This window comes from Arthrobacter sp. MDB1-55 (assembly GCF_059092925.1).
This window is the reverse complement of the sequence record NZ_JBNHID010000003.1, coordinates 115,344-173,014: the sequence shown is the minus strand read 5'-3', so window position 1 is coordinate 173,014 and position 57,671 is coordinate 115,344. Positions and strand designations below refer to the sequence as shown.

Annotated in this window: 48 protein-coding genes (2 of these 48 cut by a window edge); 28 read left to right on the top strand and 20 right to left on the bottom strand. The window is 65.6% G+C overall.

What is annotated here, in order from left to right; all coding sequences use genetic code 11:
- Nucleotides 1-849 carry the 3' portion of an RNA 5'-3' helicase PhoH2 gene (gene phoH2 / locus AC5RU3_RS12345; protein WP_375164455.1) on the top strand. It extends 552 nt beyond the left edge of the window, so only the last 849 of its 1,401 coding nucleotides appear in the window; its start codon lies beyond the left edge, outside the window; it ends in the stop codon at nt 847-849.
- A 31-nt stretch (nt 850-880) separates the two neighbouring features.
- Here the strand turns inward: phoH2 and AC5RU3_RS12340 are convergent, their stop codons facing one another.
- Nucleotides 881-1,624 (bottom strand): hypothetical protein, encoded by a 744-nt coding sequence (locus tag AC5RU3_RS12340; protein WP_493965731.1) that lies wholly within the window; start codon nt 1,622-1,624, stop codon nt 881-883.
- A 58-nt stretch (nt 1,625-1,682) separates the two neighbouring features.
- Here AC5RU3_RS12340 and AC5RU3_RS12335 point away from each other — a divergent pair, with 58 nt between their 5' ends.
- From AC5RU3_RS12335 to AC5RU3_RS12325, 3 genes are all read left to right on the top strand, one after another.
- Nucleotides 1,683-2,186, top strand: a complete 504-nt coding sequence (locus AC5RU3_RS12335) for a prepilin peptidase (protein ID WP_309070478.1) — start codon at nt 1,683-1,685, stop codon at nt 2,184-2,186.
- 5 nt (nt 2,187-2,191) lie between these two features.
- A complete protein-coding gene (locus AC5RU3_RS12330) occupies nt 2,192-2,662 on the top strand; it encodes an NUDIX hydrolase (RefSeq protein ID WP_309070479.1) in 471 nt (156 codons plus the stop codon).
- A gap of 278 nt (nt 2,663-2,940) precedes the next feature.
- Nucleotides 2,941-8,421, top strand: coding sequence for a rhamnogalacturonan lyase family protein (locus AC5RU3_RS12325; RefSeq protein ID WP_493965730.1), 5,481 nt, complete (start codon nt 2,941-2,943; stop codon nt 8,419-8,421).
- A gap of 152 nt (nt 8,422-8,573) precedes the next feature.
- Here AC5RU3_RS12325 and AC5RU3_RS12320 read toward each other — a convergent pair whose 3' ends face one another.
- From AC5RU3_RS12320 to AC5RU3_RS12310, 3 genes are all read right to left on the bottom strand, one after another.
- Nucleotides 8,574-10,001 carry a class II fumarate hydratase gene (locus AC5RU3_RS12320; RefSeq protein ID WP_309124428.1) on the bottom strand — a complete coding sequence of 476 codons (1,428 nt, stop codon included), beginning with the start codon at nt 9,999-10,001 and terminating at the stop codon, nt 8,574-8,576.
- 112 nt (nt 10,002-10,113) lie between these two features.
- On the bottom strand, nt 10,114-10,728 hold the full coding sequence (locus AC5RU3_RS12315; protein WP_309070482.1) for a carbonic anhydrase: 615 nt from the start codon (nt 10,726-10,728) through the stop codon (nt 10,114-10,116).
- A 96-nt stretch (nt 10,729-10,824) separates the two neighbouring features.
- Nucleotides 10,825-11,412 (bottom strand): DUF4245 domain-containing protein, encoded by a 588-nt coding sequence (locus AC5RU3_RS12310; RefSeq protein WP_309070483.1) that lies wholly within the window; start codon nt 11,410-11,412, stop codon nt 10,825-10,827.
- A 104-nt stretch (nt 11,413-11,516) separates the two neighbouring features.
- Here AC5RU3_RS12310 and glpX point away from each other — a divergent pair, with 104 nt between their 5' ends.
- The 3 genes from glpX (at nt 11,517) to AC5RU3_RS12295 (ending at nt 14,505) form a co-directional block, all read left to right on the top strand.
- Nucleotides 11,517-12,554 carry a class II fructose-bisphosphatase gene (glpX, locus tag AC5RU3_RS12305; RefSeq protein ID WP_309070484.1) on the top strand — a complete coding sequence of 346 codons (1,038 nt, stop codon included), beginning with the start codon at nt 11,517-11,519 and terminating at the stop codon, nt 12,552-12,554.
- 20 nt (nt 12,555-12,574) lie between these two features.
- On the top strand, nt 12,575-13,273 hold the full coding sequence (locus AC5RU3_RS12300) for an LmeA family phospholipid-binding protein (protein ID WP_493965729.1): 699 nt from the start codon (nt 12,575-12,577) through the stop codon (nt 13,271-13,273).
- A 143-nt stretch (nt 13,274-13,416) separates the two neighbouring features.
- Entirely contained in the window at nt 13,417-14,505 is a 1,089-nt protein-coding gene (locus AC5RU3_RS12295; protein ID WP_309070486.1) for a lipid II:glycine glycyltransferase FemX, read from the top strand.
- Here AC5RU3_RS12295 and manA read toward each other — a convergent pair.
- From manA to AC5RU3_RS12275, 4 genes are read right to left on the bottom strand one after another with little or no spacing between them, the layout of a single operon-like run.
- Nucleotides 14,450-15,811: a mannose-6-phosphate isomerase, class I gene (gene manA, locus AC5RU3_RS12290; RefSeq protein WP_493965728.1), complete on the bottom strand. Its 1,362-nt coding sequence runs from the start codon at nt 15,809-15,811 to the stop codon at nt 14,450-14,452. The genes AC5RU3_RS12295 and manA overlap by 56 nt on opposite strands.
- A 17-nt stretch (nt 15,812-15,828) precedes the next feature.
- Entirely contained in the window at nt 15,829-17,415 is a 1,587-nt protein-coding gene (locus tag AC5RU3_RS12285) for an LCP family protein (RefSeq protein ID WP_493965727.1), read from the bottom strand.
- Nucleotides 17,412-17,924: a 5-(carboxyamino)imidazole ribonucleotide mutase gene (purE, locus tag AC5RU3_RS12280; protein ID WP_493966028.1), complete on the bottom strand. Its 513-nt coding sequence runs from the start codon at nt 17,922-17,924 to the stop codon at nt 17,412-17,414. The genes AC5RU3_RS12285 and purE overlap by 4 nt, the downstream gene beginning before the upstream one ends.
- 35 nt (nt 17,925-17,959) lie before the next feature.
- Nucleotides 17,960-19,132: a 5-(carboxyamino)imidazole ribonucleotide synthase gene (locus tag AC5RU3_RS12275; RefSeq protein WP_309070489.1), complete on the bottom strand. Its 1,173-nt coding sequence runs from the start codon at nt 19,130-19,132 to the stop codon at nt 17,960-17,962.
- 167 nt (nt 19,133-19,299) lie between these two features.
- On the opposite strand from AC5RU3_RS12275, the gene AC5RU3_RS12270 reads away from it, so the two are divergent.
- On the top strand, nt 19,300-19,890 hold the full coding sequence (locus tag AC5RU3_RS12270; protein ID WP_493965726.1) for a GtrA family protein: 591 nt from the start codon (nt 19,300-19,302) through the stop codon (nt 19,888-19,890).
- Here the strand turns inward: AC5RU3_RS12270 and AC5RU3_RS12265 are convergent.
- The gene (locus AC5RU3_RS12265) at nt 19,868-20,581 is read right to left on the bottom strand and encodes a TIGR03089 family protein (protein WP_493965725.1); all 714 of its coding nucleotides are present in this window, start codon (nt 20,579-20,581) and stop codon (nt 19,868-19,870) included. The genes AC5RU3_RS12270 and AC5RU3_RS12265 overlap by 23 nt on opposite strands.
- A gap of 265 nt (nt 20,582-20,846) precedes the next feature.
- Between AC5RU3_RS12265 and AC5RU3_RS12260 the strand changes: the two genes are divergently transcribed.
- Genes AC5RU3_RS12260 through AC5RU3_RS12250 form a run of 3 tightly spaced genes read left to right on the top strand, consistent with a single transcriptional unit; the run spans nt 20,847 to nt 26,555 of the window.
- The gene (locus tag AC5RU3_RS12260) at nt 20,847-21,395 is read left to right on the top strand and encodes a WhiB family transcriptional regulator (RefSeq protein ID WP_493965724.1); all 549 of its coding nucleotides are present in this window, start codon (nt 20,847-20,849) and stop codon (nt 21,393-21,395) included.
- Nucleotides 21,392-24,913: a glycosyltransferase family 2 protein gene (locus AC5RU3_RS12255; protein WP_493966027.1), complete on the top strand. Its 3,522-nt coding sequence runs from the start codon at nt 21,392-21,394 to the stop codon at nt 24,911-24,913. The genes AC5RU3_RS12260 and AC5RU3_RS12255 overlap by 4 nt, the downstream gene beginning before the upstream one ends.
- A 1-nt stretch (nt 24,914) precedes the next feature.
- Complete coding sequence (locus AC5RU3_RS12250) at nt 24,915-26,555, top strand: DUF5719 family protein (protein ID WP_493965723.1); 1,641 nt, start codon at nt 24,915-24,917, stop codon at nt 26,553-26,555.
- A 34-nt stretch (nt 26,556-26,589) separates the two neighbouring features.
- Here AC5RU3_RS12250 and AC5RU3_RS12245 read toward each other — a convergent pair whose 3' ends face one another.
- Entirely contained in the window at nt 26,590-27,078 is a 489-nt protein-coding gene (locus AC5RU3_RS12245; RefSeq protein WP_309070494.1) for a metallopeptidase family protein, read from the bottom strand.
- 67 nt (nt 27,079-27,145) lie between these two features.
- Here AC5RU3_RS12245 and AC5RU3_RS12240 point away from each other — a divergent pair, with 67 nt between their 5' ends.
- The 4 genes from AC5RU3_RS12240 to AC5RU3_RS12225 all read left to right on the top strand — a co-directional run bounded on the left by AC5RU3_RS12240 (nt 27,146) and on the right by AC5RU3_RS12225 (nt 30,858).
- Nucleotides 27,146-27,529, top strand: a complete 384-nt coding sequence (locus AC5RU3_RS12240; protein ID WP_309070495.1) for a DUF3499 domain-containing protein — start codon at nt 27,146-27,148, stop codon at nt 27,527-27,529.
- A 151-nt stretch (nt 27,530-27,680) separates the two neighbouring features.
- Nucleotides 27,681-27,923, top strand: a complete 243-nt coding sequence (locus AC5RU3_RS12235; RefSeq protein ID WP_309124378.1) for a hypothetical protein — start codon at nt 27,681-27,683, stop codon at nt 27,921-27,923.
- Nucleotides 27,920-29,398, top strand: coding sequence for an adenosylhomocysteinase (gene ahcY / locus AC5RU3_RS12230; RefSeq protein WP_493965722.1), 1,479 nt, complete (start codon nt 27,920-27,922; stop codon nt 29,396-29,398). The genes AC5RU3_RS12235 and ahcY overlap by 4 nt, the downstream gene beginning before the upstream one ends.
- Nucleotides 29,399-29,568: 170 nt before the next feature.
- On the top strand, nt 29,569-30,858 hold the full coding sequence (locus AC5RU3_RS12225) for a L,D-transpeptidase (RefSeq protein ID WP_493965721.1): 1,290 nt from the start codon (nt 29,569-29,571) through the stop codon (nt 30,856-30,858).
- A gap of 58 nt (nt 30,859-30,916) precedes the next feature.
- On the opposite strand, the gene AC5RU3_RS12220 is transcribed toward AC5RU3_RS12225, so the two are convergent.
- Nucleotides 30,917-31,720 carry an RDD family protein gene (locus tag AC5RU3_RS12220; protein ID WP_309070499.1) on the bottom strand — a complete coding sequence of 268 codons (804 nt, stop codon included), beginning with the start codon at nt 31,718-31,720 and terminating at the stop codon, nt 30,917-30,919.
- Between the two features lie 73 nt (nt 31,721-31,793).
- Here AC5RU3_RS12220 and AC5RU3_RS12215 point away from each other — a divergent pair, with 73 nt between their 5' ends.
- Nucleotides 31,794-32,786 (top strand): stage II sporulation protein M, encoded by a 993-nt coding sequence (locus AC5RU3_RS12215; protein ID WP_493965720.1) that lies wholly within the window; start codon nt 31,794-31,796, stop codon nt 32,784-32,786.
- Nucleotides 32,787-32,870: 84 nt separating this feature from the next.
- A complete protein-coding gene (locus AC5RU3_RS12210) occupies nt 32,871-34,043 on the top strand; it encodes a TIGR01906 family membrane protein (RefSeq protein WP_493965719.1) in 1,173 nt (390 codons plus the stop codon).
- A 4-nt stretch (nt 34,044-34,047) separates the two neighbouring features.
- Here the strand turns inward: AC5RU3_RS12210 and AC5RU3_RS12205 are convergent, their stop codons facing one another.
- Entirely contained in the window at nt 34,048-35,838 is a 1,791-nt protein-coding gene (locus tag AC5RU3_RS12205) for an AMP-dependent synthetase/ligase (protein WP_493965718.1), read from the bottom strand.
- Nucleotides 35,839-35,879: 41 nt separating this feature from the next.
- Entirely contained in the window at nt 35,880-37,562 is a 1,683-nt protein-coding gene (locus AC5RU3_RS12200) for a dolichyl-phosphate-mannose--protein mannosyltransferase (RefSeq protein ID WP_493965717.1), read from the bottom strand.
- Nucleotides 37,563-37,747: 185 nt separating this feature from the next.
- Between AC5RU3_RS12200 and rsmI the strand changes: the two genes are divergently transcribed.
- Both rsmI and AC5RU3_RS12190 read left to right on the top strand, forming a co-directional pair.
- The gene (rsmI, locus tag AC5RU3_RS12195) at nt 37,748-38,605 is read left to right on the top strand and encodes a 16S rRNA (cytidine(1402)-2'-O)-methyltransferase (protein ID WP_309070509.1); all 858 of its coding nucleotides are present in this window, start codon (nt 37,748-37,750) and stop codon (nt 38,603-38,605) included.
- Nucleotides 38,606-38,793: 188 nt separating this feature from the next.
- Entirely contained in the window at nt 38,794-40,275 is a 1,482-nt protein-coding gene (locus AC5RU3_RS12190) for an NAD-dependent succinate-semialdehyde dehydrogenase (RefSeq protein WP_493965716.1), read from the top strand.
- A 124-nt stretch (nt 40,276-40,399) separates the two neighbouring features.
- Here the strand turns inward: AC5RU3_RS12190 and AC5RU3_RS12185 are convergent, their stop codons facing one another.
- The 3 genes from AC5RU3_RS12185 to AC5RU3_RS12175 are packed head-to-tail and all read right to left on the bottom strand — an operon-like array spanning nt 40,400 to nt 45,298.
- On the bottom strand, nt 40,400-42,772 hold the full coding sequence (locus AC5RU3_RS12185; protein ID WP_493965715.1) for a transglutaminase TgpA family protein: 2,373 nt from the start codon (nt 42,770-42,772) through the stop codon (nt 40,400-40,402).
- The gene (locus tag AC5RU3_RS12180) at nt 42,769-44,250 is read right to left on the bottom strand and encodes a DUF58 domain-containing protein (protein ID WP_493965714.1); all 1,482 of its coding nucleotides are present in this window, start codon (nt 44,248-44,250) and stop codon (nt 42,769-42,771) included. The genes AC5RU3_RS12185 and AC5RU3_RS12180 overlap by 4 nt, the downstream gene beginning before the upstream one ends.
- Nucleotides 44,251-44,254: 4 nt before the next feature.
- Nucleotides 44,255-45,298, bottom strand: coding sequence for an AAA family ATPase (locus AC5RU3_RS12175; protein ID WP_493965713.1), 1,044 nt, complete (start codon nt 45,296-45,298; stop codon nt 44,255-44,257).
- Nucleotides 45,299-45,484: 186 nt separating this feature from the next.
- Here AC5RU3_RS12175 and AC5RU3_RS12170 point away from each other — a divergent pair, with 186 nt between their 5' ends.
- The 3 genes from AC5RU3_RS12170 (at nt 45,485) to rsmA (ending at nt 49,045) form a co-directional block, all read left to right on the top strand.
- Nucleotides 45,485-46,420, top strand: coding sequence for a TatD family hydrolase (locus tag AC5RU3_RS12170; protein ID WP_493965712.1), 936 nt, complete (start codon nt 45,485-45,487; stop codon nt 46,418-46,420).
- 324 nt (nt 46,421-46,744) lie between these two features.
- Nucleotides 46,745-47,941, top strand: coding sequence for a resuscitation-promoting factor (locus AC5RU3_RS12165; protein WP_493965711.1), 1,197 nt, complete (start codon nt 46,745-46,747; stop codon nt 47,939-47,941).
- Nucleotides 47,942-48,166: 225 nt separating this feature from the next.
- Nucleotides 48,167-49,045 (top strand): 16S rRNA (adenine(1518)-N(6)/adenine(1519)-N(6))-dimethyltransferase RsmA, encoded by an 879-nt coding sequence (gene rsmA, locus AC5RU3_RS12160; RefSeq protein WP_493965710.1) that lies wholly within the window; start codon nt 48,167-48,169, stop codon nt 49,043-49,045.
- 221 nt (nt 49,046-49,266) lie between these two features.
- On the opposite strand, the gene AC5RU3_RS12155 is transcribed toward rsmA, so the two are convergent.
- Entirely contained in the window at nt 49,267-50,163 is an 897-nt protein-coding gene (locus tag AC5RU3_RS12155; protein ID WP_493965709.1) for an SRPBCC family protein, read from the bottom strand.
- Nucleotides 50,164-50,410: 247 nt separating this feature from the next.
- On the opposite strand from AC5RU3_RS12155, the gene AC5RU3_RS12150 reads away from it, so the two are divergent.
- The 6 genes from AC5RU3_RS12150 to AC5RU3_RS12125 all read left to right on the top strand — a co-directional run bounded on the left by AC5RU3_RS12150 (nt 50,411) and on the right by AC5RU3_RS12125 (nt 56,188).
- Nucleotides 50,411-50,863: a hypothetical protein gene (locus tag AC5RU3_RS12150; RefSeq protein WP_493965708.1), complete on the top strand. Its 453-nt coding sequence runs from the start codon at nt 50,411-50,413 to the stop codon at nt 50,861-50,863.
- A gap of 78 nt (nt 50,864-50,941) precedes the next feature.
- Complete coding sequence (locus AC5RU3_RS12145) at nt 50,942-53,305, top strand: PxKF domain-containing protein (RefSeq protein ID WP_493965707.1); 2,364 nt, start codon at nt 50,942-50,944, stop codon at nt 53,303-53,305.
- A 167-nt stretch (nt 53,306-53,472) separates the two neighbouring features.
- On the top strand, nt 53,473-53,925 hold the full coding sequence (locus AC5RU3_RS12140) for a hypothetical protein (RefSeq protein ID WP_493965706.1): 453 nt from the start codon (nt 53,473-53,475) through the stop codon (nt 53,923-53,925).
- 204 nt (nt 53,926-54,129) lie between these two features.
- Nucleotides 54,130-54,852, top strand: a complete 723-nt coding sequence (locus AC5RU3_RS12135; RefSeq protein WP_493965705.1) for a hypothetical protein — start codon at nt 54,130-54,132, stop codon at nt 54,850-54,852.
- Nucleotides 54,853-55,011: 159 nt separating this feature from the next.
- The gene (locus AC5RU3_RS12130; protein WP_309072851.1) at nt 55,012-55,143 is read left to right on the top strand and encodes a hypothetical protein; all 132 of its coding nucleotides are present in this window, start codon (nt 55,012-55,014) and stop codon (nt 55,141-55,143) included.
- Nucleotides 55,144-55,237: 94 nt separating this feature from the next.
- Nucleotides 55,238-56,188 (top strand): 4-(cytidine 5'-diphospho)-2-C-methyl-D-erythritol kinase, encoded by a 951-nt coding sequence (locus AC5RU3_RS12125; RefSeq protein ID WP_493965704.1) that lies wholly within the window; start codon nt 55,238-55,240, stop codon nt 56,186-56,188.
- Here AC5RU3_RS12125 and AC5RU3_RS12120 read toward each other — a convergent pair.
- The 3 genes from AC5RU3_RS12120 to AC5RU3_RS12110 form a co-directional block, all read right to left on the bottom strand.
- Nucleotides 56,176-56,640, bottom strand: coding sequence for a MarR family winged helix-turn-helix transcriptional regulator (locus AC5RU3_RS12120; protein WP_493965703.1), 465 nt, complete (start codon nt 56,638-56,640; stop codon nt 56,176-56,178). The genes AC5RU3_RS12125 and AC5RU3_RS12120 overlap by 13 nt on opposite strands.
- 125 nt (nt 56,641-56,765) lie before the next feature.
- Complete coding sequence (locus AC5RU3_RS12115; protein ID WP_493965702.1) at nt 56,766-57,230, bottom strand: DUF4383 domain-containing protein; 465 nt, start codon at nt 57,228-57,230, stop codon at nt 56,766-56,768.
- Between the two features lie 39 nt (nt 57,231-57,269).
- Nucleotides 57,270-57,671, bottom strand: the 3' portion of a protein-coding gene (locus AC5RU3_RS12110) for a DUF3618 domain-containing protein (protein WP_493965701.1). 87 nt of this gene lie beyond the right edge of the window; the window shows 402 of its 489 coding nt (coding positions 88-489); the start codon falls outside the window, past its right edge; it ends in the stop codon at nt 57,270-57,272.

Sequence of the window (57,671 nt, the reverse complement as noted above, 5' to 3'; positions counted from 1 at the left end):
AAGGACTCCGGCTGGACCGGGGTGGCGGAACTGGACACGCTGGACGACGACGTCGACACCCTCTACGCGCATGAGCCCGTCTTCCTCCCGGGAGCCGCGGAACTGCCCGCCAACACCGGCGTCATCCTCCACTCCGGGAAGGGCTCGGCCCTGGGCCGGGTCGGCGCCGACAAGCAGGTGCGGCTGGTACGCGGTGACCGCGACGTTTTCGGACTGCATGGTCGGTCCGCGGAACAAAGACTGGCCATCGACCTGCTGATGGACCCCGAGGTGGGAATCGTGTCGCTGGGCGGCCGCGCGGGAACGGGAAAGTCCGCGCTGGCGCTGTGCGCGGGACTGGAGGCGGTGCTGGAGCGTCGGGAGCACCGCAAGGTTGTTGTGTTCCGTCCCCTGTACGCGGTCGGTGGTCAGGAGCTTGGTTACCTGCCGGGGAGCGAGAGCGAGAAGATGAATCCGTGGGCGCAGGCCGTCTTCGACACGCTGGGCGCGCTGGTGTCGCAGGAGGTCGTCGAGGAGGTCATGGACCGGGGCATGCTCGAGGTCCTGCCGCTGACCCACATTCGTGGCCGGTCCCTGCATGACTCCTTCGTGATCGTTGATGAGGCGCAGTCACTAGAGAAGAACGTGCTCCTCACCGTGATGAGCCGGATCGGCCAGAACTCGAAGATTGTCCTGACTCACGATGTGGCGCAGCGGGACAACCTTCGGGTGGGCCGGCATGACGGCATTGCCGCCGTCGTCGAAACCCTGAAGGGGCACCCTTTGTTCGGGCACATCACGCTGACGCGGTCCGAGCGCTCGCCGATCGCGGCCCTGGTGACGGACCTGCTGGAAGGCGCCGAGGTCTAGCTCCACAGGATCCTGCTCATCCCGTGGCGGGTCAGCCGACCTGCCACGGGATATGCTCCCGGACATCGGTGAGTGTCGGTGGGGCGTCGTTGAACAGGTCATCGATCATGTACTCGTTCACCCCTTTGATGGCAAGGCGGTGGCCGCACCCCTGAAGGGGGCCATCGAGCGCAGTAGTTGAGACGCAAATGGCGGTCGCGACATCGACCACCACCCGCGTCCGCCCCTGTCCGATCAATGGGCGGCCGGGCGTGAACGGCTGGTAGGAGATGTTCGGGGTAGCGGTGGCGGCGAGCACGCGGCGGCCCTCGTAAATCTCCTCGCCAAGGTCGTCAAGTTCGACCCGGTTCGCGAAAGGTGTCTCGTACGGGACCGGGGCATCACCGGCCAGCTCGACCGGGTCGAGCATCGCCGCCCACCGCGGGTCGCCGAAGACCGGTTCGCCATAGGCGGCCTTCGGCCTGCGGTGCACGTAACCCACCTCGTTGTAGACGGGCGTAATCAGGCTCGGCGCCACAAGCCACGAACTCTTGCTCGAACTGACGTAGAACGAGTCACGGGAATGCTCGGTCCCCGTGCTGCTGTGGAGAAGCGCTCCATCCGCCGTTTCGACGCGCAGCGCCGCAGGTCGACGCACCCAGGCGCGCAGGGGATCCGACTCCCCGTCCGTGCTGATCCACGACACTGAGAAGCGCACCGTTTCCCAGCGCCACGGCGAGGAACGGCAGAGGGATCGGAAGACGCTCGCCGGGGTCGAACCGCTGGAAGCGGACATATCCACAGTGTAAGCCCGGCATGTGAGTCAGGGCAGGAGATTCAGCTACGGTAGGCACATGCTGGCGCTGATGGGGGAGTACTGGGACACGGCTCCCGTGGCATTCTGGCTATGCGCCCTCGCATTGATCCTGCTCGCGGTGGTCGGAATCTGGCTCAGTGTCATCGACATCCGAACCCACCGACTGCCCAACCGCATCATTTTCCCGTCTTACCCTGCCGCGGGCGTGCTGCTCATCGCCGCGGCGTTCGCCGCCCAGGACTGGGGGAGGCTGGTGTCCCTTGCCGGCGGGGCAGCGGTCCTGTGGGTCTTCTACTTCATCCTTCGCCTCATCTACCCGGCGGGCATGGGCTTCGGCGACGTGAAGCTGGCCGGCGTGCTGGGACTGTACCTCGGCTTCGTCGGGTGGTCGTTCCTGTTGTGGGGAACCTTCGCGGCGTTCCTGCTCGGGGGCTTGTGGGGCGTCATCCTCATCGTCAGCAGGCGGGCGAATGCGAAGACGGCCATTCCGTTCGGGCCGTTCATGATCGTCGGAGCGGGCGTTGTCCTCGCATTAGGCTGAGAATCATGCCTACCCCTGACTTCGTCCAGGACCTGCGTTCCAAAATCGGCCACGACCCGCTGTGGCTCCCCGGAGCGGCGGCGGTGGTGTACGACGACGACGGTCGCGTCCTGCTCGGACGCCGCGCCGACACCGGCCAGTGGACGCTCATCACCGGGATCATCGATCCCGGTGAGCATCCCGCGCAGGCAATCGTCCGGGAGGTTCAGGAGGAGACCGGGGTAGCGGTCGAGGTGGAGCATCTGGTGAGCATCGACGTCGTCGGGCCCATGACGTTTCCCAATCAGGACGTATGCACCTTCCTGAGTCTGGTGTTCAGATGCCGTTACGTCTCAGGGGCCGCCCGCGTGAATGACGACGAGTCCATGGACGTGCGCTGGTTCAGTCTCGATGACCTGCCGGACCTGAACCCGCTGCACCGCAAGCACGCAGAGAACGCGCGCTACTCGACGGGCGTCCCTGACTTCGAACGCTGATCGCTAGGGGTTCCTGGATCGCCCGTGCCCCTGCTCGGCGCTGCGGCGAGTTCGCGTTCCAACCGTCCCACCTCTGCCCAACCCGTCTAGGAAACGTTTTCTGAAATATGTGCTCACCCCTTGAATGTGACAGTCCTCACCATTAGGCTGGTCCTCGTTGGTCTCCGTGAATCGTTTCATTGCACCCAGGAATCCTGTCCTTTTCTCGTGCCCTGTTGCTCTCGGTCGGCCCATGAACCACCCCAAATTTCACTGTCGAAACCACAAGGTGTGATGCCATGACCCCCGGAAATCCCCGCCCGCACTCTGTGCGCGCTCTTATCGCAGGAACCGCTATTGTCGGTCTCTGCTCGGCTACAACGCCGGCCATAGCGGCGGAGGAACCGCTCAACAAATCCTTCGACTTCGGAACAGCCACCAGTCCTGTCGCGGACGGGTGGACCGGCGTCACGGAAACCACCAAGTACTCCGCTGAAGCCGGATACGGGATCGTACCGGTCGATGGAGCAGCGCCGGTATCCCGTAACCGCGCTTCGGACCCGGTGGACCCGCTCAACAACGACTTCGTCCTTGGCTCGGCGTGGGGCTTCGCGGTGGACGTTCCCAACGGCGCTTACAGTGTCCGTGTCCTGTCGGGTGACCAACTCGCCGGAACGAGCACGACGACGACGAACGTGAGCCTGGAAGGCGTACCCGCGGGCACCATCAAGTCCCGTCAGGCTGTCTCCGAACAAACGTGGCAGACAACTGTCGAGGACGGTCAGCTGACCATCGACCTCACCGGCGTCGGTGCCGGTGCATACGTCAACGGAATTCAGATCACTGAAGCCGAAGTGGCACCGGAACCCGAGCCGGAACCGGAGCCGGAAGAACCGGTTTCGACTCTTGCCGCGCCCCAGTCGGTACGCATGTCGCATGTAACCGCTGCCGGTGTCACCCTGCGCTGGAATGAAGTCAGCGGAGCCACCGGCTACGTCGTGAGCCGGTCCGACACCGTTGACGGCACCTACACCAAGGTTGCGGGAACCGGCGACCGGACGGTTTACCTGACGGATGCCGTGGATACGACGAAGGTCCACTACTACAAGGTCCAGGCACGCGGGGCGGACGGTCTCTCGAAGCCGTCGGCTGCCGCCGCATCCAGCTTGAGCACAGACGCTCCAGCCCTTCCTGACAACGGCGTGCTGTCGCTCGACCTCGGAAACGGGGCGACAGCGGCCGGTGCCGTGCGGGTGGACGCAACCAGCGCCTACACCGCTGAGAACCGCGTGGGCTTCGTCGATGTGAGCCAGGTCAGTGCAACCGACCGTGGCGGCGAGAACGCTGCGCGCTCGGACTTCGTCACGGTAGGTGACACGGAACTCGTCGTGGACCTGCCCAACGGCAACTACACGGTGGATCTCATCGCCGGTGATGCGCAGGGCGCGACGGATATCGCCATCACGGCCGAGCAGATGGCAAAGGTGCAACGCACCGAGAAGCTCGCGGGCCAGTACCTTGAGATGGGATTCAACATTGCCATCGTGGACGGCCAGCTGAACCTCGAGTTTGCAGGCGCGGCCGCGAATCTGAATTCACTCGTGATCACCCAGAAAACGCCGAATGAAGCCGGTACCGAGCCGACCGCGTGGATCACCGGTGACTCCACGGTTCAGAGCTACACCGCTGACTACGTGCCGCAGGCCGGCTGGGGCCAGATGATCGAGCGGTTCCTGTCCGATGACGTCACCGTGGAAAACAAGGCCATCGGCGGACGCAGCGCCAAGAACTTCATCAGCCAGGGTCGCCTGGATGAGGTGCTGTTGAACGTCAAGCCCGGCGACTACCTGTTTGCCCAGTTCGGCCACAACGACAACAGCTATGGTGTCGACGACCGCTGGGCCGCCCCGGGCGATTACTACGAGTATCTGCGTACCTTCGTGGACGGCGCCAAGCAGCGCGGCGCTACTCCGGTGATTGTCACGCCGGTATCCCGCCGGTCCTACAACGCAGAAACCGGTGAAGCGAACGTATCCTTCCCGGACTACGTTGCCGCCGCGTCCAAGCTCGCCGCCGAAACGGGAACCCCTCTGGTCGACCTTTCGGCTTCCAGCCGCGCCTACCTCACGGAGATTGGGCCGGAAGCAGCAAAGTCAGTCTTCCTGCACGTACCTGCCGGCGTCTACGCGAACCGGCCGAACGGCACCGTGGACGACACCCACTTCCAGGAGTACGGTGCCATCCAGATGGCGCGCCTCGTGGCGACCGATGTGGCAAAGCTCGACATCCCGCTCGCCTCGGAGGTCGAGTCGGTTGAACCGCCGGCAGAGGTGCCCGCAGCGCCGACCGGTCTTGTCGCAGGCAGTGTTTCCAACGCGGGAGCACAACTGACCTGGGACGCAGTCGACGGCGCTGACATCTACAAGGTCTTCAGCAAGAAGGCCGACGCCGGTGAGGACGCCTACGTCCTCATCACCACCTCCACGTTGCCGCTGGCTTCAGTCGGTGGCCTTGAGGAAGGCCAGTCCTACGACCTTCGTGTGGTGGCCGTGAACGGGCGGGGCGACTCCGCGCCGTCGGACGCTGTCCGGGTCACTACCAAGGCGCCGCTGTACAAGTTCGACGTTCAGCTGAAGGGTAATCCCCTCATGCCCGGTTACACCGAGGTGAGCCAGGCTTCGGTCTACACCGCAGAAGCCGGCTGGGGATGGCTTGATCCCGCAGGGATGGCCGGCCGTGACCGCGGGATCAACTTCGATCCTGCACCCACCGACCTGGAGCGCGACTTCCTCCTGCCGACCCCGGACCACGAGTTCGTGGTTGACGTTCCCAACGGCAGCTACGCCGTGAAGACGTACAACGGCGACTGGATCGGCACCAGCCGCTCCAACGTCCAGATCGAAGGCAAGGACTTCGGTTCCTCCAACGCCGGTCGCGCCGCGGTGTCGCAGAAGATCAGCCAGCCGGTTCTCGTGACCGATGGTCAGATCAACCTCGTCATGACGGGTGCTTCCTCGCGCCTCAACGGCATCGAGATCACTCCGCTGTTGCTGGCTCCGACCAAACTGGCCGCCGACGACGTCGTTATCGACGGCAATGAGGTGGCGGTGTCGCTGAGCTGGACCGGCAATGACGACGCCGTTGCGTACCGGGTCTACCGGCAGTCGGCCGGTGCCAAGGCAGAGCCGCTCGGTGACGTCGAGGGCACGTCCTTCGTGGACACGACAGCCGACATCGGCCTTGAGTACACCTACACCGTCGTCGCGCTCGATGCGGCGGGCGCGGAGTCCGTGCCCTCCAACGCGGTCGAGCTGACCACCGTCGATCCCGATGTTGAAAAGGCACCGGTTCCGACCGGCCTGACCCTTGGTGACGTCAACAAGAACGACGTGACCGTCAGCTGGAAGCCTTCCGAAGGTGCGCTGTTCTATCACGTGTTCCGTGCCGATCCCCAGGCGGACGGTTCCTTCAGCGAGATGCAGCTGGTAGGGCGTGCAGAGGACACCACGTTCACTGACACGGACGTTCTCACCACTGTGGAGTACAAGTACGCGGTGGCAGCGGTGAACGCAGGCGGCGTCTCGGCGCAGTCAGAGACTGTTACCTCGCCGGCAGTCACCACGCTGGTGCGTCAGGCCGAGCGTCTCGACCGCTCACCGGTGGCCGTAGCCTCCGGTGAGGGTGTGTACCTGGGCTGGCGCATGCTTGGACTGGATCCCGAGGAGATCGGGTTCCACGTCTACCGCAACGGTGACCGGATCACCACCGAGCCGGTCACGTCCAGCACCAACCTGCTGGACGCCGAAGGCACAGCCGATTCGACGTACCGCATCAGCACCGTCATGAACGGCACCGAGCGCTGGGCCACCGAGGACTTCGCGGTGTGGGATTCCCAGACCCTGGACGTTCCGCTGGATAAGCCGGCCGATGGCGTCACCAAGGACGGCCAGCCGTACAGCTACCGGGCCAACGACGCCTCCATTGGTGACGTCGACGGCGACGGACAGTACGAGATCGTGCTCAAGTGGGATCCGACCAACTCGAAGGACAATTCCTCGGCAGGCTACACCGGCAACGTCTACGTTGACGCCTACGAGCTTGACGGAACCCGCCTGTGGCGCATCGACCTCGGCAAGAACATCCGGGCAGGCGCACACTACACGCAGTTCCAGGTGTTCGACCTTGACGGGAACGGCACCGCCGAAGTGACCATGAAGACCGCCGACGGAACCGTGGACGGGACGGGCGCCGTCATCGGCGACGCCCGCGCCGACCACCGGAACTCCGGCGGCTACGTCCTGACAGGTCCGGAATTCGTCACGGTATTCAACGGCGCCACCGGTGCAGCGGTCGACACGACCGACTACATCCCGGCACGCGGCGATGTTGGTTCATGGGGGGACACCTACGGCAACCGCGTAGACCGTTTCCTCGCCGGAGTCGCCTACCTGGACGGCGAGAAGCCGAGCGTTGTCTTCAGCCGCGGCTACTACACCCGCGCAGTGATCGCAGCGTACGACTTCGACGGCACCACGCTGACACCACGGTGGACCTTTGACTCAGACGAGTCAGGGGACCAGTACCGCGGACAGGGCAACCACCAGTTCTCGGTTGCCGATGTCGACGGCGACCAGAAGGACGAGATCGTCTTCGGTTCCATGACCATCGACGATGACGGCACCGCCCTCCACAACACGGGCCTCGGGCACGGTGACTCACTGCACGTGTCGGACTTCGACCCGACGCGGAAGGGGCTCGAGGTATTCGCAGCGCACGAAGACATGGGGTCCTCGGGTAACAAGGGCGCCACGTACCGTGATGCTGCAACGGGAGAGATCATCTGGTCCATCCCCGCGACGAAGGACACCGGCCGCGCGGCCATGGCCGACATTGATCCCAGGCACCCCGGTGCCGAGGGCTGGGCCGTCGGCGGAGACGCCGCATGGAACTCTCCGGTGGGGCAGCTGCGCGCAAGCAACGGCGACCTGATCGCGGAGCAGATCCCGGCGGCGAACTTCCTCACCTGGTGGGACGGAGACCTGCTTCGGGAGATCACCGACCACGAATGGACCGAGGCCACCCGCACGGGTGTTCCGACCATCTCCAAGTGGAACTACGAAACCAACACGGAGGACGTTCTTTACCGGGCCGAAGGAACCGTCACGAACAACGACACCAAGGGCACACCGGCCCTGCAGGCGGACCTGTTCGGCGACTGGCGCGAAGAGATCGTCACCCGCACCGACGATTCCACCGCCCTGCGTATCGCCACCACGGTGAACGTAACGGACCACCGGCTGCGCACCCTGCAGTCGGACCCGGTCTACCGCCTGGGTGTTGCATGGCAGAACACCTCCTACAACCAGCCTCCGCACACTTCGTACTTCCTCGGGGAAGGCATGGAGAAGCCGAAGGCGCCGAGCATCGCCTACACCGGCGAGGAGCCGGCACCGGGTGAGCTCGTCAAGCCGTCCTCCACGCCGGATGCTCCGGTGAAGGATGACCTGACGGACGAGAACCAGCTGGATCTCGGCCTGGCCAAGCAGAAGTTCCCCCGTGGAGCGTCGGAGGTCGTTCTCTCGAATCTGCCTGTGGAGGGGTACGTGCACGTTTACCTCGGCCAGGCAGCGCTCGGCTGGCACCTCGTGAACGACGACGGCACCGTCACCATCACCACGCCGGAGGGCACCCGGCCGGGAGGCAACCGCGTGGCTGTTCAGTCCGCCGCCGGAGAGTTGCTCGGCTGGGACCGCCTGGTGGTGGTGGGGCCGGCCCGCTAACGCCACGTTGACCTGGCAGGACACGCGCCGAATGGCCCGCCATACGGGGTGTGTCCTGCCAACTCACGGAGGTTCGATTCGTTAATCAGCGAGGGCCCGCCATGGATAGTGCTTCCATGGCGGGCCCTCGCTCGTTTGTGTGAAGTGAGGCGCTACTGCGGCGGGCGCGTCATGGAGAGTACGTCGAGAGCCTCGTCCAGCTGCGCTTCGGTCAGCTCACCGCGCTCCACATACCCGAGTGCGACGACGGCTTCCCGGACCGTGAGCCCTTCAGCCACGGCCTTCTTGGCAATCTTCGCCGCGTTCTCGTAGCCGATGTACTTGTTCAGCGGCGTCACGATCGACGGCGATGCCTCAGCGAGGAAGCGCGCGCGCTCCTCGTTGGCGGTGAGCCCGTCGATCATCTTGTCCGCCATCACGCGGCTGGTGTTGGCGAGCAGGCGGATGGACTCAAGCAGGTTGGCGGCCATCACGGGGATGCCGACGTTGAGCTCGAACGCACCGTTGGTCGAGGACAGGGCGATCGTGGTGTCATTGCCGATGACCTGGGCGGCGACCATGATGGCCGCCTCGCAGATGACGGGGTTGACCTTGCCCGGCATGATCGAGGACCCTGGCTGCAGGTCCGGGATGGCGATCTCACCGAGGCCGGTGTTCGGGCCGGAACCCATCCAGCGCAGGTCGTTGTTGATCTTCATGAACGAGTACGCGATGTTGCGCAGCTGCCCCGACGCCTCGATGAGGCCGTCTCGGTTGGCCTGGGCTTCGAAGTGATTGCGGGCTTCTGTCAGCGGCAGGCCGGTATCTTCGGCGAGCAGCTCGATCACGCGGGCGGAGAAGCCGGCGGGGGTGTTGATGCCGGTACCGACAGCGGTGCCGCCGAGCGGAACCTCAGCAACGCGGGGGAGCGAGGCGTTGATGCGCTCGATGCCGTAACGGACCTGAGCAGCATAACCGCCGAACTCCTGGCCAAGGGTGACCGGGGTGGCGTCCATGAGGTGGGTGCGGCCGGACTTCACGACGCCGGCGAACTCCTCGGCCTTGCGCTCGAGGGACTCAGCCAGGTATTCAAGGGCCGGGATCAGGTCATTGATCAGCGCGGACGTGGCAGCGACGTGCACCGACGTCGGGAAGACGTCGTTCGAGGACTGCGAAGCGTTGACGTGATCGTTGGGGTGGACCACCTTGTCGCTGCCGCCGTCCTTGAGTGCACGGGAGGCGAGTTCGGCGAGAACCTCGTTGGTGTTCATGTTGGACGAGGTTCCGGAACCGGTCTGGAACACGTCAATGGGGAAATCGCCGTCGTACTGTCCGGTGGCAACCTGGTCAGCGGCGGCCTCGATGGCGCGGGCGAGCTCTTCATCGAGCACACCGAGTTCGGCGTTGGCCGTAGCGGCCGCCTTCTTGATCCGTGCCAGGGCCTCGATGTGCGTCCGTTCCAGCGTCTTGCCGGAGATCGGGAAGTTCTCCACTGCACGCTGGGTCTGTGCGCGGTAGAGGGCGTTCGCGGGAACCCGAACCTCGCCCATGGTGTCGTGTTCTATGCGGTAGTCGACGTTCTCCTGGGAATCAATTGTCATGCGCCAATTCTGGCCGGTCGCGCTGGACGCGACAAATCACCGAGCCACAAATCACAGTCTCGAACGCCATACGCCATTCGCCACACGCCACGTCACACGTCACGACGCCACGTCAGAGACTGCCCTGTTCCGAAATGACGTCGGCCTTGCCCTCGTCGAGCCGGTAGGTGACGCCGACGACGGCGGTGGTCCCCTTCTCGACCGCGTCGGCAATCACGCGGGAGGAGTCGACAAGCCGCTGGCCTGTCTGCCGGATGTGCTCCTCAACCATGCCGTTGATGTCATCGACACCGTTGCGCCGTGACGTCAGCACCGACGGCGTGATGCGCTCGACGAGGTCGCGGATGAAACCGGTCGGCATGGTGCCCGATTCCACCGACTGGGCAGTCGCGGTGACGGCACCGCAGGAGTCATGTCCGAGGATCACGATTAGGGGGACCTTGAGCACGCTCACGCTGTATTCGAGCGACCCGAGGACGGCGTCGTCGATCACCTGGCCGGCTGTTCGGACCACGAAGATGTCGCCGAGCCCGACGTCGAAGATGATTTCTGCCGCAAGACGGGAGTCGGAGCAACCGAAGATGACGGCGAAGGGATCCTGGGTGTTCACCAGTGACGCTCGTCGGGAAGCGTCCTGATTGGGATGGGATGACGAGGCGGAGATGAACCGCGCGTTTCCATCACGGAGTTTCTGCCAGGCTTCAGCGGGGGTCAGTTGTGAGCTCACGATTTTCACTGTACTGCGCCCCGGCCCTGGCCCGCCCGGTTGGTGACTTTACGTTGAGCGGGTCTCGTTCAGTTGACGTGCCGGTTCAGGTGAGTGCTACTTCAGTTCGTCGAGCACTGCGCTGCCGAGGAGGTCGAACTGCGCCAGATCGGCCGTTCCGTTCAGGATGAGCGTGAAGCCGTCCTGCTCGGTGGTGAGGAAAGCGTCGCCGGAGGTGCTGTCGAGCAGCTCCCAGGTCACTCCGTCGATCACGCGTTGCCCGGACGGCTCGGCGCGGTCCACGCGCTGCGACAGCCACGTGGGGTTCGAGGCGTTTGTCTGCGTCACCTGGATGAACTCCCGCTCGGGTGTGAGATACCCCACCTCCCAGAAGGCGACCCCGTCGGAAGCCGAGCCCGTCCAGCGCGCGTAGTTGGAGGTCCAGCCCTCCGGCAGATCGGCGGCGACCGGGGTGTACCCGGCGGCGTCTTCGGCTTCTGTTGCGATGGTCGCGACGTCGACGTCGCGTGTGTACGTGTCCGCTGTGTGCGTGGGATTGAGGAGCACGACGAACAGAACCAGCGCCAGCGTGACGGCTGTGGCGATGAACATGCCGATCGATGAGGCATTGGCGCGCTTGGCCTGCTTGGCGGTCAGTACCGGGGTTGCCGGTGCGTCCTGCTGGTTTTCCTGGGTGCTGCTCACCTATCCATTGTCGCTCACCGCGGTCACGTCACGGAAATGGCCGGATAGCGGCGCACCATTATGATTGGCGCAAGAGGGTCCGCTAATTCGATGATGAGGTAAACGTGTCCGACACCGTAAAAAAAGCCCAGTATTCAACCCTTTCCCCCGCCCTCGCGGTGGGCGACGACGAACCGGACCGCAACCTCGCGCTGGAGTTGGTGCGCGTCACTGAAGCCGCAGCCATCGCCGGCGGTCACTGGGTGGGTTTCGGTGACAAGAACAAGGCCGACGGCGCCGCAGTCGACGCCATGCGCTCATTGCTTTCCACCGTGCACTTCAACGGCGTCGTGGTGATCGGCGAGGGTGAGAAAGACGAAGCGCCCATGCTGTACAACGGCGAGCGTGTCGGTGACGGCAGCGGACCCGAGTGCGATGTCGCGGTTGACCCGATCGACGGCACCCGCCTGACCGCCCTTGGCATCAACAATGCGCTTGCGGTTCTTGCCGTTGCCGAGCGCGGCACCATGTTCGATCCCTCCGCCGTCTTCTACATGGAGAAGCTGGTCACCGGTCCCGAGGCCGCGGACATGGTGGATCTCCGCCTGCCCGTCAAGCAGAACCTCCACCTGATCGCCAAGGCCAAGGGCAAGAAGGTCAACCAGGTGAACGTGATGATCCTCGACCGGGACCGGCACCGCCCGCTGGTGCAGGAGATCCGTGACGCCGGTGCCCGCACCCGCTTCCTGATGGACGGCGACGTCGCCGGTGCCATCGCGGCGGCACGCGAAGGCACGGACATCGATGCCCTCATGGGTATCGGCGGCACTCCGGAAGGCATTGTTGCTGCCTGCGCCATCAAGTCCCTCGGCGGCGTAATCCAGGGCCGGCTGTGGCCCACCAGCGATGACGAGAAGCAGAAGGCGCTCGACGCCGGACACGACCTCGATCGGGTACTTTCCACCAATGACCTGGTCACCAGCGACAACTGCTACTTCGCTGCCACCGGCATCACTGATGGTGACCTGGTGCGCGGCGTCCGCTACCACGGCGGCAAGGTACTGACCCAGTCCATCGTGATGCGGTCGAAGTCCGGCACCATCCGCGTGGTCGACGGTGAGCACCAGGCCCATAAGTGGGAGAGCTACGCCCGCCTGAGCTAGGCAAGCCGTCAGGTTGTCCCATGGACCGGACGCGTGCGAAGGACTGGCTGATCGGTGCTGCCGGGATGATCGTTGTCCTGGTGGCCGCCGTCGGGATCTTGTGGTTGGTTGTGAGCGACCCTGCCGGTGGGGGAGAACCGTCGCCGTCGCCGTCCCAAGGAGCGCAAGCTTCCGACGGCGGGACGCCGGACGCGCAGCCTCCCGCCGACCTTGGTGCGGACGACGTGTGGCTCGCTGACCTTGCGCTGGACGCCGGGACGGTGGTGACCCCCGACTCGGTGCTTCGGGACGTCCGGGCTGTTGGGCAGGACGTGCTGACAGGCCCGGACGGTCTGGTCGCTGCACGGCTCACAGTCGACGCGACCGTGCCCTTCGAGGTCGTCGCGGACGAGCTTGGCGGAGGGGCGGAGGTTCGCGCTGCCGACGCTGGGCAGGTACTGGTGGTTCGGGTCGTTGAGGTTTTGGGGCGCGAATTGCGCGTCAAAGCAACCGGGACCGTCGACGTTGAAGCGGGCAGGCTCGTGATGGAGCCGCGTTCGATCGACGTGGGCGGACCGGACTTCCTCTCCAACGCCACCGCGGCCGTCGTGCGCAGGTTTGTGACGATCGAGCACAGCATCGAGGGTCTGCCCGAAGGTCTGGTCCTTCAGGACGTCACGGTCCAGGACGACGGTTTCCGTGCCAACCTCCGCGGCGAGGACGTCAAGCTCGTTCCGTAAGTTGCACCCGGGCCCCTGCCGATAGCGCCTCCTGGCCTCCCACCCCTCGCTGCGTTCGGCGCGGGTCCCTCGGCCAGTAGCGCCTATCGGCCCCCCAACGCTCGCTGCGCTCGCATCGGGCCCCTGCCGATAGGCTTAGCATCATGAATCTTGCCATTACTCCTTGTTGGAACGCGCCCGAATGGGATGCCGCCGTGAACCGCCTGAGCGGGCACCCGCAGCAGCTCTGGGGCTGGGGACAGACCAAGGCCGACCACGGCTGGCGGACTGAACGGCTCTTCCTCAAGCAGAACGGCGAGACCGTCGGATGTGCCCAAATCCTGATCCGGCGACTGCCGATGCCCTTCCGTGCGCTGGTGTACGTGCCGCGGGGACCTGCCTGCCGTGCCGAAGACGCACGTCAGGTCCTCGAGGCTGTTGCGCAGTACGCCCGCGAGTCCTACGCAGCCACCGTGCTGAGCATCGAGCCTGATTGGGATGCGGATTCGGATGTCGTCGAACAGGTCCGTGCCGCGGGATTTCGGCCCACCGACAACACCATTCTGATACCACGTACGCTCATCCTCGACCTCTCCCGTACGGAGGAGGAACTGCTCGGGGAGATGTCGAAGAAACACCGCCAGTACATCCGGAAGTCGGGCCGGGAAGAACTCGACTTCCGCGAGGTCACCCGGGAGGAGCTGACAGCCTGCCTTTCGGTGTACAAGGAAACCGCCGAGCGTGCCGGGTTCGGCATCCACGAGGACGCCTACTACCTCGACATCTTCGACAACCTGGGTGGCGCGTCGCCGGTCTACGCAGCGTTCCAGGGCCAGACCATGGTCGCGTTCCTCTGGCTGTCCGCGAGCGCTTCCACCGCCTTTGAGCTCTACGGCGGAATGACCGAGGAAGGCGAACGCCTGCGTGCCAACTACGCGCTGAAATGGCTCGCCATCCGGTCAATGAAGGAGCGCGGCGTGCAGCGTTATGACTTCAACGGTCTGCTGAACGACGGCGTCTCCAAGTTCAAGATGGGCTGGGCGAAACACGAGAACCTGCTGATGGGCACCTGGGACAAGCCGCTCTCACCGCTCTATCCGGCCTACGCCACCGCCATGCCGCTGGCCCGCCGCGGGCTGTCCACAGCCCGCAGTGCCGTCAAAACGCTGCGGAGCACAGCGTTGCCGGCACTCCGCGCTAAGGCCGAGTCTCTTCGCGCGGGCCGCGCACAGGCCCCAACCCGCCAGGGTTAGCGTCGCCGGCGGCACCCACGGTGACGGCGAAGGCGACGGCGGTGCCGTCGTCGTCGTCGCCTGTCTCGTCGCTGGTGTCAAAAGCACAGCGGGCCATGACCGGCGACTCATTCGCGGGGATGAAGGCGCTCTGCCCGCGGTGCAGGATGAGGTCGCCCTTCGGCGAGTCCAGCACCAGGGTGCCCGAGACAACCAGCACCACGGCAGGCCCGTTCTGGGCGATCGGCATGTCGGCGGAGACGGCGTCGTCACCGAAGGACACCGGGAGCTCGATCCGCTGAAGCTGGAACTCGTCGAACGGGGGGCAGTACAGTTCCTGGCCCAGGGGCGTGGACTCCGGCTCCAGCAGGGGGAGGGCGAGAGGAGCGAACTCGACGGTCTTCAGCAGCTCGCCGGTGTCGACGTGCTTGGTGGTCAGGCCGCCGCGCAGCACGTTGTCCGATGACGCCATAACCTCGATGCCCAGACCCTCAAGGTAGGCATGTACGTTCCCGGCAGGCAGGTACAGCGCCTGGCCGGGTTGCAGGGTGATCCGGTTGAGGAGCAGCGCGACGAGCACGCCCGGGTCGCCCTCATGATGGCCGTTGAGCTGCAGGACTGTTGCGGCGGCCGAACTCAACCGGCCGTCCCCGGAGCCGTCGGGAGTTCCTTCCTCGAGGGCCTCGACAACGGCTCCCACGGCTGCGCGTGTCTCGGCCCCGCCGGTCAGCAGTCGGGTGAAGGCCTCACGCAGGGCGGTGGCTTCGTCGGGAATGCCGAGATCGCCGACGACGGAGCTCAGGATGGCCGGCGCCCACCCCTTCTGCTTCTCCACCAGCCCGGTGAGCGCAGAGAAAATCTCCGCGGCTTCGCTGGGCGCGCGGAAGCCGCACAGCGCGTCGAACTCGGTCAGGGCGAACATCAGCTCGGGTTTGGAGAACGCATCGCGGTAGTTGCGGTGCGGCGCATCCTGGGGAACCGACGCACTGTTCTCCCGATCAAACCCTGCGCGCGCCTGGTCCCGGCTGGGGTGAACCTGCAGCGAGAGGGGGGCCGCTGCCGCGAGGACCTTCAGCAGGAACGGCAACCGGTCGCCGAAAGCCTCACGGGTGAGGGCGCCGAGGGATCGGTCGGGATCGGAATCGATCAGGTCGTCCAGTGGCGTGCCGGTATCCCCGTGGCCGACAACCGTAGACGGCGAATCGGGGTGCGCACCAATCCACAGCTCCGCCTCCGGACCGCCCGACGGAGTGCGTCCCAGCAACTCTGCGATGGCGGTCGGTGAACCCCATGCGTAAGGGCGCAGCGGGTTGTCGAGCTGGTACATGCGGCGGTGTCCGTTCGTTAGGCGGGGGAGCATTCCCCGTTATCGGCCAACAGTGATTCGAGCGTAGACCAGTCCTGATTCACAGCGAGCTGGTGCAGGTACTCCTCGGTGATCTCACCCGTCACAGTCTGTGCCGGGAGCACAGTGGGTAACGCTTCGACAACCCCGGCACGGTCCACTTCCAGAACACCGGCGGCCGCGGCCTCGGCATCGCCTGTTGCAGCCGCAAGGGTCTCCTGCACGCGCTCATGAACCAGCGGAATGTCCGGGTACGTGGAGAACAGCTCACCCGGCTCACCGAAGTCCGGAGCGCCGATGGTGAGGCGGCCGACGTCGTGGTTCTTCGCCTTGATGGCCAGGTCTACGAAGCTGCCCAGCTGGTCGCGCGGAAGGTCGGTCTCGACGATCTGCGTACCCGCGGCGGCGATCTCCTGGAAGCGGGTGAGGACGGTGGCGGGATCGAGTTGGGCGATCATTGCCGCTTGCACGCACTGCTGGCGCCGGATGCGGGAGTAGTCGGTGGCGTACTCGCGCGAACGGGCGTACCAGAGTGCGTGGTACCCATCGAGGGTCTGGACTCCGGGAGCAATCCATTCCGACGGCGGGAAGTACCGTTTTGGGTCGCTGCCCGGGATCTCTTCGGAGGTGATGGGAACCCAGCCTCCGGCGTCGATGGTGATGCCGCCCATGGCGTCGATCAGCTGCTCGAATCCGGCCATGTCCACGAGGATGTACGCCTGCACCTCGATGCCGAGAATGCCGCTCGCTGCGTCCATCATCGCTTCGGCCCCCGGGTCCTGCGACTCCGGGTAAAGGTCAGCGTGATCCTGGCTGACCACCGGGTAGAGGCTGTTGATGATGCAGTCGTTGCCGCAGTTATAGCCGTCCGGCCACACCTGCCAGAGCGGAGAATCTTCCGAGAACGGCGCGTTCTGGAAGTCGCGGGGAATGCTGAACGTGACGGTGGCCCCGGACGCGGCGTCGACACTGATCACCGAGATGCTGTCGGGGCGCCGTCCCAACCTGTCCTCACCGGCGTCGCCGCCCATCAGGAGGAAGTTGTAGCGCCCGTCGACCGGATCGAAGGCGGGACCGGCCTGGAAGATGGAGCCGAAGGTGTTGCGGCCGACGTTGAGCAGGTACGCGGCGTACCCCAGGCCGCCGCTCGTCACGAGCATCAGCAGGGCGAGCGATGCGGCGACGGCAGGACGCATTCCGCGGTCCAGCAGGGGCGGGCGAATGATCCGGAGGGTGTTGAGGAAGAGCAGCGCCCAACCGACCGCCAGCGCCACCAGCACCGCTATCAGCAGGAGGGAGAACCACTGATTCGTGAGAAGGGAGACCAGTAGTTGCCGGTTCAGCAGCGCCAGAACGACGCCGGCAATCACCAGGAGCCACGCCGCGAAGGTGATCCGCAGCGCCCGGCGGCCAAGCTTGCGGTTGCCGGCGACGATCTGCGCTGATCCGGGGATCAGGAGGGTCAGGAAAAGAAGCAGGAACGCCCGCTTCGTGCGGACACCGGACTGGGCTGATTCCGGATAGCGCACCGGATCGGTCAGCATGGTCCGTTCGGAGGGCTGGCCGGGATGAACCGCCCGGCTCATGCGCCGCCTTCGGTCGCGAACGCTCGCCCGCCGGTGCGCTCGCGCAGCTTCGCGCCCTTGTCGAGGGCGGTCTGCCGCAGCCCCGCGGCAAAGTCCGTGAGCTTGCCTGACAGATCCTGAGCGAACTGCCCCTCACCGGCGGCGAGGATGCGCACAGCGAGGAGCCCCGCGTTCCGTGCTCCGCCGACCGAGACCGTGGCGACCGGAATCCCCGCCGGCATCTGCACGATCGAGAGGAGCGAATCCATGCCGTCGAGGTGCTTGAGCGGAACCGGAACACCGACAACCGGCAGCGGCGTCAGCGACGCCAGCATTCCGGGGAGGTGCGCTGCGCCTCCCGCGCCGGCGATGATCACCCGCAGGCCGCGATCGGCAGCCCCGCGCCCGTACGCCACCATGTCCTCGGGCATACGGTGGGCGGAGACGACGTCGGCCTCATAGGGGACGCCGAACTCTTCGAGAGCAAGCGCGGCGGCCTCCATGACGGGCCAATCCGAGTCCGAGCCCATGACCAGGCCAACGAGGGCGCCGGTGGGGGAGTTGTTCACGATGTTTCCTTCCGGGGGTCGCGGCCGTCCCTGAGGATTGCCGCAGCGCGCTCGGCGCGCTCCCTGACCTGTGCCGTCGTGTCACCGGGCAGGGCTATAGCGTTTACGTGGCCGATCTTCCGACCCGGGCGAACGCTTTTGCCGTACGTGTGGATCTTGGCGGCGGGCTCTGCCTGCAACGCCGTCGGAAAGGCACTATACAGCTCTGCGTTGTTCCCGCCGAGGATGTTCTTCATGACCGCCACACCGGTGGCAAGCGAGGCGTCACCCAGCGGTAGGTCCAGGACAGCGCGCAGGTGCTGTTCGAACTGGCTGGTCACGGCCCCGTCCATGGTCCAGTGGCCGGAGTTGTGCGGGCGCATTGCCAGTTCATTGATGAGGAAGCCCGCCTCGCTGTCCGGGACCTCGAACATTTCTACCGCCATGACTCCGGTGACGCCGAGCTCTTCGGCAATGCGCAGCGCGGCTTCTGCGGCGGTGCGGGCCAGGCCCGGGGCCAGGTCCTGGGCGGGCGCGATCACCTCGTCGCAGACGCCGTTGACCTGGATGGAGTGAACCACCGGCCAGGCGCGCGCCTCGCCCTGGGGTGAGCGCGCCACAAGAGCGGACAGTTCGCGTGTGAACGGTACCTTCTCCTCGGCGAGCAGCGCGGAACCGGTGAACCAGTCCGCACTCTGCGCGGCGTCGTCGTGCGAATCGATGATCCGCACGCCCTTGCCGTCATAGCCGCCGCGCGGAGTCTTCAGGACTACCGGCCAGCCAGTACGGTCACCGAATGCCCTCAGCTCTTCGATGGAGGAGACCGCACTCCACCGGGGATTGGGGAGCCCGAGCCGGTCCACGGCCGCCCGCATCACCAGCTTGTCCTGTGCATGGCGGAGCGCGTCGGGGTGCGGCTGAACGTTCACACCGGCGTCCACGAGGGCGCGGAGGTGCGCTTCAGGCACGTGCTCATGATCGAAGGTGAGAACGTCCACATCCTTGGCGAAGGCCCTCAGGTCCTCGAGATCGGTGTAGTCGCCCACCGAGGCGTTCGCGACGGCGGCCACCGCAGAGACGTCGGGGCCCTCCGCCAACACGCGCAGTTCAATGCCAAGTTCGACGGCGGGTGGCGCCATCATTCGGGCGAGCTGGCCGCCGCCCACCACACCAATAACGGGAAAAGTCACCCCTTCAGGGTACCTATTGTCGAGGGGGTCCCCTTGATGTGACCTGTTCGCAACTGCGGCTTCCTAGGAAAGACACAAACTCCGTCGGTAAAATGGGCCCTTAGTTCCCGCGCTGAAATTGCACATGCTGGTTTTCAGCTTGTTCGTCTTGCAGAAACCGGAGAGTCATGATCACCACACTTGTCGACCGCACGCGGGCTCTCGCGTCTCTCTTCTGGAGAGAGCTGGCGAAGTTCGGCGCCGTCGGGGGTGTGGCATTCGTCATCGACAAGGGTCTTTTCTGGCTTCTCATCCACGGGGCCATGAAGGACAGTGAGGTCAAAGCGCAGGTGGTGTCGGCTGCCATAGCGACCGTGTTCGCGTGGATCGCCAACCGGTACTGGACTTTCCGCCATCGACGCCAGGCCAACGTCCTCCGCGAGCTCGTGATGTTCCTCTTCATCAATGCGATCGGACTGGGTATCGCGGCCGGATTCGTCTGGCTCGCCAAATACCCTCTCGACATCTCGGACCGCACCGGGCTTTTCGTGGCGGGGGTCGTGGGAACCGTTCTGGCAACAGCGGTCCGCTTTATCGCCTACCGGTTCTGGGTCTTCAACGAGGAACTCGATGCCGAGCCTGCATTCGCCCACGACCACGAACTGATTCACCCCAGCGCCCACTCGGAGGAGGCGCTTGAGCCTGCTGTGACACTGGCTGCCGACGGCGCCGCTCCGGCCAGGCATCCGGCCGCAGCTAAGCAGCCAACCGAGCAGTAATCCGCTCGCCCTCCACCAGGCGGTCGGTCACCTCCACGCTTGAGTGCACGAGCACCACTGTCCCACCGCTCGCCCAGATGCGGACGGCCGCCGTCAGGACCGTATGGAGTGGCAGTGTTGCCGGGACCAGCCAGATGCCCTCGGCTGAGCCGATGCCCCCAGCTGTCAGATCACTGAAAGTGGCGCTGGTGCCGCTTGCCCGCAACAGTTCGGCGCCGGCGTCCGCCGGCGCTTCAAGGTAGACATCGCCGAAGGAGCGGACTGTCGCCGCGTAGTCGACGGCATCGCTGGGGACGGCACCGGGCCAGCGCATGTCCAGGGCGCCAGGGGCTACAAGTACGAGCAGTTCGTCCGGGTGGTCAGGCTCGCCGCCATCGGCCGGAGGCTCCATGGTGGCTCGTATGTCCGCGGGAGCACCGCCGTCGAGCAGCGTCACGGCGCCCACCTGCCAACTGGCAAGCGCCCACACGAGCGTTCTCCAGTGCGGCGGCATCTCCACGGCGACCACGCTGCCCGCGCCGGCATCGAGCTCCTCGGTCAGCAGGTTGGAGGTTTTGGCCACCCAGTTCTCCAGTACCCGCCCGGAGAGCTCCACGCGTTCGTGGTCGGGGCCGTACCAGATCAGGCGCGGCGCGCCGGCGGCTGCTCGGAAGGAGGCGAGCAATCCTGAAATGGACTGAGATTCGGCCACCGGGTGCCTGCCTTTCGGGTGGTGAGCGTGCTGACCTGCGGGTTCAGTTGCATAATTGTGAGGCGCGATGCGCGTGGCGTGCCACCGATCCAAGAAATTAACTCTATAAGATTCCTTCGCCGCTTGACTCGATGCGACTTACACGCGTGTAATTAGGTCATCGGATTTGCTTCGGCGGACGGGATTTCGGGGTTTCTCAGCGACTTGCTGGAGGCGCATCTCCCACACTAGCTTCTGGCCGAAGCTGCAACACCGGGAGGCTGGTATGGGGCAAGCAGAGCACATTCAGGACCGCACGACCATCGCGGCCCAGGCGTCTGCGCGCTACGGGTCGCGCGGCGTTCCGCAGGACTGGTATGTCGATCCCGCAGACCCGGGTGCCGCTGAGAGGTATAGGGAGCAGACCCAGTCTCTGGAAGATGAGGCAACCGCCTTCCTTGCAGCACATGAGGCACTGAGCGAGGGCGCCGGCGTCGAGGATTTCCTTGATGCAGACCCCAAGGACGCTCCTCGCCGTCACGCTGCTCCCGAACGGGTTGAGCAGGCAGTGTGGATAGGCCTTCCGGGCATCGGTTCCGACTTCGATGATGAAGGCGAACTGGGCTGGCAGGCGGACGCGCTGTGTGCGCAGACCGACCCCGAGGCGTTCTTCCCTGAGAAGGGCGGCTCTACACGGGACGCCAAAAAAGTATGCGGTGCGTGCAACGTCAAGGCACAGTGCCTTGAGTACGCGTTGGAGAATGACGAGCGCTTCGGTATCTGGGGCGGTCTCTCCGAGCGTGAGCGCCGCCGGTTGCGAAAGCGAGCGGTCTGATTCATCCGCAACAAAGGGTCACAGCCGTTGTCGTAGCCCACAACGGAGCCGAGTATCTTCCCGGCACGCTGAAAGCACTCGGTCAGCAGACCCGACCCCCGGATTTCCACGTAGGAGTCGACGCCGGTTCAACTGATGAATCGGCGTCACTTCTGCAACTGCAACTTCCGGTGGGTTCTCCCGTAGTGGGGGCGGCCGCCCGCAGCGGCTTCGGTGCCGCAGTGCGCACCGGCCTGGCCGAGATTCCGCCCAGCCGCCGTGCGGACCCTGACAGCGGGGTTCACGACTGGATCTGGCTCCTGCATGACGACTCCGCTCCCGAGCCCACCGCCCTGGAGGCACTCCTGCGCGCGGTGGAGCTCGCACCTTCCGTGACGGTCGCCGGCGCCAAGCAGGTGGAGTGGGAGCACCGCCGAAAACTTGTTGACGTAGGCCTGTCCATCAGCCGGTGGGCCGAGCGCCTCACTCTCATCGACGTAGACGAACTGGACCAGGGCCAGTACGACGTCCGCAGCGACATGTTCGCGGTCAACTCGGCCGGCATGCTGATTCGCCGCGACGTCTGGGACGAACTGGGCGGCTTCGATTCCGCACTGCCCGGAACCGGCGACGACGTCGACTTCTGCTGGCGTAACCGCCTCGCCGGCCACCGCGTGGTGGTGGTGCCGGAGGCAGTCATGCGCCATGCCGGATCGCGCGCCAACCATTCAGCCACCCTTGGTGCCGCGCGCCGAGCCGAGGTGTATCTCCGCCTGAAACACGCAACGCTGTGGAAGGTGCCGTTCCTCGCGGTCGGCGCCGTCCTTGGCGGGTTCGCCCGGCTCATCCTCGGCTTATTGGCGAAGGACCCGGGCTACGGCGTCGGGCAGCTCACCGCGAGTATCGCCGCGGTGTTGAAGCCATTCGACCTGTACCGTTCCCGGCGCTCCGCTGCCCGGACCAGGCGCCTGCCGCGGTCGGTCGTGCGCGCCCTGCGCACCGAGCGCCGCGAGGTATGGTCCCACCGGAAGTCCGTCGTGGAGGCATTCTCGGCCCGGGGGCTCGAGGACGAGTCCTACGCGCAGAGCACCGCCGCCGAGGTTCCCTCGGGCGACGCACACGATGACTTTGCCGCCCTGGAAGGGCCGTCCCGGATCTGGGCCGGCTGGGGACCGATCGCGGCGTCCCTGGTTCTGCTGGGCGTGTCACTGGTCGCGCTGCGCCAGTTCGTCGGGGCGCCCGCCCTCGCAGGGGGTTCGCTCCTGCCGCTGTCGCCCGACCTCGCGGAAATCTGGTCCAACGGCTCACGCTGGTGGATCGACCTCGGCGCAGGTGTAGCCGGCCACGGCGATCCCTTCAGCTACGTGTTGTGGTTGCTGTCCGTACTGGGTTTCGGTAACGGGAACGCCGCCGTCGTCTTCGTGATGGTGTGCGCCGCTCCTCTGGCGGGCCTCGCGGCGTGGTTCGGGTCGGGCGCCTTCGTGCGCAGCCGGTCGCTTCGACTGTGGGGCGCCTTCTTCTGGGGTTCCCTGCCGGTGCTTCAGGTGGCCGGCGGTAGCGGCCGGCTCGGCGCGCTGCTGGTGCACATCCTGCTGCCGCTGGTTGCACTGGCGCTGATCCGTGCCGTGGGCCAGGCGCCCGGCCGGCCGGGCGCCCAACAGAACGACGACGCCGATTCCAGCGCGCGCCAACGCTCGCTCCAGCTGATGCTGAAGCCGGGGATCAACGGTGTTCCCAGCTGGACGGCTGCGGCCGCAGCGGGCCTGCTGCTCGCCGTCGTCGTTGCTGCCGCGCCGTCGCTGCTGGTCTTCTTCGTCCTGGCGGTGGTGGCCATCACACTGGTTGCGCGACGCCGCGCCAAGACAGTGTGGTGGTCACTCCTGGCGCCGCTGGCCCTGTTTGTTCCGTTCGCAGCCTCCACCCTCGATCGTCCGTGGGGGATCCTCGGCGACCCGGGAGTACCGCTTCCGTTCGACGCCGCACCGTTGTGGCAGCAGCTGCTGGGCTACCCGCTGGCGTTCCCCGCGTTCGGCACTCTCGGCGCGTTCCCTGAGCTGTCCGAAGGACCCTGGCCGCTGGTGGTCTCGCTGATTGTCGGACTGCCGGTGCTGCTCCTTGCGGCGACGGCGCTGTTCCTGCCGGGCAAGCGGCGGGCAGCCGCGCGGGTGCTGTGGGCTCTGGCGGTGCTGGCACTGCTGGGCAGTGTGGGGAGTTCGTTTGTGGTGACGGCGGTCGGTTCGTCCACGCTCATTCCGCCGTTCAGCGGTCCGTGGGTTTCTGTTGTTTCGCTGGCACTTTTGGCGGCCGCCCTGCTCGGCGGCGAGTGGCTGCTGCAGCGGCTGCGTGCCGGCAGGTCAACGCGCTCCGCCCGGTCTGTCCGGGCCGCCCGGTTATGGTTCACGGCTGCGGCGTTGGTGCTTGCCCTCGGCCCGGTGACGAGCCTTACAGTCTGGCTGCTTCCACAGCTTCGAACACCGGATGTGGCGGTGGAGGCGACCAGGTTCGGTACGGAGTCCATGGTGCAGCCGAGCGCCAGCCGTACGCTCCCCGCTACCGCGGCTGACCGCGGCACCGACGGGCAGCGCAGTTCGACCCTGGTCATGAAGATCGATGGTGACAACAACGTCAGCGCGTCCCTGATGCGCGGCAGCGGCACCACCCTCGACTCCCTTTCCCAGATCTACGCAGCCCGCCAGCTCCATGGCTCGCTGTTTGACGCGCAACTACGCGAGGACGACGACGCCGCAGCCGACATCCGCCGGACCGTCGCCACCCTGGTGGCCGGCACCGGGGTGGATCCCCGCGAGGAACTGCGGCGGCTTGGAGTCGGCTTCGTGGTGCTGCAACAGTCCGATTCGGCCGCGGAAGTGCTCGCTAGCCAGATTGATTCCGTCCCCGGCCTGGTGTCGGTAGGCAATACCGAGTCAGGGTGGCTGTGGCGGGTCGAGATGGCGCCCTCGGGTGAATCCACCGGCGCTGCACAGGTGGGACGCCTGCGCATCGTGGACGAGTCCGGCACCACGCTGTCCGTGGTCAACTCGGATGCAACCACGGCGTCTGCGGAAGTCCCGTCCGGCCCTGAGGGGCGCCTGCTGGTGCTCGCCGAGCGGTCCGCGCCCGGCTGGGAAGCGACGCTCAACGGCGAGCGGCTGGAACAGGCACCGTCGGAGTGGAACCAGGCCTATGCTCTGCCGGCTGCCGGAGGGCAGCTGCAGGTTCACTACGTCACGCCGTGGGAACCCTGGTCGGGGCTTGCCCAGGCAATCGTGTTCGGCCTGACCCTCCTCCTTGCGGTTCCGATGCCTGCCCGGCCGCGCTTCGTCCACATCCCGCAGGGCAGGGCGCGTACGGCAAGCGAACCCGTATCCACCGGTCGCCGTGCGGCGGCGCCGGAACCGCTGATTCCGTCTGAAACGGCTGAGGATGAGCGAGCTGATCGCCACCCGCAGGACAGCCGTGATGACGCCGCAAGGGACGCTGGTAATCCTGAAGACCCTGCGCGTGAATCGGCGCTGAGCAGCGGAAAGGCTGGCTCCTGAGATGAGTGCGACACACAAGGACCGCAAGACCGCCGTGCCTGCCAACCGACGCGGCACCTGGGTGCGCGGTGCAGCGGGGATCGCAGCCGGCGTCGTGCTGGTTTCTGCTACCGGTGCCCTCGCGGGGGCGAGCATCGTCCAGAACATCGACGGCGCCGCGGAAGCATTTCCGGTGCCGACCGCGGCGGTCCCTGCGGGGGAGTATTCGGCGGTGTGTCCGGAGCCGTTGCGGTTGCTTGAAGGCACCGTGGACGGCGGCGATCCCGACTTCAGCCCGGTGTCGGAAACTGCCCTCAATCGGGTCAGTGCCATGACGCTCAGTGACCTCGGGGGTACGGTCCCCGGCTCGGCAATCGCACCGCTCTCGGGTGGAGATCCGCTCGCCGTCATCGCGGAGCAGGTACCCGAATCCGAACGAGGCGAACCCCAGGTCAGCAATGAGGACGGACTCACCAACCGCGTGGCCGGTGTCTCGGCAGGGCAATCGGTTGAGGGTGCAGCCGTGATGCGCGCCCAGGCCCTTGGCGAGCAGCGCGCCACCGCCGGCGCCGGATTCACCTACACCGCAACGGACGGTGACCTCGCCGGTCTGGCGGTGGCGCACTGCCAGGTTCCCTCGAATGACTTCTGGCTGGTCGGTGCCGTCACCACTGTCGGTGCCGCAGCGGTGCTGAACCTGCACAACCCGTCGCAGTCGCCGGCCACTGTGAATCTTGACTTGTATGGTTCCAAGGGCGTTATCGATGCGCCCGGCGGCCGGGGGATCCTGATCGCTCCGGGGAAGTCTGAGTCAATCGTGGTCGCTGGGCTTGCCGCTAATGAGGAAAATGTTGCCGTCCGGGTCCGGAGTTCCGGCGGCCGGGTCAGCGGGTTCATTCAGCAGAGCGTGCTGCGCGGGCTGACTCCGGGCGGGGTGGAACTCATCCAGCCCTCGGCTCCCAGTGCTGCCTCGCAAGTTGTTCCGGGCATCCGCATTCAGGTGCCCGATGAGATGGATGCGATTACCGCGCAGGAAGGCTACGCCGGTGCTGCGCCGTCGCTGCAGGTTGCGGTCCCGGGTGGCACGGATGCCGTGCTGGACGTGCGGGTCTTCGGTCCCAGCGGCGAAGTGGAACTACCCGGTGGGGGAGTCGTCACCGCGACCGCCGGCGCGGTGACCGCAATTCCGCTCGATTCGCTGCCCGAGGGCGACTATTCAGCGGTCATCAGTTCGGACGTCCTGATCTCTGCATCGGCGCGGGTCTCCCGTGGTTCGGAGCCGAAGGAACCGCTGGATCTGGCACTCGTTCCCTCGGCCGTGCGGCTGGGCAGCCAGCATGTCTCGGTCCTGCCGACCGGCGCGGGCTCGGCGTTCGTCTTCAGTGCACCGTCCGGCCGGGCGGAGGTCCGGCTCACGCCGGTCAATGCTGACGGGGCGTTCGGCAAGGAGTTGGTGTTCGACGTCGCCGGCGGCACCACGGTCACGGTGCCTGCCGCTGACCTCGGCAAGGGGACGGCAGCGGCCCTGATCGGCGCCTCGGGAGACCCGGCGTACGGTGCCCAGGTAGCAACGCTCGACGGCGACACTCCCGGCATATCTGTAGCCCCCATCCCGGCGGGCAGCTCAGGCCAGCAGAGTGTCGCCGTGGATATCGGCTTCTGACCGGTTCCTTCAGGCCGGTAACTCAGGCCGTGACTTAGGCCCGTGACCGCCCGTAGGCGGGGTCAACCGCCTCGGGGGCCATGCCCAGCAGTTCGGCCATCTGCTCCACAATTACGTCGTGGACGAGCTCGTTGGTGGGCATGTAGCCCTTGGCCGTCATCTCGATGGGATGCCGGTACACAGTGATGGTGGCCGGTCGCTTCGCCGCTGCGGGCTTCGACGAGCCGAGCAAACCCCGTACTGCTGCGGGAGCGAGTTGCTCCAAACCGTCCGGGATCTCCTGGACGATGATCTGAACGTCCTGGATCTTGTCGCCCCATAGCCTCTCCAGGCGTTGGGCTGACTCCATGACCCAGTCTTCGAACCGTTCGGAGCGGGTCCGGGCGCCGGGCAGGTGGGACGGAATGAGATCGCCGCGCAAGCCTCTGCCGTGGCGGTCGCGCCGCCTGCCGGCGAACCGGGACTGGCGGCCAACCGGCCCTTCCGGTACAGCCAGGCGAATCGAAAGAGAGCTATCCCGCATGGGGAAACTCTAGTCCGAACCCGTGCCTGCTGCATCACGGCGACGGGACACGGTAGGCTAATCAGTCGTGGGATCGATCAGGCAATGTTCGCGTTCAGCGTGCCAGCGTGCTGCTGTGGCAACGCTCACCTACGTGTATGCCGATTCCACCGCGGTGCTGGGTCCGCTCGCAACCTACGCGGAGCCCCACTCCTACGATCTTTGCGCTCCACATGCTGAAAAACTCACGGTTCCTCTTGGCTGGGAAGTAGTCCGGCTCGCTATGCCGTCCGGCCCGCCGGAGCCCAATCCCGATGACCTGTTGGCGCTGGCCAACGCGGTTCGGGAAGCTGCGGTTGACCGCAGTGCGCCCGAGCCGGCCGCCCCGCACGGGCCGAAGTCGCCGCTGACGCCTCCGCCCGGAGAAACGGGAATACGCCGCGGCCATCTGCGGATGCTCCGCGACCGCTAATCTCTGCTCCTGCTCCTGCTCTCCGGCACCATCCACAGGATTCTCATCGCGCCCGCGCTGCGCGATACCCTTGTAACACCGCACCAACGTGTCCCGGCTGTTGCAGCCGGCACGAACGCTGCACCCGGAATCCTTGAAAGGCTGCACCACGTTGCCCAATATCGCCTCTGATCTGTTGGCCATCCTTCGGTGCCCCGTCACTGGATCCGCACTGGTGCAGGAAGGCGAGGTACTGCGCTCGTCCGCACCCGACCCCACCGGCAGTTTCGTGGAGTACCCGATCGACGAGTTGATCCCCGTGCTGCTTCGCCCTGAACTGAGGACAGCGGAGACTGCTCCCGCTGCCAACCCGACCGCCGCTTCCACCACTGCAGAGGAATCTTCAACAAAATGACATTTGACTTCAAGGTCGCTGACCTCTCCCTGGCCGAAGCGGGCCGCCACCAGATCCGCCTCGCCGAGCACGAGATGCCCGGCCTCATGGCACTGCGGCGCGAGTTCGGAGAGAGCCAACCGCTCAAGGGGACGCGTATTGCGGGTTCCCTGCACATGACGGTGCAGACTGCGGTCCTGATCGAGACCCTCACGGCGCTCGGAGCGGAGGTCCGGTGGGCCTCCTGCAACATCTTCTCCACGCAGGATGAAGCGGCGGCGGCCATCGTCGTCGGGCGTGGAACGGTAGAGGAGCCGGCCGGCGTGCCGGTATTCGCCTGGAAGAACGAGACCCTCGAGGAATACTGGTGGGCCACCACCCGGATCCTGCAGTGGCCCGACGGTGAGCCCAACATGATCCTCGACGACGGCGGCGATGCCACGCTGCTGGTGCACAAGGGCGCCGAGTTCGAGGCCGCTGGAGCCGTACCCGAGGCGCCTACCGAGGACGACGTCGACTACTCACACGAATACACCGTGGTTCTCGATGTATTGCGTTCCTCGCTGGCCGAGGACCCCCAGCGCTGGACGCGGATCGCGGCGTCGATCCAGGGTGTCACCGAGGAAACCACCACCGGTGTCCACCGCCTGTACCAGCTGGCGGAGCAGGGCAAACTTCTCTTCCCGGCCATCAACGTCAACGACTCGGTGACGAAGTCGAAGTTCGATAACAAGTACGGCATCCGCCACTCGCTGCCCGATGGCTTGAACCGCGCAACCGATGTACTCATCGGCGGCAAGGTCGCCGTCGTCTGCGGTTATGGGGACGTCGGAAAGGGCGCGGCAGAAGCCCTCCGCGGCCAGGGTGCGCGCGTCATCGTCACCGAAATCGATCCGATCTGTGCCCTGCAGGCTGTCATGGACGGCTACCAGGTGGCCAAGCTCGAGTCGGTGCTCGCCCAGGGTGACATCTTCATCACCACCACGGGCAACAAGGACGTCATCATGGCGCACCACATGGAGGGCATGAAGCATCAGGCCATCGTCGGCAACATCGGTCACTTCGACAACGAGATCGACATCGCCGGTCTGGCCCGGATCCCGGGCATCAAAAAGGTCGAGATCAAGCCGCAGGTCCACGAATGGGTGTTCGATCACGGGACGGACCGGCAGCGCAGCATCATCATGCTGTCCGAGGGCCGTCTGCTGAACCTCGGTAACGCCACCGGTCATCCGTCGTTTGTGATGAGCAACTCGTTCGCGAACCAGACCATTGCCCAGATCGAGCTGTTCACCAAGCATGGGCAGACGCGCGAAGACGGGTCGCCGGAGTACAGCAACCAGGTGTACGTGCTGCCCAAGATCCTCGATGAGAAGGTTGCACGGCTGCACCTCGACGCCCTGGGCGTTGAGCTGACCGAGCTGTCGAAGAGCCAGGCCGAGTACCTGGACATCGATGTGGCCGGACCGTACAAGCCGGATCACTACCGGTACTAGAGGGGGAGCGCTCCTTGCGGGCGGGTCGCAGGTAGCCCGAAACCCGCAGCGGGGCACGCTCGTCCCGGCGTGAAATTGTAACCGGACCGATGTGTGTCCGTTGCAGGCTGCCCGGCGGCGCGCGCGTAAAATCGCATCTGGACAGCAACTAGCAGGCAGGGTATAGAAGCATGTCGAACTTCTCCGAGGACAACCAGCAACGACGGCGAGGCTGGAAGATCGGCGCGCTCATTGTTGCTGGGCTGCTCGTGGTCGGCGGCGGCGCAGTCGGTGCCATCACCGCGCCGAGCTGGGCCAACTTCGGGGACGAGCCGGCGGCAGCGCCGTCGTCGTCCGCTCCTGCCGACAAGGTTCAAGATGATGAGCCGGACGCTGAAGAATCCGAAGCACCCGACGCCGAGGAATTCACCTTCGGCGTGACACCGACGGATGGCGCTGCAGCGGTGAACCCGGCCACCCTGCCGGAGATCCAGGCGAAAAAGGCCGCAGTCAAGGACGTGGTGCTGGCGCCGGTGGGCGGCGGCGAGCCTGTTGCCGGAACAGTTTCGGAGGACGGATCCTCCTGGAAGGCTGACGGTCCGCTCGCCTTTGCGACCGAGTACTTGTTCGAGTTCGTGCTCGTCGACAGTGCGGGCACGGAGCACCGCCAGGAGCAGACCTTCACGACCGTCCAGCCCGAGAACGAGGCGAATGCCTGGATGTACCCGGCTCCCGGTTCCACCGTGGGTACCGGTCAAGCCATTGAGATCACGTTCAGCGAGCCCGTGGTCAACAAGGACGAGGTCGAGAAGGCCATCACCATCACCAGCACGTCCGGCCAGGAAGGTGCGTTCTACTGGCTGAACGACACCGAGGTCCGCTACCGCGCAGAGGAGTACTGGAAGCCGCATAGCACCATCACCGTCGACATGCAGTTGTTTGGTGTCGACTTCGGCAACGGGATGATCGGCAACTTCAACGACACCTATTCGTTCAAGACCCACAACAACCGGCTGGCCGTGGTGGACAACGCCACGAAGGAGATGCAGGTCTTCATCGACGGCAAGCTGGAACGGACCTTCCCCGTAACGCTCGGCACCGAGGAATGGCCCTCCTTCTACGGCCTGTACACCGTGATGGAGCAGTACGAGCAGACGAGGTTCTCAGCAGAATCCATTGGTTTGAAGCCGGGCGACCCGGCCTACTACGAGGCTACCGATGTGAACTGGGCGAGCCGCCTGTCGAACGGCGGTGCGTTTGTTCACGAGGCGCTACCTGCGGCGCAGTCGGTGCTGGGCGTTGCGAACGTGTCCCACGGTTGTGTCGGCATGAGCCCTGAGGGTGCCAAGTACTTCTACGACACCTTCGGTCCCGGGGACATGCTGGAGATCCGCAACACCGACACCGGTCCCGTCCAGGTGTGGGACGGTTTCGGGGACTGGAATGTGTCCTGGTCGGACTGGACCGCGCAGCAGGCCTGATTTCTTCGGCGCTCCCGGTCGGTCTGTCCGGCGAAGCCTCGGGAGCTGTATGCCGTCCTCAGGAGCTGAACGGCAACTTGTGGAGCTGCTCGGCGGTACGTGATGTGCGTTCGCGCTGCTTCGTCATCCGGGCGTAGTCACGGTCGCGCCGTTCGGAGACGACCGCGTTCAGGAAATCTTCGGGCAGCGTGCCGGCCGGCGGGGCTGGGAAGACGAACGCTGACGCTTCGCTGGCGAGTTCGACGGCGAGGGCAGCGCGCGCCGGAGGAGTGAGCCGCGTTGCCTGTCCGATGAACTGCGAAATGCGGCGGGTCAGTGCGTCCGGCAGTTGGGCGACGTCGGCGGTCCTGATCCAGTCCTGCAACGACGGCGGCAGTACAGCACGGGTGCGTGTCTTGACCACGACGCGCTCATGCATTGAATAGGTGCCCGCGAGGAGGTCGCCGAGCCGTTTGGAACGCTCGTTGAATACGGCCACCAGGAACGCGAGCGAGCCCACCAGGAAGTAGATTTCGAGGACAGCCAGCATCCCGCGGATGAAGGCGTGCCGGAAGCGGATGGAACCGCCGTCGTCGCGCACTATCCGCAGGCCCATGACCAGGCGACCGAGTGACTTGCCTCTGGTCACCGTCTCCACCGTGACCGGGATGACCACCAGGACCAGCACCACCAGCACCAGTACGAGCGCCTGGGTGAGCGCGGCGTCGAATGACCCGCCGAACGTGTTCCCGACCGCAACGATGACGCCGATGATCACCAGGAATTGTGCGAGCAGGTCGATCATCAGGCTCACGGCGCGCGCGCCGAACGATGCCGGGCGCAGCTCAAGAACGACCGCTTCGCCTGTGATGACCGAGCTCATGGACTGTCCTCCCCTTGGATGATTTCAGCTTAGCCGCCCGATGGCCGTACTCCCCGGGGGCTAAGCTGATCGGGTGGATCTGGACGCATTCGAGGAAGTTAACCGCGCAGACTGGAACCGGCTGGATTCGCTGACCCGGCAGCGTCGGCTGAGTGGTCGCGAGGCGGATGAGCTGCTCGACTTGTATCAGCGTGCGTCGACCCATCTGTCGATGATCCGATCCATCGCGCCGGAGAGTGCGCTGTCCAACGAGTTGTCGATGCGGTTGTCGCGGGCCCGGACCAGGTTCACCGGCGCCCGGTCGAACGTGCTCGAGGATATAGCGCGGTTCTTCGTGATCTCGCTGCCGGCGGCCTTCTACCGGATCCGATGGCTGACCGTCGTCGTCGGCGTGGTGTTTGTGGCGGTTGGCTGGCTGTACGGGGCGTGGGTTGCCAACACGCCCGGCGTGATCGCGGCGCTGGGTAGTGATGAGGAGATTCGGCGGTACGTCGAGGAGGACTTCGTCGACTACTACTCGGAGAACCCCGCCGCGTCTTTTGCCGGTCTGGTGTGGACCAATAACGCGTGGATCGCGGTACAGGCGGTGGCGTTCGGAATCACCGGCTTCTGGGGCCCGTTCATTCTGTATCAGAATGCTCAGGGGGTCGGGATTGCCGGAGGGATGATGGCGTCCTACGACAAGCTCGATGTGTTCTTCACCTACATCTTGCCGCACGGCTTCATGGAGCTGACCGCAATCTTCATTGCGACGGCAGCCGGACTCCGCATCTTCTGGGCGTGGGTTTCGCCCGGTGCCCGGACCCGATCGCAGGCGCTTGCCGAGGAAGGCCGAGCACTGATCACCGTTGCCCTCGGACTGGTTCTGGTGCTGTTCATTTCCGGCCTGGTGGAGGGTTTCGTGACGCCGAGCCCTTTGCCTGTGTGGTTGCGGATCGGCATCGGCTTCCTGGTTTTCGCGCTGTACTGGGTGTACACACTGGTGCTCGGAAGGCGTGCCGTTCGGGCCGGGTATACCGGCGACCTCACTGAGGAGGACCAGGGGGCGTCCGTCCTGACGGCCTAGAACCTCCGACGGCGTGCCCCACAACGCCGCTCCCGGACCGCGCGGGTACTGTCGTAGATAGGAATTCCATCCAAGGAGACAGTCGTGGCTGACAAAGTCGAGAACCAAAACACGAGCGGACCGGCAGGCAGCGAGCGTCGCGCTGCACTGCGTTCGGACGTGCCCGGCGGGGGTTCAACCCGCCTTCGCGAAAGCGGCTTCCCCATGCGGAAGGCCAGCACTCTCCCCGATGTATCGGCCTACAGCGAGCCGATCAGCAGCGGAACGTCCGAGTGGGGATCCGAGGAGCCCCACCATGAGCCCGTTGCGGCGGTACCCGCCACGGACGACCCCTCGACCCCGGCTACCCAGCAGATCGCCGCAATACCCGTCACGGGGAAGGGTGTCACCGACACCGACGCCGACGCCGACGCCAGCGCTCACGTATCAGAGGGCGCCCGGGAAACCGACGACGATCCTGCCCCGGACACTTCCGCCCTCACCATCCGCCCGCCCGAGGAAGACGTCACCCGCCGGGCGAGCCAGCGCGACGAGGCCGCGGCCGCCAAGCCCGTCCTTCCCCGCGTGATGCAGGTCGTTGTCGCCGTATTCTTCCCAGTGATTCTTCTCGGAGCAGCTGTTCGCGCGGTCACCACGCCGCTGTTCCTGTGGGCCGAGTATCACCGCCCAGGTTTCCCCGCTGACAGCTACGGGTTCAGCACTGAGGACAGGATGACATACGGCTCGTACACGATGGATTACATCCTGAACTGGGCGCCCGCCCGCTACCTGGGAAACCTCGTCAACACCGACGGCGACCAGCTGTTCCTCGACAGCGAAGTCGGTCATATGGCTGACGTGAAGGCTGTGCTCTCTACTGGCTTTGTCGTTGCAACCGTCCTCGCCATCCTTGCCATTGCGGCCTGCGTCTATCTGGCTCGCCGCTACCCCGGAGGAATCCGGCGGGCTCTGTTCTCTGGTGCGGTTGCGACCCTTGTGCTGGCCGTAGTCCTCGCAGTGGCGGGTGTGCTGGCATGGGAAACCTTTTTCACCCAAGTGCATGCGCTCTTCTTCGCCGACGGCACCTGGACCTTCCGCCTCGACGACACCCTCATTCGACTCTTCCCTGCCCAGTTTTGGATTGACGCCGCTGCGGTTGTCGGCGCAATTGTGCTGCTTGGCTCGGTGTTGACACTGGTGCTGACCTGGCCCACCAGGGCGCGTCGCGAGAAGTCGGCGAACGCGTACGCAAGGCGCCGAGCGGCGGGCGGCGTCTGACTCTTCAGGAGTACAGCTTCTCCACGGCGGTTGAATACTCCTTGAGCACGGCTGCCTTCTTCAGCTTCAGAGTCGGAGTGAGGTGCCCGGAGTCGACTGAGAATTCGGCGTCGAGAATGGTGAACTTCCGGATCTGCTCGGCCCGGGAAACCAATTCGTTCGTCGAATCGACGGCCGTCTGAAGCTCGGCACGCAGCGCCGCCTCCGGCACCGGCGTGCTGTGACCGTTGGCTGCGGCCCAGTTCTGCACGGCCTCGGGATCGAGCGTCACCAGCGCAGCTACGAAGGGCCTGTTGTCGCCCACCACGAGGGCATGCGCCACGAGCGGATGCTCGCGCAGCTTCTCCTCGAGCGGGCCGGGTGCGACGTTCTTGCCTCCCGCCGTCACCAGGAGATCCTTCTTCCGGCCCGTGATGTGCAGGAAGCCGTCCTCGTCCAGGGTGCCGAGGTCGCCTGTGCGGAAGAATCCGTCCTCGGTGAACGCCTCGGCGTTGGCGGAAGGGTTGTTGTGATAGCCCTTGAACACCCCGACGCCGTTGACCTGGACCTCGCCCTGGTCATCGATCCGAAGCGTAGTTCCCGGCATCGGAATACCCACCGATCCGACGCGGGAAAGCCCCACGGTGTTCGTTGTACAGGGCGCTGTGCTCTCAGTAAGCCCGTAACCCTCCAGGACGTTGATTCCGGCACCGCGGAAGAAGTGAGCCAGGTGCTCGCTCAGCGGCGAAGCACCGGAAACCGTGTGCACCACTTCACCGCCGAAGACCGCCCTCAGCTTCGGATACAGCACCCGGTCAAAGAGGGCATGGCGCGCCCGCAACAGCAGCGACGGGCCGCGTCCGCCCTGCGCCCCAGCATCAAGAGCACGCGAGTATGCAACCGCGGTGGCATCGGCAGCGCGGAACAGCTTGCCCTTGCCGGCAGCCTCCGCCTTCTGCGCTGCCGTGCTGTAGATCTTTTCGAAGATGCGCGGCACCACCAGCAGGAACGTGGGCTTGTACGCTGCAAGATCCTCCAGCAGTTCGGTCGCATTCGACGTATGCCCAAGCTTCACCCCACCGGCCACACAGACCAATTGCACCGCCCGCGCCAGCACATGGGCCAGCGGGAGGAACATGATGGTCCGCGCGTTCTCCTGCTTCAGCAATTCGGGCAGGAACTCGACCGTGTTGACCGCGAACAAGGCGAAGTTGGCGTGCGTGATCTCGCACCCCTTGGGGTGCCCTGTTGTTCCCGACGTGTATACCAGCGACGCCACATCCTCCAAGGTCCGGCTTGACCGCGCTGACTCGAGCTCCTCGTCGCTCACGGACTCGCCCGCGGAGATCAGCGTGGCGAAGGAGGATGCGCCGTCGTCGTAGTTCATGAGGATCAGCTGCGCGTCAGGCGCGGCCTGGCGCACTGTGGCCGCCTTCTCCTCGTTTTCGACGAGGACGACGACGGCGGCAGAGTCCTCAAGGATCCAGCTCACCTGGTGTGCCGAGGAGGTCTCGTAGATGGGAACGGTGACGGCGCCGGTGAACCAGATGGCGAAGTCGGCCAGAGTCCACTCGTAGCGCGTCTTCGACATGACCGCGACCGAGTCGCCGGGTTGCACACCCCGCGCGATCATGCCCTTGGCGAGGGCGCGCACCTGATCGAGGAAGCACTCGGTACTGACGTCGTTCCAGGAGCCATCCGACTTCACCGCATAGAGCGGAGCCTGAGGCGCCCGCTGGTGCTGTGCGAGGAGCAGGTCGGTGACGTTGAAGTCTGCCGGAAGGTCGACCATGAGTTCGGTGGAGGATTCACGCATAGGGTGCAGCTCACTTTCCCTCGGAGGCGACTGGCGCCGTGTCAGATCCAGCTCGGCATCCACATCCGCAGACGCCAGGAGTCGTAGGGGATGGTTTCGGCAGTCCAGATGGGCAGGAAGTACGCGGCGACCAGGACCGCAAGCACAACGAATCCTCCCACGAGCACAATACCGCTCCGTCGCCGCCAGGGACTGTCACCGGGTCCGCCCAGCACGAGTCCGAGGACGTACGTCAGCGAGAGGATGAGGAACGGCGCGAAGGCGATGGCGTAGAAGTAGAACATGGTGCGGTCCGGGAAGAGGAACCAGGGCAGGTATCCGCCCGCGATGCCAGCCAGGATGGCTCCGGCCCGCCAGTCACGCCGGCCGATCCAGAACAGCAGCACCACGACGAGCGACAGGGCGCCGGCCCACCAGATGACGGGGTTGCCCAGCATGAGCACCGACTGTGAACAGTCCGAGGCGCCGCAACTCAGCCCGTCGGACTCGTAGTGGAAGTTCGTGGGCCTTCCGACGAACAGCCAGGACCAGGCGGTGGCCTCATACGGGTGCTCGCTGCTCAACCCCTCGTGGAAGCTATACGCGCTGCGGTGATACTCGGCGAGGGAGCGCAGGGGAGCAGGCACCCAATCCCACAGCGGGTCCGGATTTTCGGCGGCCCACTGCCGGTCATAGGCGTCGGAGGACAGGAACCAGCCCGTCCAGGTGGCCAGATAGACGAGCAGCCCCAGCGGCACAATGGACGCGAAGGCCTGAAGTCCATCCCGCACGACGGCGCCGACCCCCCAGCGCCGGATGCCCACTGCGCGCCGGGCGGACATATCCCACAGCACGGTCATGAGCCCGAAGACCGCAATGAAGGGAAGCGCCGACCACTTGGTGCCGAGCGCCAGCCCGAGCGCCACACCCGCGGCGATCCGCCACGGTCGAAGCCCCAGCCACGGCCCGTACAGCAGTTGTTCGCGGGTGGGCTGACCCCGTTCGCGCGCATAGCCGGCCATGAGTAACGCCAATCGCCGCCGCGCCCAATCCCTGTCCAACACCAGCAGAGCGAAGGCAACGAGCACCCAGAACATCAGGAACACGTCGAGCAGCGAGGTGCGCGAATGCACCAGGTGCTGCCCGTCCACAGCCATCAGGAGCCCTGCGATAGCCCCCAGCACAAGAGATCCGAACAACCGCTGCGCCACCAGGGCAAGGATGAGGATCGACAGCGTTCCCACCACCGCCGCGGAAAACCGCCAGCCGAAGGGATTCGACGGACCGAACAACGCCATCCCGACGGCGATCATCCACTTGCCGACCGGCGGATGCACCACGTAGTCCGGGGTCTCCAAAATCACCCCGGGATTGCCGGCATTGAACGACTCGTCCGCTTCCTCGGGCCACTCACGCTCATACCCGGACAGCAGGAACGAGTAGGCGTCTTTGACGTAGTACGTTTCGTCGAAAACCAAGGTGTCCGGTTCACCCAGCCGGACGAACCGCAGCACTCCGCCGATCAGCGCCACCAGCACCGGCAGCAGCCAGCCCCACAGGCCGAACCGCACCTGCTCGCCGAGGAGCCGCCTGCGCAGAACCCGTTCCGAAAAAGCCGTACGCGCCGAAACGACCCACTGCCGCTCATACCCCTCGCGGGGGGCGGCAGCGGTGGTGGTTTGGCTCACCGCATCATCGTACCGAGCGCCCCTGACAGTTCGGTGCGGGCCATGAACGCTGCGCATCCCTGAACGCTGCGCCCCATCAACGACGGGCCTTAACCAACTAGGCTGAACCAGTGACTGAGGAAACGAACGACGACGGCGCCCGCCCCCTCCCGGAGGACGCGAACCTCACGGAGGCTGACCACGAGTCAGATCCTGTAGCAGACGCGGAGGCAGACGACGAGGTTGATCTCCCGCAGCCCCTCCTGCCCGAAGCCCTCACACCGGGCAACGGCAGCATTGTGCTGGCCGCGACCCCGATCGGCAACATGGGGGACGCGACGTTCCGGCTGGTGTCACTCCTGGAGACCGCAGACATCATCGCCGCCGAGGACACCCGGCGCCTGCAGCGGCTCATCCGCTCGCTCGAGGTAACACCACGCGGCAGGACCCTCAGCTACCACGAGCACAATGAAGCGTCCCGTACCCCCGAACTGCTCGACCTTGTCGCTGCGGGCGCAACCCTGCTGCTCGTGACTGACGCCGGCATGCCCTCCGTCTCCGACCCGGGATTCCGTCTGGTCGAAGCCGCAGCTGAGCGCGGCATCCAGGTCACCGTTGCTCCGGGTCCGTCCGCCGTCCTGACCGCACTGGCGCTCTCCGGACTTCCCACCGACCGTTTCTGCTTCGAGGGGTTCCTGCCCCGGAAAGCCGGGGAACGGGCAGCACGATTGGCTGAACTTCGCACCGAACGCCGCACCATGGTCTTCTTTGAAGCACCGCACCGCCTCGAGGTCATGATCCGGGCACTGCACCAGGAGTTCGGTCAGGACCGGCCCGCCTGCGTCACCCGAGAACTCACCAAGCGTTACGAGGAAGTGATCCGCGGACCGCTCCGTCAGCTCCTTGAGTGGGCGGAAGGGAACGAGATCCGGGGGGAGATCGCCGTCGTCGTCGGTGGTGCACCGGCAGACCAACCGACCGCCCCCGTCGACCATGTCGGTGCGGTCAATGAGCTCATGAGCCAGGGGCTGCGCCTCAAGGAGGCCGTCGCCGCCGTCGCCGAGGACGCGCGGGTCAGCAAGCGGGAGCTGTACGCGGCAGTGGTGGCTGCCAGGACCTGAGCCGGCCGCAATCCGGGCAGGGGACCGACTGTGCAACGTCACAGTGGATCACCGCTTTCGTGGTGCAGGTTTGTATGGACATGGCCCGAAACGCAGGGCTAGCGTGAGAGCCCTGACACACAACCGATTCAGAGCTGACTGAGAGCCGACTTCAGTTGAGCGAATCGACGACCGTAAAGGCTCCCCGGATGACTATCACCGCCCAGCGCGAACAAGACCTTCTGTCCTCGGTCCCCACCGGCCTGCTCATCGGCGGCGAGTGGCGCGACGCGTCGAACGGGAAGACCTTCGACGTCGAAGACCCGGCTACCGGCAAGACACTCCTCAGCATCGCCGACGCCAGCCCTGAAGACGGCAAGGCCGCACTCGACGCCGCAGTCGCCGCACAGGACGAATGGGCGAAAACGGCGCCGCGCGAACGCGGCGAGATCCTGCGCCGCGCCTTCGAGCTGGTGACTGAACGCGCCGACGACTTCGCGCTCCTCATGACCATGGAAATGGGCAAGCCCCTGGCCGAGGCCCGCGGCGAGGTCATCTACGGCGCCGAGTTCCTCCGCTGGTTCTCCGAGGAAGCCGTCCGCATGTCCGGCCGATACTCCACGGCTCCCGACGGCAAGTCGCGCATCCTCGTCAACAAGAAGCCCGTCGGCCCGTGCCTGCTGATCACCCCGTGGAACTTCCCGCTGGCCATGGCAACACGGAAGATCGCTCCCGCCGTCGCCGCCGGCTGCACCATGGTGCTCAAGCCCGCCAACCTCACCCCGCTGACCTCGCTGCTGTTCGCGAAGGTCCTCGAGGAGGCCGGCCTTCCCAAGGGTGTCCTGAACATCGTCAGCACCACCAGTGCCGGAGCGGTCACCGGGCCTCTCATCAAGGACAGCCGCCTCCGCAAGCTCTCCTTTACGGGTTCGACGCCGGTCGGCCGCCGCCTGCTCGCGGACGCTTCCGAGAACGTCCTGCGCACCTCGATGGAGCTTGGCGGCAACGCCCCGTTCCTGGTCTTCGAGGACGCTGACCTCGACAAGGCCGTCGACGGCGCCATGGCCGCAAAGCTCCGCAACATGGGCGAGGCCTGCACCGCTGCCAACCGCTTCATCGTGCACGAGTCCGTCGCCGCGGAGTTCGCCGAGAAGCTTGCTGCCCGCATGAAGGGCGTCACCCCGGGCCGCGGCACCGAAGACAGCTCCAAGCTGGGCCCGCTGATTGACGGCAAGAGCCGCGACAGCGTGCATTCCCTCGTGAAGGACGCGGTCGACGACGGCGCGCGGCTCCTCTCCGGCGGTGAACCCCTCGACGGCCCCGGCTACTTCTACCCTGCGACGGTGCTCGCGGACGTTCCGTCGAAGTCCCGCATCCTGCAGGAGGAGATCTTCGGCCCGGTAGCGCCGATTGTCACCTTCTCGAACGAGGACGACGCCGTCCGGCTCGCCAACAACACCGAGTACGGACTCGTGGCATACGTTTTCACCCGCGACCTGAACCGCGGCCTCCGGATGGGCGAGCGGCTCGACACCGGCATGCTGGGCCTCAATGCCGGCGTCATCTCCAATGCGGCGGCACCGTTCGGCGGCGTGAAGCAGTCGGGCCTGGGACGCGAGGGCGGTTACGAGGGGATCGAGGAGTACCTCTACACCCAGTACGTCGGCATCGCCGACCCGACCGCCAGCTAGGCGCTGTTCCGGATTTCCCACCTTCTGCTTCGACGCCGCCCAGAACGACGGCGTGTCCCAACCGACACGCCGTCAGGGCCGCCAGAAGGTGGGGAAACCGGACCGCGGAAGCCCAGCACCCGAACTACGAGGACGCGGAAACCAGATCCTCGCTGCGCTGGGCCCCGAACGGCTGCCACAGCGACTTCGGCCACAGCCGCGCGCGGACCCGTGCCGGCAGCGACGCCGACCGGCGCAGCGCCTCGGTCACCGCCTGAACATCATCCCAACCGTTGGCGGCCCGGATGTCCGCACCGGCGAACTCCGCGTACTCCTCTTCCTCGTAGGAGCGCCGCAGCCGGAAGATGGCACCCGCGGCGGCGTCGTCGAACCGGCCGCGTTCCCGAAGCCGCTGCTCGAACGTCCGCGGCGTGTCCGTCGGCAACGGGGCGAGCCCGTAATCGGCCGCCACCTCGACCGTCTCCGCCCATGCCATCGTTGCGGCTCCCACTCCGCCCGTGTTGGCAGTGACAGAACGACGACGGCGCCGCGTCCGCAGCACCCGCCACGCCATCGGCGTCAGCGCAAGCACCACGAGCAGCAGGGCAAGCACGACGCCGAGGGTTGAGCTCCGCTCCGAGCTTTCCCGCGCCGCGTCGGCGGTTTCCGCCTCCTCCGCTTCAGGAGAGGGGGTTGCCGTGGACGGGGGAACCGGGCCGACACCAGGGTTCAAGCTGTCGTTGTCGATCGACGGGCTCACCGGCGACAGGGACGAGAGCGCGTAGTCCGGCACCACACCGCGGGACGGCGTCGGCTCGAACTGCACCCACCCCACGCCCTCGAAATACAGTTCGGGCCACGCGTGGGCGTCCTTGGAATTCACGGAGTACTCGGTGAACTCAACGCCGTCCGGGCTAAGGAACTGCTCGCCGGTGGGCGTACCGGGGGAGTAACCGACGGCGACCCGGCTGGGGATGCCCGCGAGCCTCGCCATCACGGCCATAGTTCCGGCGTAGTGCACGCAGTACCCGGACTTGGATTCGAGGAACCGGGCCATGACATCGAGGCTGTTGCCGTCATAGCCGCCGTCCACGGGCGCATCGACCGAGTACACGAAGGACGGCCCGCGGAGGTAACTCTGGATGGCGATCGCCTGGCTATACGGGTTGGAAATGCCCTCCACCACCGACGCCGTCGTGTCCCGGATGATGCCCGGCAGCGAACCGGGCAGGGCGAGGAACTGTTCGGGCACCGCCTCCGGATTGGCTGCCGGGATCGCCTGCAGCCGCTCCCTCGTCAGCACGGGTTCGGTGCTTTCCACAAGGTAGTCCTGGTCCGCGGTGGAGCCGCCGTCGATCGCGAGGATGCTGAGGTTCCCCGGGTCGTAGGCCCACCGCCCGTTCAGTCCGTTGATGGAGACTGGAGCGTACGGTGCCAGCAGCCAGGGGCTGGTGAAACTTTCAGTGTCGATTCGCGTCAGCACCGTCTCGCCGGGAGGCTGGCCGTCACCGGCCATCTCCTCGACACCGGCTACGCGCTGACCGAGCCGCTGATCCGGCTCCCAGCGCTGCCCGCTGAAGTCCTCCAGCGTCACCGACCGCAGGTACAGCGGCTCCTCAGCCGTCGTGGCGTACTCGATCCGTCCGAAACCATTGGGATTACGCAGGTCATTGCCCAGTGTGACGATGGGATTCAACCCCGTCGCGGTACCCCACAGGTTCACCCGCGCTCCCTGCGGGAACACACCCGAATTGAAGCCCGGGATGGCCAGCGGAAGGACGACAGCGATGCCCAGTGCCAGCGCACCGATCGTCAGACCCCGCGACAGATGCGCACCGGACAGCTCGCCGGAGGACGCTGAGTCCTGCCGTGCCTCTAGCCAGTGGGCGGTCCCGAGCAGCAACAGATATCCAGCCACCGCGGCGACGAAGGACGGGACACCCACGCTGTTGATGCGTACGACGGCGGGGACCACCAGGATTGCCAGCAGCGCCAGTCCGCTGGTGGCCGGCATCCGGAGCGTATTGGCGAGCGTGTCGACGAGGATGGCGATGATTCCGATGCCGGCGCACACCACGAGGAAGAGTCCTCCGGTTGGCAGGACGGGCGCCACCTGCGACACCACAGTGTTCTCCGCATGACCCAACAGCACTGACAGCCGGCCGACGAAACCCTCGCCCGGGAAGAAACCGAGCGTGCTCTGCCCGGGGAAGAACTGCCAGATCAGGGACCCCGCCAGCGCAACAACACCCACGAGGGGAGCGAAGTACCCCGGCAGCCGGGACCAGCGGGACAACGCCATGAAGAACAGCACCGTTCCCACCGTCACCATGACGGGCGTGAACCAGGTCCAACCGAAGATCACTCCTGACAGGCTCAGCGAGGTCAGCATGACGGCCGCGAAGGAGGCAGCGCTGATCAGGAGGTGCCAGTGCGTTCGGCGCGGAGCCTCCTGCCGGTTGGGTAGGAGGCGTTGCGCCTGTCCGCTGGGGGCGGGGCGGGAAAGAGTGGCTGTCATGCCCGTGCTCCTGTGCCGAGTGGGCCGGTCTTGATTGTGGTCTTCGCAGTGGAGGAAGTCACCGTGGCAGGCGGCGTATCGAAGTGCGCCCAGGCCGTGGGAAGCGAAGCGTTCGGTGTTACGGCGACAACATGCCAGCCGGCGCCGCGCAGAACGTCCATCACTGCGTGCAGGTCCCGCGGCCGTTCACTGACGAGGACGGCGAAGGACTGCGAGCCGTACTCCGCTGCGGGTCCGAGGTCGCGGGCCTCAGCCTCACTGATCGCACCGAGCAGCGCGATCAGCGGTCCGCGGTTCTTCAGGCCGGCCAGCTTGTCCAGCATCGGGTCACCGAAGGGTAGGACGGTGGCGGAAGGGCCGCCGCTGCCCGGACGCCGCACCGCGTGGGAACCGGACCAGCCGGGGGCGCCGGACGCCCGCTTCTGCGACGCTGCCGAACGCTTCGTCGGATCAGGCAGCAGTTCGAGGGCCGCGAGCCCCTGGGCGATGTTATGCAGCCCGCCCTGGCCTGAGAATTCCTCGTCGTCGGGCCATGGCGCGGACACCGAGCGTCGCAGTGCAGGCGCTCCTGTTTCGTCGACGAACCGGAGCGAATAGCCGCGTTCCAGCAGGTGCGCCGCGATCGACACGGCACCGACCACGGCCCACTCGAAGGTGGGGGAGGAGAGCATGCCCGAGTCGGTCTCGGGATCGCCGCCGAACGCCGAGAGGAAACCGGACCCGTAACTGGCCTGCCGCTGATCGAGGATCAGGGTGGCTTCGGGGGTGGTGACAGATTCTTCCTGCCGCACCATGAGTTCGTTGTGCCGGGCGGTCGCAGCCCAGTGCACCCGGCGCATGGGATCGCCGTGGCGGTATTCGCGGGTCATGACGTCGTCGTCGCTGGGATTCGCATTCCGGCGGGTGACAGCGTTGCCGTCCGTGCCCCGGACCCCGGTGAGCGGCGAGTGCGGCAGCTCCAGCGGGCTGGGGGTGACCACCAGCCGGTCCGTCCCGCCGAGCGTGTGCCGGGAAATGCCCAGGCCGAAGGGGTCGGTGAAGCCGGCGGTGACGGGGCCGACGTCGTACACGCCCCTCGCGGCCGACCGCAGCCGGTACTCATACAGGCTCACCCCGCTCGGGGTGGGGTGGCGGGCGGGGAAGTGGAACTCGGGGGCGTCGCCGAAGCGCTGCGGAAGCTGTTCGCGCATCACCACGGAGCCGCCCAGCGGACCGTCGGAGGCTACGGACAGCGTCACCGTGGTGGTGAACCCTGTCTCCATGCTCTGCGGCGCGAAGGTGCGGTGCACCGTGAAACTCGGCTTGACCAGTCGCAGCACCAGCACGGACACCAAGGGCAGTAGGACCAGCAGGAGGCCTAAGTACAAGAGGTCCCGACGGCCGAGGAACTGGGCCAGCAGGAGTGAAAGGACACCGGCCGCGGCCAGTCCCCATCCCCTCGCGGTCAGGATGCGCGGTAGCCGTTCGACCAGTCCCATGTGCTCAGCCGTTTCGGGAGGAGGCGCTCGCCGCGTCGCGTGCCACCGGCACCCGCGCGAGGATGCCGGAGATGATCGACGACGGCGTCTCGCCGGAGCTGAGTGCCTTCCGGTCCAGGATGAGCCGGTGGGCGAGGACGGATTCGGCGACGGAGCTGACGTCGTCGGGCAGGACGAAGTCGCGGCCTTCGAGGGCCGCACCGGCCTTCGCCGCTCGCAGCATCTGCAGCAGGCCGCGGGGGCTCGCACCGAGACGGAGCTGCGGGTGCTGCCGGGTGGCATGCCCGATGCCGACCGTGTACTCCTTCACCGCGGGGGAGACGTACACCTGCCGGACCTGGCGGATCATCGCTGCGACGTCCTCGACGCCGGCGACCGGCTGGATGGAGCGCAGCGGTGAGACCGACTGGTGGGTCTCGAGCATGTCCATTTCCGAGCTCATGTCCGGGTAGCCCATGGAGATGCGGGCCATGAAGCGGTCGCGCTGGGCTTCGGGCAGCGGGTAGGTGCCCTCCATCTCGATCGGGTTCTGGGTGGCAATCACCATGAACGGTTCGGAGAGGCGGTAGGACGAACCGTCCACCGTGACCTGGTGTTCCTCCATGCACTCGAGCAGCGCGGACTGGGTCTTGGCGGAGGCACGGTTGATCTCGTCACCGATGACGATGTTCGCGAACACCGGACCGCGCCGGAACTCGAACCGGTGGGAGTCCTGGTTATAGATGGAGACGCCGGTGACGTCCGAGGGCAGCAGGTCCGGGGTGAACTGGATCCGGTTGACGCTGCAGTCAATGGTCCGGGCGAGGGTCTTGGCGAGCATGGTCTTGCCGACGCCCGGTACGTCCTCCAGCAGCAGGTGACCTTCGGCGAGCAGGACCGTCAAGGCCAGCCGGGCGGCGTCGGGCTTGCCGTCGATGACCGTGTTGATGGACTTCAGGATGCGCGCGCTGGTGTCGTGGAACATCTCGCCTGTCATGGGCGGACGAACAGTATCCGCACTGGGCGCCGTGCTGCCGTTGGGGGTGGCGTACTGATTGTGGGCGTCCATGGATACCTTCCGGAAACGCTGCCGGGAACGCCAAACCACGACGGTGTGGGAAACGTCAGTGGAACACGTGCGGGGCAACGGTTGCTAACTAGCTCAAGACTACTAGGACAACTGAGGTTCGTGGCGGAAAGTTCCGCTCGCCAGCGCGGATCCGGGCAGACTGCAAGAAAAGTCTAGGGTTGGACTATGTGCACCAGTTCGATCCCCGTTCAGTACCGGCCCGAAGAGACGACGGCGGAAGACTCGCCCACCGGCCGGTCACGCGCTCCCGAGGCGGGCGGCCGCAGCCGGAAACTGGAGTACCCGCCGGCGCCGGAGCCGCTTCCGTACCCCGTGATGGACAACCACACGCACCTCGATTTCCGCGACGGCCAGGTTGCCGTGAGCATCGCCGACGCGATGGATGCGGCGGAGGCCGTCGGCGTCGGCTTCGCGGTGCAGGTGGGCACCGACCTGGAGTCCTCCCGCTTCACCGTCGAGGCGGTGGACCAGGACCGGAGGCTGCTCGGCGCCGTCGCGATCCATCCCAACGAGGCGCCCCTGCTCGCCGAGGCCGGCGCCCTCGAGGACGCGCTCGCCGAGATCGAGCAGCTCGCGCAGCACCCGCGCATCCGCGCCATCGGCGAGACCGGCCTGGACTACTTCCGCACCGGCGAGGGCGGGCGCGAGCGGCAGGAGTACTCCTTCCGCCGGCACCTGGACATCGCCCGCCGCCTGGATCTTGCCCTGCAGATCCATGACCGGGATGCGCACGACGACGTCGTAAAGGTCCTGCGCACAGAGGAACCTCCCGCCCGGGTGATCTTCCATTGCTTTTCCGGCGACGCCGACCTTGCCCGGATCTGCAACGAGAACGGCTGGTTCATGTCCTTCTCCGGAACCGTCACCTTCAAGAACGCACGCGGTCTGCGCGATGCCCTGGAGATCGCCGACCCGGCCCTGATCCTCACCGAAACCGATGCGCCGTTCCTCACACCGCACCCCTTCCGGGGGCAGCCGAATGCCACCTATGCCGTGCCCTACACGGTCCGGTTCATGGCGGAGCATCTTGGCTCTGACTTGGAGGAACTCTGCCGGTCTGTCAACGCCAACACGCGGCGTGCGTACGGGGAATGGGAGTGACGCGGGACAAGTAAGCCATTTTGCTAGCTTGCCCTTGTATCACAGTTCGATTACGGTGGGCTGATATTAGCCGGGGTCGGGGAAGGCTTTCGACTAATGCTGTCCGCTGCGACGGGTCTCTTCTTTGTTGTACCGCTGGCGTTGAGCCGCGCCTGATTGACGTTCTTACTCAGGCGTGCACAGCTCAACTCAAGCGGTGTGCTCAAGGGTGCCCGCCGTCGTCGTTCATATGCCTGTGCACTGATGCGCTGTGCCCACTGCTGGGACAGCTGTTCCCGTGCGCCCACGTCCCCGTGCCCGGATGCGACGCGGGATGGATATTTTGTGACACAGCGGGATGCGAAAGCCTGGGCAGTTCTGGCCGGGCAGGGAACGGTGATGGCGAGTCTGGTTGTCGGGCTCGTGGCCTTTGTCGGCACCGGCAAGAGCGTGGAGGTCGTTGTCGACGGCCAGTCGCAGACCGTCCAGACCTTCGGCGGCACGGTGGAAGAGGTCCTGAGGACCGCCAACGTCACCGTTACCGCGAATGACGACGTGTTCCCGTCCCTCGCAAGCTCCGTTGACGACGGCGCCGCCATCCAGGTCAACAAGGCCACCGCCATCGAGGTCCGGCTGAATGGAGCCGAGACCGTCGTCCACACCACCGGCGAAACCGTCGGTGAACTCGTGAACGAGCTGGGTGTGGCCCGCGAGTCGGACATCTCCGCTCCGGCCGAGACCCGGTTGGTCACGCTCAGCTCCACGCTCAGCATTTCGACACCGAAGACCGTCACCCTCGCCGTTGACGGCAAGAACCACCGCATCGAGACCACCGTGAACACCGTGGCGGACCTCCTGAAGGATGCGAAGGTCACCCTCGGCGCCGAAGACCGGGTTTCCGTGCCCGTCAACAGCTCTGTGATCACCGGGATGGGCCTCAAGGTCACCCGCGTCGAGACCGGCAAGAAGATCACCGAGACCGAGAAGATCGACTTCACCTCCACCGAGGAAGAGACTGACGAGCTGCTCGTCGGCGAAAGCGAAGTTGTTCAGGCCGGCGTCGAAGGCGTCCGCACGCGGGTCTTCACCGTTAGCGTCATCGACGGCAAGGAAACCAGCCGGGAAAAGGTCAGCGACAAGGTCACCCGCGAGCCGGTGGCAGAGATCGTCGCAATTGGTATCCGCGAGGAAGAGCCTGAGCCGGAGGAAGAGGAGCCGGCTGCAGCGAAGGCCGAAGCGCCCAAGGTCGACGAGATCGAAACGCCCGAGCCTGCCCCTGCCGCGGTCGCTTCCGGCGGCGGCGCGTGGGATGCCCTCGCCCAGTGCGAATCCGGCGGGAACTGGTCCATCAACTCCGGGAACGGCTACTACGGCGGCCTGCAGTTCAGCGAGTCCAGCTGGCTCGGAGCCGGCGGCGGCAAGTACGCCCCGCTGCCGCACCAGGCATCGCGCGCCGAGCAGATCGCAACCGCCGAGGTTCTCAAGCAGAACGGCGGCTGGGGACACTGGCCGTCCTGCTCCTCGAAGCTGGGACTGCGCTAAAACGCTGATACGACTGCTTTCGCAGCGCCCGTGCCGGTTACCGGCACGGGCGCTGCCGTTTTTTCGGGTCCCGATGTGCCGGATTGCTCACTTCTCGCCGGAGGGTCCGCACAGCAGGGCCGCCATCCCGGGGAGCGCGCAGCGACCGCAGGGCAATAGGGAGCAAACCGGAACGGGTGAATGCAGCTGGCGGGGCTGCCCGACGCGCCCCGCTACGATGGCTAGGTGAACGACAAGGCGAGCCCATCCCCACCACAGGCCCTGCTCGGCGCGACTGAGATCCGCCGGCTGGCAGAGGAACTGGGGATCCGTCCCACCAAGACGCTGGGCCAGAACTTCGTCATTGACGGCAACACCATCCGCAGGATCGTGGCGGCTGCCGCCGTCGATCCGGCAGAGACGGTGCTCGAGGTCGGGCCGGGACTGGGGTCGCTGACCCTCGGGCTGCTGGACGCCGCACAGCGCGTAGTGGCCGTAGAGATCGACCCGGTGCTCGCCGCACGCCTGCCGCAGACCATCGCGCAGTGGCGCCCTGAGCGGGCCGCGTACTGCGACGTGGTCGAGGCCGATGCGATGCGCGTCACCGAGCTCCCCGCCGAGCCCTCCGCGCTGGTAGCCAACCTCCCGTACAACGTTGCCGTCCCCGTGGTGCTGCACCTGCTCGCGCACTTCCCGTCGATACGTCACGGACTCGTCATGGTGCAGGATGAGGTGGCCGATCGCCTGGCCGCCCCTCCGGGCTCCAAGGTGTACGGCGTGCCGTCGGTGAAGGCGCAGTGGTACGGCCGGATGCGCAAGGCCGGCGTCATCGGCATGAATGTCTTCTGGCCTGCGCCGAAGATCGCCTCCGGCCTGGTCGGTTTCGAACGGCATGATCCGCCCCGGACCACTGCCTCCCGCGAGGAGGTGTTCGCCGTCATCGATGCCGCCTTCGCCCAGCGGCGCAAGACCCTCCGTGCGGCCCTCGCCGGCTGGGCGGGAAGCGGTGTCCTCGCGGAGCAAGCACTGACCAGGGCCGGCGTCGACCCCTCGGCCCGCGGCGAAGTCCTCGACATTCACGCCTTCGCCCGCATCGCGGAGTCGAAGCAACAGCTGCCGGCGTAGGCCGGCCTCGTTCCGGACACATTCCTGCACCGTCCGGACCAGTACGACGACGAATGCGCCGGCTAAGCGCGCAAACTCGCCGTCCGCCGTCGTCCCCTTGACTAGAAGCTGCAGGATTGTGCTCGGCCGACCCCAAGCAGGCAGTAGACAATTGTTGCAACGCAGAAACGGCGGCCTCCCGAAGGAAGCCGCCGTTTCTGCGTTTAACGAGTAGCCGGTGCTTACAGACCGCCCTGGCGGGTTGGAGGCATGAAGCCGCCGGTCTGGTCCTCGTCGTCGCGCTCGGCTGCGCTGCGGGTGTCGCTAGCCGCGAGGCCGTCCGAATCACCCTCGGTGTCTACCAGGCCGTTGGTCTGGTCGAAGGGCTCACCCAGGGGACGCTCGGAAGCGATGCCAGGGGAGACATCGACGGGAGCGCCGGCGACGGGCGTGACGTCCGGCGGGGTGGTGTCCTCGACAGGGACAACCGGCGTGACCGGGATGTCCGTGGTGGTCGATTCGGTGTCAACGGTGTCCTTCTTGCCACCGCTGGCAGCTGCCACGCCTGCTGCTGCGGCCGCTGCGACGCCTACCGCTGCGGCAGCTGCCTTACCGGAGATGCCGGCCTTGCCGCTGTCGCCGCGTGATGCTGCGGCGTCATCAACAGTGGGCGAACCGACGGTGCCGCCGGCAACGGCTCCGCGCCAGGCGCCGGTTGCGTAGCCCTCGTCCTCGATGAACTCCTTGAAGCGCTTGAGGTCGCCCTCGGCTTCCTTCTCGACCACGTTCAGCTTGTCGCCGATCTTTTCGATCATGCCCTCGGGCTCGTACTCAAGCTCAAGCTTGATGGAGGTCTGGCCGCCGCCGACGTCTTCGAATGAGACGGCTCCGGCGTTGGTTGCACCCTCGGTGGCTGCCCATGCCACGCGGCGGTCGGGCTCCTGTGCGAGGATCCGTGCCTCCCACTCGCGCTTCACTCCGCCGATCTCAGCGACCCACTTGAGCCGGTCGTCGGTGAGCTGCTCTACCTTCTTGACCCCGCTCATGAAGTGGGGAAACTCTTCGAACTGTGTCCATTGGTTGTAGGCCACGCTCACTGGAACGTTGACCATGATCTGCTTCTCGATCCTCGTGCTCACAGCGTCTCCTTCGGATAGGAACGTCCGATGAACTGGTAATTCATCAGTATGCTTACCATACCCATCGACCGTACATCTGACTATGGCCGGACACAAGAACCACGACTTCGTTCGCCGCGTGGCCCGGTCCTCGCCGCCCGCTGCACACAGTGCTTCAAAACTGCGTAGATCCTGCGCTTCTTCCCCTGATTGACGGCGAGAATCCGGCTTATGCTGAGTTCGGTTTGAACGTTTCTTGGGGGAGTGCGTGAGGAAAATCCTGGGTTGGGCTGTCATCGCAGCCATCATCTTGTGGGCTGCTGCCTTCTTCATCCTGAAGTCCACCCATGACCGGGTGACCGAAGAAATGCTGGCCGTCGCGGCCCAGATGCGGGTCCCTTCCGGCTGGACCCTCGAAGACGAGAACGTTGAGCGGGAAAAGCTGATCTGCCTCAACGCCAATCCGTGCCCAAGCTTGAGCCGCACCTGGCAGACAGACACCGAGCTGGATCCGGAAAGCTTGCGGAACCTCGCCGCATCAGCCGGATGGGCTGTGCAGTTGGAAGGCGATTGCAGCCGGCCGTCCGGCGCTATCGGACGCCGGAGTGTGTGTTCAGGCCACACGATCGACGGCGGGTACGAGGTCACACTGCGCGTTGACAGCCCAGATGAGGGTGCTCCCAGTCAGTTCTGGTTGCATCTGGAAGCTTCCGGCGAATAGCGCCGAAGGCCCTGCGCATTCTCGCGCGGAGGCAGCAAAAGCCGCGTCTGCGGCAATTGTCGAAATTGGGGGACCGAAATGCTCTTGAAACGTCCAAGCCGTGCCGCTGCAGTGCTGCTGAGTACTGCTGCAGCGGCCACATTACTGGTAGGAGTGCCGTCAGCCTCGGCCAGCGGAGAGCTTTCGGCTCCCTGCGCTGATGTGGAGTCGGTGTTTGCGAGAGGTTCGGGTCAATCGACCGGCGAGCCTGAGGTGGTGCGCTTCGTCTCGGAGATCGATCGGCGCATCAGCCCGGCGCTGACCCATCACCCGTACGAACTCGGCACGGAAACCATCGACGGGAACCAGTATCCGGCCGTGCCGGTGGGCGCCGGGTCCTGGGACAGTTTCTGGAACACAGTAGGAGCGGGGTCGAGCGGTGGCGGCAGTTTCGCCTATGGCGACAGCGTGAACGAGGGCATCGCAGAGCTCGACGCGTATCTGACCGAACGGGCTGCGACCTGCGCAGACTCGGTCTTCGTTCTGGGTGGATACTCGCAGGGCGCGCAGACAGTTGGCGAAACCTACGTCGAGACGCTCCCGGACGATTTGCGGCAGCGGGTGATCTTCCAGGGACTGTTCGGCGATCCGAAGCTGCATTTGCCGGAAGGTGAGGGTTTCAACCCCCCGGCATGCCGTGGAGAGGAATATTCGGAGTGGCGGCGGGACGTTCCTGACTGCGATACCGACGGTGGCAGCCTGGGTGCCCGCGATGCCTACCTGCCCGAGGGGTGGACATCGACCACCGGCCTCTGGTGCGCCGATGATGATTTTGTCTGCGGGTCGGCGAAGAACCCGCTGACCACCTCCGGGCATGAAGACTACGAGGCTGCCGGCGGCGACATCGATGCCGCGGCGCGGGAGATCGCCGAACGCCTTGCTGCCCAGTTCCCGGACAAGGCCGACGAGATCGACAAGAACATCAACGAAGCGGGAACCGGGACCACGGGCCTCGACGTGGTCTTCCTCATCGACTCGACCGGTTCCATGGGCTGGCAGATCGAGGACGCCAAGCGCTTCGCGGCCAACATGGCCACCACCATCCAGGAGCACCGCGGTCGCGTGGCCCTGGTGGAGTACAAGGACGCCGGTGACGCTGTGACTGCGCGGATCCTCTCGGGTTTCAACGAAGACACCACCGAGTTCAACCAGCAGCTTGCCACCATCTACCCGTATGGCGGAGGGGACTTCCCCGAGGCTGTTCTGCACGCGCTGATGACGGCCTTCAACGGCCTGGAATGGCGCAACGGTGCCACCAAGGCCGCCATCGTGCTTACTGATGCCACCTATCATGATCCCGACCGAGTGGACGGAAGCACCCTCGAAGCAGTCGCGAAGCGTGCGCTGGAGATCGATCCCGTGAATGTCTACCCCGTTGTTCCCGCACACTACGGCAGCTTCTACACCCAGCTGGCAGAGGCCACCACCGGTGAGGTCATCGTCAACAGCGGCGACACGGAAGCGGCGCTCACCCGGGCGCTCACCAAGATCAATACGCGGCCCGTCGCCCTGATCAAACACCCGCACTACTACGCGCAGCCGGGCCAAAGTATCAGGTTCGATGTATCCGATTCGTACTCGCCGGCGTCGGAAATTGTCTCCTACGAATGGGACTACAACGGTGACGGGGTCTTCGAGGAATCGTCCACGACTGCCGTTGCGGTACGGACCTATTCTGAGGTGTTCGACGGCGTCATGCAGGTGCGGATGACGGATGCTACTGGCACGGCCTCCAACATCTCCGCCTTTGTCGAGGTGGGCGGCGCAGGTCCGGACGCGGGCCGCCTCCCCGCTCCCGAGTCCCTGCAGGCCGCGGTCACAGCAACCCAGGACGGAATCAGCACCGTCGATGTCACCTGGGATTACTCCGCTGCAGCGGCCTACCGGTTCGGGATCACCGTCAACGGCATTCCGGTCGGTATGACGGACGGAACCGCTCGCTCCTTCACCGTCACTGACATCGAGCGGGCGGAGGACGTGGAAATCGGAGTCGTTCCGTTCACGGAGGCAGGCGACATGGGCTTCAGCGCTTCCGCGACAGTGCCCGGGTTCCGCTATGACTTCGCCGGCTTCCAGCCCCCCGTGAGCCCTGCCGGAGAGGTGAGCACCGTGACTGCCGGTCGCGCAGTGCCGCTGAAGTTCAGCCTCGGCGGCGACCAGGGCCTCGAGGTTCTCTCCGGTGGCGCACCCGTTTCTGCTTCATCCGAATGCAATACCGTGCCCACCGGCGAAGGTTCACCGGCTGCGTCCGCAGGCGGCAGTGGCCTCCAGTATGACGCGGCCTCCGACACCTACACCTACGTGTGGAAGACGGACCGTGCCTGGGCGGGCACCTGCCGGGTCCTTCAAATGACGCTCGATGACGGTAGCCTCCATGAGGCGGTCTTCAGGTTCAGCAAGTAACCTTCCGGCCGTTTGAGAGTAATTCGCATGGCGCGGGTCCTTCACTGGGCTCGCGCCATGTGCATTAACGAACTCCCGCCCAACCTTTCGATTCGGTCACGACGCTTCTCGCCCTCCGGTTGCTGTCTATATGCTCGACGGGATTGCGACCATACCCGGGGGCGTTCATGAGGAAACTGGCTGTCAGCCTTGTTCTCGTGATGGGACTTGTCTGGGCCGGGGCCTTCATCTTCGTCAAGAGCTACCGGGATGACGTGGCAGCCAAGGTGGGGCCCATCGCAGACCAGTTCAAAGTTCCCGGCTCCTGGGTTGTCCTGTCGGAGCACATCGAGAGGGAGCGTTTCGTCTGCTTCAACAGCAAGCCCTGTCCGACACTGAGCCGCACGTGGCAGGCCGATCGGGTGATAACGGCCGATGACATCCGGCAGCTGGCCAGGAACGCCGGCTGGGAGTTCGAGATCGAAGGCACGTGTGAGCGGCTGGACGAAGCGGTCGGTATGAGCACTGTGTGCTCTGCGCTTGCCATCTATGAGGGACAGCAGATCCAGTTGCGCGTCGACAGCCCCGAACCGGGTGCAGCAAGCGTCCTGCGACTACACGTCATGGCGTCCAACGGGTAAGCCACACCCTGATGCCGAACAAACTGCATGCAAGACAAACTGCATGCCGAACACACTCCATAACAATCTGCTCACGTGATGCTTCCGTGCTGTAGCGAGGTCCTTCCACCCGGTAGCGTGCTTCGGGTAGGCGATGCAGCATTGCACGCCTTACCGCGGCGGTTCCCGCCACCCTCTGGTTTAACCCTTCACGAGAGTAAGCCCTTGCCCAAGCTGCCGTCCGTCATCGCCCTCACTCTGACCACCTCCCTCCTCCTGGCGGGCTGTTCTCTCGGCTCACCCGACGAGCCCGCTGCGGACACAGCCACGCCATCCGACTCTCCTTCGCCGTCGGAAGCTCCGACACAGGAAGCGACGGCGACCGACGAAGCCGAAGGGACCGAGCCGAGCACCGAGCCGTCCGACGTGCCCACCGCAGAGCCGACGACGGCGGCACCGGTCCCCACCGATGAACCCTCCACGGACCCGGAGGATCCCTTCGTGCCTCCGCCTCACGGCGAGCTCAACCCGCTGGAGCCGGCACCCGGTGATCCGTTCGTCCCGCCGCCGCACGGTGAGCCGAACCCGTTCCCCAACAGCCCGCAGCAGGGCCCCGGCACAGGCGGGGGGAGCGTTGCCTACCCGCAGCCGGGTTGGCCAGGGCCGGCCATCAACATCGTGCCTGGAACGCTCACTATCAGCGGCTCCGGCTACGCCCCCGGGGAGCGGATCGAGGTCATCCTGGGTGCGCCCCATACGGATCAGCAGCTACTCGACCAGTCAACGGTGTATGCGGGTCCTGACGGCTCGTACACGTTTGACATCTACATTGGCCCAGAGCTAGCCGGCGCAGAGTACGGGCTGATGACCGTCGCTCCGGACCGCGGGCAGTGGGCCGCTGAGCAAAGCAAGCGTTTCCTCTCGCTGCGAGTGTCACCCAACCCGTGACCTCGAGCAGCCCGAATTCAGCGGTAGGCCCGTCGCGACAGTGAAGCGAGTCGATTTTGGGAACCGGCACCCGAACGTTTACGTTGTAAACGGATGAGGCGTCCATAGAAACGAAAGCTTGGTGCAATCGATTTGGAACTCGTCGATCTTTTGATAGGCATGGCCATTCTCACGCTGCCCGTAGTGCTTCTTGCGGCGGCCGCCAAGGTGGTCCTTGACCGCAAGGCCAGCGCGCAGCGTCTGCAGCCCATCCCTGTTGAAGTAACGGTCGACAACCGGCGAGTCCAGTAAGCATCACCTCGGCGCGAACCACCCGTACTAAAGTTTCTCCTGAGCCCTGACGTGATCTAAGTTGGACACCATGGTGGCTGGGAAGACGGCAGGGATGCGTACAACAGGCCCCCGCGCCGTTCGGGTGAAGGCGCCGGGCAAGATCAACGTCTCTTTCCGGGTGGGAACACCCCGTGAGGACGGCTACCACAGCGTGGCCAGCGTGTACCTTGCCGTCTCCCTCTATGAGGAAGTTACGGCGACAGCAACGGACGACGACACCATCACCGTCACGGTCGACGGCCAGGGAAGCCTGAACCTCCCTATGGAGGAAATCCCGCTCGACGCGAGCAACCTCGCCGCCCGCGCGGCGGCGCTGCTGGCCGACCTGAGTGAGAACTCCACCGGCGTGCATCTCAACATCACCAAACGCGTACCGATCGCCGGTGGCATGGGCGGCGGGTCCGCCGACGCCGCAGCGGCCCTCCTTGCATGCGACGCGCTGTGGAACAGCGGTTTCTCCCGGGACGAGCTCGCGAAGATCGCCGTCGATCTTGGTGCCGATGTACCGTTCGCACTCATCGGCGGCACCGCCGTCGGAGTGGGGGTGGGGGAGCAGCTCACGCCGGCAATCTCAAAGACCCCGCTGCACTGGGTCCTGGTGTCTTCGGCCTTCGGGTTGTCCACGCCCGCCGTGTACCGGACCCTGGACGACCTGCGCCTCGCAAGCGGTGAGGAAACGCCGGAGATTCCCGAGATTGACCCGCAGATTCTCAGCGCCATGCGCTCGGGGGATGCGCACGCGCTCGCTGATCTACTCCACAACGACCTGCAGGCCGCGGCCCTGGAATTGGCGCCTGAACTGAAGGACGTGCTCGGTGCGGGCAAAGATGCGGGTGCGCTCGCGGGCATCGTCTCGGGCTCGGGTCCCACGGTAGCGTTCCTGGCCGAGTCCGCGGACCACGCGGCAACGATCGACGCCCTGCTGTCCACCGCCGGGTTGACCACCGAACTGGTGCACGGCCCCGCGCATGGTGCGCGGATAGTCAGCGACTACCTGGCCTGATTCCGGCCTTCCGTATCGGTCCCCGGGGACTTTGTACCCCGTTCGAAGGCCCGGATGACCGCTTGTGCGTGTTCCCGGAGGGTAGCGGGTTGGACGGCATGCGGAAGGTCGAACTTCTGCTCAAGGGCTTTTGTTTCCGATGCGAGGAGATCCTGACCGTCCGGGGTGATGTCGACGATCTGGCTGCGCTTGTCAGGCCAGCGACGGGACCGGGCTACCAAACCCTTCCTGGCAAGCCGTTCGACCGTCTTTCCGACTGTCTGTGACTGGATTTTGAGTTCCTCCGCCAAGTCGACCTGACTGAGCGCTCCGCGGAGGGTAAGGACGGACAGGATGGTCAGTCCTGCATAGGTGATTCCGTGTGCGGCCAGGTCCTCGTTATACGCGTTCTCGACGAGTCGGCCCGCCGTAATTATCAACCGGGCAGTCGGCCACTGTTCAAGGTTCGACATAAGCGCCTTAGGGAGGGTGGCTGGTCCGGCAGGATGCGAAGCCAGTCCAGCGGGTTAAAAGAACAACCGGTGTGGGAACTTGCAGCAGTCAGCAGTCCCCACACCGGCCGTGAAAAGCGGATTGTCTAGCGGGCGGTGTGCGTGCGGTTGCGGTCGCGGCTCAGGAGCACGCCGAGGGCAATCATGGCGACACCCAGAACGAAATGCAGCCAGTTGTCGGCGTTGTTGACCGGGACGAAGTTGGCTGCCGAGTCGCGATCGATGACCAGGCCGTAGATCCACAAAACCAGGTAAACGGCGCCACCGTAAATGAGGTAACTGCGTGCGCCCGAGACTGTCCGTGCCAGGGCAAGGCCCGCGACCCCGAAGAGCAGGTGCACAAGGTTGTGCAGGATGGACACCTGGAAGACACCCAGAAGCATTGCTGCGGAATCATGCCCTGCGAAGCTCATCTGGTTGTAGTCGCTGGTGATGCCCGGAATGAATCCGAGAACGCCGACGAGAAGGAAGACGGCTCCGACCGCGGTAGCGGCTTTTTGAATGTCCGTACGGGTCCTGTCACCTGTGGCTGAATTGTTTCCTGTGGTCATGATGTTTCCTCCGTGATGTGAGTGATGGTGGGCGCTCGGCTAGGAGCCGTTCGCCTGAATGGTTTCTTTGGCGTCGCGAGTTTGGTCCTGAAGGTTGGAGGCTGCGTGGGCCCCTTCGTCCTTGACGGCTTGCGCTGAGTCTGTGGCTTTCTGCTTTACTGAGTCGACGGCGTCAGTAAGGGGATCCTTCAGACCTGACGCCACCTGCTTGGCGGCGGCGGTTGCCTCGGTTACGAGCGGTTCTGCCTTTTCCTTCAGCGCGGACGCAGCCTCTTTCTCTTTCTCGCTTGCTGGAATAAGCGACGCCGCGAGCATGCCGGCTCCGAAAGCGATCAGTCCCGCCGCAAGGGGATTGCCCTGCGCCTTCGTTGTGACGGTCTGAGGCGTGCCCTGAAGAGCGTCTCCGGCGCGATGCACGGCTGAATCGACGGAATCCTTGAC

Excerpts from the sequence above, each read along its gene's own strand:
- AC5RU3_RS12340 (WP_493965731.1), bottom strand. The coding sequence starts at position 1,624 with ATGTCCGCTTCCAGCGGTTCGACCCCGGCGAGCGTCTTCCGATCCCTC.
- AC5RU3_RS12335 (WP_309070478.1), top strand. The coding sequence starts at position 1,683 with ATGCTGGCGCTGATGGGGGAGTACTGGGACACGGCTCCCGTGGCATTC.
- AC5RU3_RS12330 (WP_309070479.1), top strand. The coding sequence starts at position 2,192 with ATGCCTACCCCTGACTTCGTCCAGGACCTGCGTTCCAAAATCGGCCAC.
- AC5RU3_RS12325 (WP_493965730.1), top strand. The coding sequence starts at position 2,941 with ATGACCCCCGGAAATCCCCGCCCGCACTCTGTGCGCGCTCTTATCGCA.
- AC5RU3_RS12320 (WP_309124428.1), bottom strand. The coding sequence starts at position 10,001 with ATGACAATTGATTCCCAGGAGAACGTCGACTACCGCATAGAACACGAC.
- AC5RU3_RS12300 (WP_493965729.1), top strand. The coding sequence starts at position 12,575 with ATGGACCGGACGCGTGCGAAGGACTGGCTGATCGGTGCTGCCGGGATG.
- AC5RU3_RS12295 (WP_309070486.1), top strand. The coding sequence starts at position 13,417 with ATGAATCTTGCCATTACTCCTTGTTGGAACGCGCCCGAATGGGATGCC.
- manA (WP_493965728.1), bottom strand. The coding sequence starts at position 15,811 with ATGTACCAGCTCGACAACCCGCTGCGCCCTTACGCATGGGGTTCACCG.
- AC5RU3_RS12285 (WP_493965727.1), bottom strand. The coding sequence starts at position 17,415 with ATGAGCCGGGCGGTTCATCCCGGCCAGCCCTCCGAACGGACCATGCTG.
- purE (WP_493966028.1), bottom strand. The coding sequence starts at position 17,924 with ATGGGCTCGGACTCGGATTGGCCCGTCATGGAGGCCGCCGCGCTTGCT.
- AC5RU3_RS12270 (WP_493965726.1), top strand. The coding sequence starts at position 19,300 with ATGATCACCACACTTGTCGACCGCACGCGGGCTCTCGCGTCTCTCTTC.
- AC5RU3_RS12260 (WP_493965724.1), top strand. The coding sequence starts at position 20,847 with ATGGGGCAAGCAGAGCACATTCAGGACCGCACGACCATCGCGGCCCAG.
- AC5RU3_RS12250 (WP_493965723.1), top strand. The coding sequence starts at position 24,915 with ATGAGTGCGACACACAAGGACCGCAAGACCGCCGTGCCTGCCAACCGA.
- AC5RU3_RS12245 (WP_309070494.1), bottom strand. The coding sequence starts at position 27,078 with ATGCGGGATAGCTCTCTTTCGATTCGCCTGGCTGTACCGGAAGGGCCG.
- ahcY (WP_493965722.1), top strand. The coding sequence starts at position 27,920 with ATGACATTTGACTTCAAGGTCGCTGACCTCTCCCTGGCCGAAGCGGGC.
- AC5RU3_RS12225 (WP_493965721.1), top strand. The coding sequence starts at position 29,569 with ATGTCGAACTTCTCCGAGGACAACCAGCAACGACGGCGAGGCTGGAAG.
- AC5RU3_RS12220 (WP_309070499.1), bottom strand. The coding sequence starts at position 31,720 with ATGAGCTCGGTCATCACAGGCGAAGCGGTCGTTCTTGAGCTGCGCCCG.
- AC5RU3_RS12205 (WP_493965718.1), bottom strand. The coding sequence starts at position 35,838 with ATGCGTGAATCCTCCACCGAACTCATGGTCGACCTTCCGGCAGACTTC.
- AC5RU3_RS12200 (WP_493965717.1), bottom strand. The coding sequence starts at position 37,562 with ATGCGCAGCGTTCATGGCCCGCACCGAACTGTCAGGGGCGCTCGGTAC.
- AC5RU3_RS12190 (WP_493965716.1), top strand. The coding sequence starts at position 38,794 with ATGACTATCACCGCCCAGCGCGAACAAGACCTTCTGTCCTCGGTCCCC.
- AC5RU3_RS12185 (WP_493965715.1), bottom strand. The coding sequence starts at position 42,772 with ATGACAGCCACTCTTTCCCGCCCCGCCCCCAGCGGACAGGCGCAACGC.
- AC5RU3_RS12180 (WP_493965714.1), bottom strand. The coding sequence starts at position 44,250 with ATGGGACTGGTCGAACGGCTACCGCGCATCCTGACCGCGAGGGGATGG.
- AC5RU3_RS12175 (WP_493965713.1), bottom strand. The coding sequence starts at position 45,298 with ATGGACGCCCACAATCAGTACGCCACCCCCAACGGCAGCACGGCGCCC.
- AC5RU3_RS12170 (WP_493965712.1), top strand. The coding sequence starts at position 45,485 with ATGTGCACCAGTTCGATCCCCGTTCAGTACCGGCCCGAAGAGACGACG.
- AC5RU3_RS12145 (WP_493965707.1), top strand. The coding sequence starts at position 50,942 with ATGCTCTTGAAACGTCCAAGCCGTGCCGCTGCAGTGCTGCTGAGTACT.
- AC5RU3_RS12140 (WP_493965706.1), top strand. The coding sequence starts at position 53,473 with ATGAGGAAACTGGCTGTCAGCCTTGTTCTCGTGATGGGACTTGTCTGG.
- AC5RU3_RS12130 (WP_309072851.1), top strand. The coding sequence starts at position 55,012 with ATGGCCATTCTCACGCTGCCCGTAGTGCTTCTTGCGGCGGCCGCCAAG.
- AC5RU3_RS12125 (WP_493965704.1), top strand. The coding sequence starts at position 55,238 with ATGCGTACAACAGGCCCCCGCGCCGTTCGGGTGAAGGCGCCGGGCAAG.
- AC5RU3_RS12120 (WP_493965703.1), bottom strand. The coding sequence starts at position 56,640 with ATGTCGAACCTTGAACAGTGGCCGACTGCCCGGTTGATAATTACGGCG.
- AC5RU3_RS12115 (WP_493965702.1), bottom strand. The coding sequence starts at position 57,230 with ATGACCACAGGAAACAATTCAGCCACAGGTGACAGGACCCGTACGGAC.